The 57,671-nt window shown below is 29.3% G+C and carries 44 protein-coding genes and 2 other RNA genes (2 of these 46 cut by a window edge); 33 read left to right on the top strand and 13 right to left on the bottom strand.

What is annotated here, in order from left to right:
* From BFN48_RS01695 to ssrA, 14 genes are all read left to right on the top strand, one after another.
* Positions 1–1,185 carry the 3' portion of a phosphoglycerate kinase gene (locus BFN48_RS01695; protein WP_069649143.1) on the top strand. It extends 9 nt beyond the left edge of the window, so only the last 1,185 of its 1,194 coding nucleotides appear in the window; its start codon lies off the left edge, out of view; the stop codon is at positions 1,183–1,185.
* 11 nt (positions 1,186–1,196) lie between these two features.
* A complete protein-coding gene (gene tpiA / locus BFN48_RS01700; RefSeq protein ID WP_069649144.1) occupies positions 1,197–1,943 on the top strand; it encodes a triose-phosphate isomerase in 747 nt (248 codons plus the stop codon).
* A gap of 14 nt (positions 1,944–1,957) precedes the next feature.
* Entirely contained in the window at positions 1,958–3,490 is a 1,533-nt protein-coding gene (gene gpmI / locus BFN48_RS01705; RefSeq protein ID WP_069649145.1) for a 2,3-bisphosphoglycerate-independent phosphoglycerate mutase, read from the top strand.
* Between the two features lie 99 nt (positions 3,491–3,589).
* Positions 3,590–4,879, top strand: coding sequence for a phosphopyruvate hydratase (gene eno / locus BFN48_RS01710; RefSeq protein ID WP_069649146.1), 1,290 nt, complete (start codon positions 3,590–3,592; stop codon positions 4,877–4,879).
* Positions 4,880–5,022: 143 nt separating this feature from the next.
* Complete coding sequence (gene secG, locus BFN48_RS01715; protein WP_069649147.1) at positions 5,023–5,253, top strand: preprotein translocase subunit SecG; 231 nt, start codon at positions 5,023–5,025, stop codon at positions 5,251–5,253.
* Between the two features lie 19 nt (positions 5,254–5,272).
* Positions 5,273–7,285, top strand: a complete 2,013-nt coding sequence (locus BFN48_RS01720) for a sodium-translocating pyrophosphatase (RefSeq protein WP_141706117.1) — start codon at positions 5,273–5,275, stop codon at positions 7,283–7,285.
* Positions 7,286–7,704: 419 nt separating this feature from the next.
* Positions 7,705–8,478, top strand: a complete 774-nt coding sequence (locus BFN48_RS01725) for an alpha/beta fold hydrolase (RefSeq protein ID WP_069649149.1) — start codon at positions 7,705–7,707, stop codon at positions 8,476–8,478.
* Positions 8,471–10,120 (top strand): UDP-N-acetylmuramoyl-tripeptide--D-alanyl-D-alanine ligase, encoded by a 1,650-nt coding sequence (locus BFN48_RS01730; RefSeq protein ID WP_069649150.1) that lies wholly within the window; start codon positions 8,471–8,473, stop codon positions 10,118–10,120. Before BFN48_RS01725 ends, BFN48_RS01730 begins: the two co-directional genes overlap by 8 nt.
* Before the next feature lie 115 nt (positions 10,121–10,235).
* Complete coding sequence (locus tag BFN48_RS01735) at positions 10,236–11,402, top strand: D-alanine--D-alanine ligase family protein (protein WP_069649151.1); 1,167 nt, start codon at positions 10,236–10,238, stop codon at positions 11,400–11,402.
* A 142-nt stretch (positions 11,403–11,544) separates the two neighbouring features.
* Positions 11,545–12,300, top strand: coding sequence for an alpha/beta hydrolase (locus tag BFN48_RS01740; RefSeq protein WP_069649152.1), 756 nt, complete (start codon positions 11,545–11,547; stop codon positions 12,298–12,300).
* A gap of 15 nt (positions 12,301–12,315) precedes the next feature.
* Entirely contained in the window at positions 12,316–12,867 is a 552-nt protein-coding gene (locus BFN48_RS01745; protein WP_069649153.1) for an HDIG domain-containing metalloprotein, read from the top strand.
* 20 nt (positions 12,868–12,887) lie between these two features.
* Positions 12,888–15,002: a ribonuclease R gene (gene rnr / locus BFN48_RS01750; RefSeq protein WP_069649154.1), complete on the top strand. Its 2,115-nt coding sequence runs from the start codon at positions 12,888–12,890 to the stop codon at positions 15,000–15,002.
* A gap of 131 nt (positions 15,003–15,133) precedes the next feature.
* Positions 15,134–15,601: an SsrA-binding protein SmpB gene (gene smpB, locus BFN48_RS01755; RefSeq protein WP_069649155.1), complete on the top strand. Its 468-nt coding sequence runs from the start codon at positions 15,134–15,136 to the stop codon at positions 15,599–15,601.
* Between the two features lie 67 nt (positions 15,602–15,668).
* Positions 15,669–15,999, top strand: a transfer-messenger RNA (tmRNA) gene (ssrA, locus tag BFN48_RS01760).
* 456 nt (positions 16,000–16,455) lie between these two features.
* On the opposite strand, the gene BFN48_RS01765 is transcribed toward ssrA, so the two are convergent.
* Positions 16,456–16,764, bottom strand: coding sequence for an LAGLIDADG family homing endonuclease (locus tag BFN48_RS01765; protein WP_242863192.1), 309 nt, complete (start codon positions 16,762–16,764; stop codon positions 16,456–16,458).
* Between the two features lie 213 nt (positions 16,765–16,977).
* Here BFN48_RS01765 and BFN48_RS01770 point away from each other — a divergent pair, with 213 nt between their 5' ends.
* Complete coding sequence (locus tag BFN48_RS01770) at positions 16,978–17,940, top strand: 5'-nucleotidase, lipoprotein e(P4) family (protein WP_083238734.1); 963 nt, start codon at positions 16,978–16,980, stop codon at positions 17,938–17,940.
* A 49-nt stretch (positions 17,941–17,989) separates the two neighbouring features.
* Here the strand turns inward: BFN48_RS01770 and sdaAA are convergent, their stop codons facing one another.
* The 4 genes from sdaAA to BFN48_RS01790 form a co-directional block, all read right to left on the bottom strand.
* Positions 17,990–18,859, bottom strand: coding sequence for an L-serine ammonia-lyase, iron-sulfur-dependent, subunit alpha (gene sdaAA / locus BFN48_RS01775; protein WP_069649156.1), 870 nt, complete (start codon positions 18,857–18,859; stop codon positions 17,990–17,992).
* Position 18,860: 1 nt separating this feature from the next.
* Complete coding sequence (gene sdaAB / locus BFN48_RS01780; RefSeq protein ID WP_069649715.1) at positions 18,861–19,541, bottom strand: L-serine ammonia-lyase, iron-sulfur-dependent subunit beta; 681 nt, start codon at positions 19,539–19,541, stop codon at positions 18,861–18,863.
* Positions 19,542–19,944: 403 nt separating this feature from the next.
* Positions 19,945–20,820, bottom strand: coding sequence for a LiaF transmembrane domain-containing protein (locus BFN48_RS01785; RefSeq protein WP_069649157.1), 876 nt, complete (start codon positions 20,818–20,820; stop codon positions 19,945–19,947).
* 1 nt (position 20,821) lies between these two features.
* Positions 20,822–21,217 (bottom strand): PspC domain-containing protein, encoded by a 396-nt coding sequence (locus tag BFN48_RS01790; protein ID WP_069649158.1) that lies wholly within the window; start codon positions 21,215–21,217, stop codon positions 20,822–20,824.
* Between the two features lie 294 nt (positions 21,218–21,511).
* Between BFN48_RS01790 and BFN48_RS01795 the strand changes: the two genes are divergently transcribed.
* The 5 genes from BFN48_RS01795 to pepF all read left to right on the top strand — a co-directional run bounded on the left by BFN48_RS01795 (position 21,512) and on the right by pepF (position 35,983).
* Complete coding sequence (locus BFN48_RS01795; RefSeq protein ID WP_069649159.1) at positions 21,512–21,955, top strand: cell wall hydrolase; 444 nt, start codon at positions 21,512–21,514, stop codon at positions 21,953–21,955.
* 57 nt (positions 21,956–22,012) lie between these two features.
* Complete coding sequence (locus BFN48_RS01800) at positions 22,013–22,408, top strand: hypothetical protein (RefSeq protein WP_141706100.1); 396 nt, start codon at positions 22,013–22,015, stop codon at positions 22,406–22,408.
* Between the two features lie 104 nt (positions 22,409–22,512).
* Entirely contained in the window at positions 22,513–24,990 is a 2,478-nt protein-coding gene (locus BFN48_RS01805; RefSeq protein WP_083238735.1) for a sugar phosphate nucleotidyltransferase, read from the top strand.
* Positions 24,991–25,291: 301 nt separating this feature from the next.
* Positions 25,292–33,925, top strand: a complete 8,634-nt coding sequence (locus BFN48_RS01810) for a GH36-type glycosyl hydrolase domain-containing protein (RefSeq protein WP_069649160.1) — start codon at positions 25,292–25,294, stop codon at positions 33,923–33,925.
* 252 nt (positions 33,926–34,177) lie between these two features.
* Positions 34,178–35,983 (top strand): oligoendopeptidase F, encoded by a 1,806-nt coding sequence (gene pepF / locus BFN48_RS01815; protein ID WP_069649161.1) that lies wholly within the window; start codon positions 34,178–34,180, stop codon positions 35,981–35,983.
* Between the two features lie 258 nt (positions 35,984–36,241).
* Here the strand turns inward: pepF and BFN48_RS01820 are convergent, their stop codons facing one another.
* The gene (locus tag BFN48_RS01820; RefSeq protein ID WP_069649162.1) at positions 36,242–37,060 is read right to left on the bottom strand and encodes an NAD(+)/NADH kinase; all 819 of its coding nucleotides are present in this window, start codon (positions 37,058–37,060) and stop codon (positions 36,242–36,244) included.
* 144 nt (positions 37,061–37,204) lie between these two features.
* Between BFN48_RS01820 and BFN48_RS01825 the strand changes: the two genes are divergently transcribed.
* Positions 37,205–38,107 carry an RluA family pseudouridine synthase gene (locus BFN48_RS01825; protein ID WP_069649163.1) on the top strand — a complete coding sequence of 301 codons (903 nt, stop codon included), beginning with the start codon at positions 37,205–37,207 and terminating at the stop codon, positions 38,105–38,107.
* A 14-nt stretch (positions 38,108–38,121) separates the two neighbouring features.
* Here the strand turns inward: BFN48_RS01825 and BFN48_RS01830 are convergent, their stop codons facing one another.
* Complete coding sequence (locus BFN48_RS01830) at positions 38,122–38,445, bottom strand: YbjQ family protein (RefSeq protein WP_069649164.1); 324 nt, start codon at positions 38,443–38,445, stop codon at positions 38,122–38,124.
* The gene (locus tag BFN48_RS01835) at positions 38,426–38,644 is read right to left on the bottom strand and encodes a hypothetical protein (protein ID WP_069649165.1); all 219 of its coding nucleotides are present in this window, start codon (positions 38,642–38,644) and stop codon (positions 38,426–38,428) included. Before BFN48_RS01835 ends, BFN48_RS01830 begins: the two co-directional genes overlap by 20 nt.
* A gap of 364 nt (positions 38,645–39,008) precedes the next feature.
* Here BFN48_RS01835 and BFN48_RS01840 point away from each other — a divergent pair, with 364 nt between their 5' ends.
* A complete protein-coding gene (locus BFN48_RS01840; protein WP_069649166.1) occupies positions 39,009–39,278 on the top strand; it encodes a hypothetical protein in 270 nt (89 codons plus the stop codon).
* 41 nt (positions 39,279–39,319) lie between these two features.
* Here BFN48_RS01840 and BFN48_RS01845 read toward each other — a convergent pair whose 3' ends face one another.
* A complete protein-coding gene (locus tag BFN48_RS01845; protein ID WP_069649167.1) occupies positions 39,320–39,949 on the bottom strand; it encodes a hypothetical protein in 630 nt (209 codons plus the stop codon).
* A 288-nt stretch (positions 39,950–40,237) separates the two neighbouring features.
* On the opposite strand from BFN48_RS01845, the gene BFN48_RS01850 reads away from it, so the two are divergent.
* The 4 genes from BFN48_RS01850 (at position 40,238) to ssrS (ending at position 44,114) form a co-directional block, all read left to right on the top strand.
* Positions 40,238–41,185: a calcium/sodium antiporter gene (locus BFN48_RS01850; RefSeq protein WP_069649168.1), complete on the top strand. Its 948-nt coding sequence runs from the start codon at positions 40,238–40,240 to the stop codon at positions 41,183–41,185.
* A gap of 112 nt (positions 41,186–41,297) precedes the next feature.
* Positions 41,298–41,615 (top strand): hypothetical protein, encoded by a 318-nt coding sequence (locus BFN48_RS01855; RefSeq protein ID WP_069649169.1) that lies wholly within the window; start codon positions 41,298–41,300, stop codon positions 41,613–41,615.
* A 154-nt stretch (positions 41,616–41,769) separates the two neighbouring features.
* The gene (gene ftsH, locus BFN48_RS01860; RefSeq protein WP_069649170.1) at positions 41,770–43,521 is read left to right on the top strand and encodes an ATP-dependent zinc metalloprotease FtsH; all 1,752 of its coding nucleotides are present in this window, start codon (positions 41,770–41,772) and stop codon (positions 43,519–43,521) included.
* A gap of 415 nt (positions 43,522–43,936) precedes the next feature.
* A non-coding RNA gene (gene ssrS, locus BFN48_RS01865) (6S RNA) lies at positions 43,937–44,114 on the top strand.
* 13 nt (positions 44,115–44,127) lie between these two features.
* Here ssrS and BFN48_RS01870 read toward each other — a convergent pair.
* The gene (locus BFN48_RS01870; protein ID WP_069649171.1) at positions 44,128–45,675 is read right to left on the bottom strand and encodes a putative polysaccharide biosynthesis protein; all 1,548 of its coding nucleotides are present in this window, start codon (positions 45,673–45,675) and stop codon (positions 44,128–44,130) included.
* 182 nt (positions 45,676–45,857) lie between these two features.
* Here BFN48_RS01870 and BFN48_RS01875 point away from each other — a divergent pair, with 182 nt between their 5' ends.
* Positions 45,858–46,100: a hypothetical protein gene (locus BFN48_RS01875; RefSeq protein ID WP_069649172.1), complete on the top strand. Its 243-nt coding sequence runs from the start codon at positions 45,858–45,860 to the stop codon at positions 46,098–46,100.
* Between the two features lie 5 nt (positions 46,101–46,105).
* Here the strand turns inward: BFN48_RS01875 and BFN48_RS01880 are convergent, their stop codons facing one another.
* Complete coding sequence (locus BFN48_RS01880) at positions 46,106–46,906, bottom strand: histidinol-phosphatase HisJ family protein (RefSeq protein WP_069649173.1); 801 nt, start codon at positions 46,904–46,906, stop codon at positions 46,106–46,108.
* A gap of 239 nt (positions 46,907–47,145) precedes the next feature.
* Between BFN48_RS01880 and BFN48_RS01885 the strand changes: the two genes are divergently transcribed.
* From BFN48_RS01885 to BFN48_RS01895, 3 genes are all read left to right on the top strand, one after another.
* A complete protein-coding gene (locus BFN48_RS01885) occupies positions 47,146–48,786 on the top strand; it encodes a hypothetical protein (RefSeq protein WP_069649174.1) in 1,641 nt (546 codons plus the stop codon).
* Between the two features lie 14 nt (positions 48,787–48,800).
* Entirely contained in the window at positions 48,801–49,664 is an 864-nt protein-coding gene (locus BFN48_RS01890) for a DUF4438 domain-containing protein (RefSeq protein WP_069649175.1), read from the top strand.
* A gap of 94 nt (positions 49,665–49,758) precedes the next feature.
* Positions 49,759–50,646, top strand: coding sequence for a YegS/Rv2252/BmrU family lipid kinase (locus tag BFN48_RS01895; protein ID WP_069649176.1), 888 nt, complete (start codon positions 49,759–49,761; stop codon positions 50,644–50,646).
* A 25-nt stretch (positions 50,647–50,671) separates the two neighbouring features.
* Here the strand turns inward: BFN48_RS01895 and BFN48_RS01900 are convergent, their stop codons facing one another.
* Both BFN48_RS01900 and BFN48_RS01905 read right to left on the bottom strand, forming a co-directional pair.
* Positions 50,672–51,067, bottom strand: coding sequence for a bactofilin family protein (locus BFN48_RS01900; RefSeq protein ID WP_069649177.1), 396 nt, complete (start codon positions 51,065–51,067; stop codon positions 50,672–50,674).
* 21 nt (positions 51,068–51,088) lie between these two features.
* Positions 51,089–52,024 (bottom strand): M23 family metallopeptidase, encoded by a 936-nt coding sequence (locus tag BFN48_RS01905; RefSeq protein WP_083238736.1) that lies wholly within the window; start codon positions 52,022–52,024, stop codon positions 51,089–51,091.
* Positions 52,025–52,291: 267 nt separating this feature from the next.
* Between BFN48_RS01905 and BFN48_RS01910 the strand changes: the two genes are divergently transcribed.
* The 3 genes from BFN48_RS01910 to BFN48_RS01920 form a co-directional block, all read left to right on the top strand.
* Positions 52,292–52,729 carry a MarR family winged helix-turn-helix transcriptional regulator gene (locus tag BFN48_RS01910; protein ID WP_069649178.1) on the top strand — a complete coding sequence of 146 codons (438 nt, stop codon included), beginning with the start codon at positions 52,292–52,294 and terminating at the stop codon, positions 52,727–52,729.
* A gap of 13 nt (positions 52,730–52,742) precedes the next feature.
* Positions 52,743–54,173 (top strand): MATE family efflux transporter, encoded by a 1,431-nt coding sequence (locus BFN48_RS01915; RefSeq protein WP_069649179.1) that lies wholly within the window; start codon positions 52,743–52,745, stop codon positions 54,171–54,173.
* Positions 54,174–54,288: 115 nt separating this feature from the next.
* Positions 54,289–57,671, top strand: the 5' portion of a protein-coding gene (locus BFN48_RS01920) for a diguanylate cyclase (RefSeq protein ID WP_069649180.1). It continues 2,005 nt past the right edge of the window; the window shows 3,383 of its 5,388 coding nt (coding positions 1–3,383); its start codon is at positions 54,289–54,291; the stop codon falls past the right edge of the window.

The following is a 57,671-nucleotide window of genomic DNA, read 5'->3' on the forward strand; positions in this document are numbered from 1 at the left end:
AAAAGAACAGTTGAAGATTTAGATGTTAGAGGTAAAAAAGTACTAGTAAGATGTGATTTTAACGTGCCAATGAATGAAAATGGTGAAATAACTGATGATAGAAGAATTAGAAGTGCAATTCCTACAATTGAATACATAATTAATAATGGTGGTAAAGTAATATTAATGTCACACTTAGGAAGACCAAAGGGAGAGCCTAATCCTAAATACAGTTTAGAGCCAGTAGCAAAGAGATTATCTGAACTTTTAAATAAAGAGGTTATTTTTGCAGCTGATGATAATGTAGTTGGGGAAAATGCTAAGAAAGCTGTTGCAGAAATGAACGAAGGAGATGTAGTTTTACTACAAAATACTAGGTATAGAAAAGAAGAAACAAAAAATGGAGAAGAGTTTGCAAAAGAATTAGCTTCATTAGCTGACCTTTTTGTAAATGATGCTTTTGGTACAGCTCACAGAGCACACGCTTCAAATGTTGGTGTTAGTCAGCATTTACCATCGGCTGTAGGATATCTTGTTAAAAAAGAAATTGAAGTTATGGGTAAGGCTATGTCAAATCCAGAAAGACCTTTTGTAGCTATACTTGGAGGGGCAAAAGTTTCAGATAAAATAGGTGTTATCGAAAATCTATTGGATAAAGTAGACAGTTTATTAATAGGTGGAGGAATGATGTTTACATTCCTAAAAGCAAAAGGATATGAAATCGGAAAATCTCTTTTAGAAGAGGATAAAATAGAGTTAGCAAAAGAGCTTATGGCAAAAGCTGAGGAAAAGGGAGTAAAACTATTATTACCTGTAGATACTGTTGTAGCAAAAGAATTTAAGAATGATACTGAATTTAGAACTGTAAAGGTTGAAGAAATACCAGCAGATATGATGGGATTAGATATAGGAGAAGAAACAAGAAAAATATTTGCTGAAGAAATATTAAAAGCTAAAACTGTTGTATGGAACGGACCAATGGGTGTTTTTGAAATGGAGAACTTTGCAAAGGGAACAGAAGCAATAGCTGAAGCTATGGCAAAATCAGATGCTGTAACTATTGTTGGTGGAGGAGATAGTGCTGCAGCTGTTGAAAAAACAGGATACAACGACAAAATGACTCATATATCAACTGGTGGTGGAGCATCTTTAGAATTCTTTGAAGGAAAAACACTACCTGGTATTGCAGCGATTGATAATAAGTAAGGGGGAGCATTATGAGAAGACCTATAATAGCTGGAAACTGGAAAATGCATAATACTATTGAAGAAGGCATTAAGTTAGTTAGAGAAATTAAAGATGTAGCTGATAATACAGATGTTGAAGTAGTTGTATGTGTACCTTTTACATCATTAAATGAAATAAAGAAAGAGCTTAAGGATACTAAAGTAAAATTAGGAGCTCAAAATATGCACTGGGAAGAAAAAGGTGCGTTTACAGGAGAAATTTCTCCTGTAATGTTAAAAGAAATAGGAATTGATTATGTTATAATTGGTCACTCTGAAAGAAGACAATATTTCAATGAAACTGATGAGACTGTTAACAAAAAGGTGCTTTCAGCTTTAAAGTATGGGATAAAGCCTATTATTTGTGTTGGGGAAACTCTTGAGCAAAGAGAGAAGAATATAGAAAAAGATGTTGTTAGTAAGCAGGTTATCAAAGCATTAGAAAATGTAAGTGCTGAAGATATGCTTAATATAGTTATTGCTTATGAGCCTATTTGGGCAATAGGTACTGGAAGAACTGCTTCAAGTAAAGATGCAAATGATATGATTTTCTTTATTAGAGAGACAATTAAAAATAAATATGGAGTAGATATTTCTGAAGAAGTAAGAATACAATATGGAGGTAGTGTAAAACCTCATAATATTACTGAGTTAATGAATGAATCCGATATTGATGGAGCTTTGGTAGGCGGAGCAAGTCTAAAAGCAGAAGACTTTATTAATATTGTAAACTTTTAATGAGGAGGAAAAAAATGACTAACAAACCAGTAGCTCTAATAATACTTGATGGCTGGGGAATAGGCAAGGACTATGAAGGAAATGCTATCTTGAAAGCTAACACACCTAATTACAAAATGTTATTAGAGAATTACCCTAGTACCAAACTAGAAGCTAGTGGGCTTTCGGTAGGATTACCTGAAGGTCAAATGGGTAATTCAGAAGTAGGACATTTAAATATAGGTGCAGGTAGAATTATTTATCAAGAATTTACTAGAATAAGCAAAGCAATAGAAAATGGTGAATTTTTTGAAAAACAGGAGTTTATAAAAGCAGTTGAAAATGCTAAGAAGAACAATTCAAGCTTACACTTAATGGGTTTATTATCTGATGGTGGTGTTCACAGTCATAATACACATTTATATGCACTTTTAGAACTAGCACAAAAATATGGCTTAAAAGATGTATATATCCATTGTTTCTTGGATGGTAGAGATGTACCACCTAAAAGTGCTAAGAAATATATTGAGGAATTAGAAAATAAGCTTTCAGAATTAGGTGTTGGGAAAATAGCCACTATATCAGGTAGATATTATGCAATGGATAGAGATAAAAGATGGGATAGAACAAAGAAAACTTATGATGCTATGGTGCTAGGAAAAGGTAGAGTAGCTTCGACACCTATTGAAGCGTTAAATAAATCTTATGACGAAGATATAACAGATGAGTTTGTTATACCAACTGTTATAGTAAAAGACAATAATCCTATTAAAGTAATAGAGAATAATGATTCAATAATATTCTTCAATTTTAGACCAGATAGAGCTAGACAAATAACTAGAGCTTTTGTTGATGATGACTTTGATGGATTTGTTAGAGATAAAAAGGTAAATGTGTATTTTGTGTGTATGACTCAATATGATAAAACTATTAATAACGTAGAAATAGCATATAAACCACAGGTTTATGTAAATACTTTAGGTGAATATTTAAGCAAAAAAGGATTAAAGCAGTTAAGGATAGCTGAAACTGAGAAATACGCTCATGTTACTTTCTTTTTCAATGGTGGTGTAGAAAAACCAAATGAAGGAGAAGAAAGAGTATTGATTCCTTCACCTAAGGTTGCAACATACGATCTTAAACCTGAAATGAGTGCAGTAGAAGTCAAAGAAGAAGTAATGAAGAGAATAAATGAAAATAAATATGATTTTATAGTTTTAAATTTTGCAAACCCAGATATGGTAGGTCATACAGGTAAATTTGAAGCAGCAGTTAAAGCTATTGAAACAATAGATGAATGTTTAGGGGATGTTGTTAAATTAATAGTGGAAAAGGGCGGTAAAGCCATTATTACAGCTGACCATGGTAATGCTGAAGAAATGATAGATGAAAATACAGGTAAATCAATAACAGCTCACACTACAAACAAGGTTCCTTGTATAGTTATAGGTGAGGGAAATGTAAAATTAAGAGAAGGTATACTAGCTGATATTGCTCCAACTATACTTGATATGATGGGTATAGAAAAGCCAAACGAAATGACAGGACAGTCACTAATTGTCAGATAAAGTAGCTATACTAGATACTTGTCTATAAGTTATTAACAACTATAGATTAAAAACTATTAACTAATAACTAAAATATAAAGTAAAAAGGAGGAATTTAAAATGACAATGATAATTGATGTTTATGCTAGAGAAATACTAGACTCAAGAGGAAATCCAACAGTTGAAGTTGAAGTTTGGACAGAAAGTGGTGCGATGGGAAGAGCAGCAGTACCATCAGGTGCATCAACTGGTGCTTTTGAAGCAGTAGAATTAAGAGATAATGATAAAACTAGATTTTTAGGAAAAGGTGTTACTAAAGCTGTTGAGAATGTAAATGAAATAATTGCTCCTGAAATAATTGGTATGGATGCTCTTGATCAAGTTGCAATAGATATGAAAATGTTAGAGTTAGATGGAACAGAGAATAAAGGTAAATTAGGTGCTAATGCTATTTTAGGCGTTTCAATGGCTGTTGCAAAGGCTGCAGCAGATGCATTAGGTATGCCTTTATATCAATATTTGGGTGGAGTAAATGCTAAAACTCTTCCAGTACCAATGATGAATATTTTAAATGGTGGTAAGCACGCTGATAATAATGTTGATATTCAAGAGTTTATGGTAATGCCTGTTGGAGCACCAAACTTCAGAGAGGCTTTAAGAATGGGTGCAGAAGTTTTCCATAATTTAAAGAAAGTTCTAAAAGAAAAAGGTTTAAATACAGCAGTTGGTGATGAAGGTGGATTTGCTCCAAACCTTGGATCAAACGAAGAAGCATTAGCAACTATTGTTGAAGCTATTAAGAGAGCTGGTTATAAACCAGGTGAAGAGATAGCACTAGCATTAGATGTTGCAGCAACTGAAATTTACGATAAAGAGAAGAAAGTTTACAGATTAGCTGGTGAAGGAAAAGAGTTAACTGCTGAAGAATTAGTAAACTTCTATAGTGACTTAGTTGAAAAGTATCCTATCATTTCAATTGAAGATGGTTTAGATGAAGAAGATTGGGAAGGATGGAAATTATTAACTGAAAAATTAGGCAATAAAATACAATTAGTAGGTGACGACTTATTTGTAACTAATACTAAGAGATTATCAAAAGGTATTGAAAAAGGTGTTGCTAACTCAATTCTTATTAAGCTAAACCAAATTGGTACAATTACAGAAACTCTAGATGCAATTGAAATGGCAAAAAGAGCTGGATATACTGCAGTTGTATCACATAGATCAGGTGAAACAGAAGATGCGACTATTGCAGACTTTGTAGTAGCTACAAATGCTGGTCAAATTAAAACAGGTGCACCTTCAAGAACTGATAGAGTTGCTAAATACAATCAGTTATTAAGAATTGAGGATATGTTAGGTAAAACTGCTCAATATAAAGGTAAGGAAGTATTCTACAATCTTAAATAATTACTTTAGTGAATATAAAAGAAATTTTTGCCAATAATAAGGGTAGGTATATGCTACCCTTATTTATTTGAACAAATTTATTGATTTTATTAATATCCTATGTTAAAATAGCTTTGTTAATTATTAGGTGGGGAGGTGTAAGGGTGAAGATACTATTTACTATACTAATTTTAGTTTCAAGTTTAGTTTTAATAGCAAGTATATTATTACAATCTGGTAAAAGCGCTGGCTTATCAGGAACTATAGCTGGTGGTGCTGAAAGTATATGGGGAAAAAATAAAGGTAGAACTTATGAAGGAATACTAAGTAAAGTTACTAGTATTTCAGCTATTATTTTCGTATTATCTGCATTAGTACTTGCAGCTTTACAATAAAAAATTAAATAAGGGAGGTATTAAATTGAATATAATAGTGCCTATAATTGGTGTTGTAGCATTAATTTTTGCTTACTACAAAGCAGCTTCAATTAATAAAGTAGATGTTGGAACTGATAAAATGAAAGAAATATCTTCCTACATACAGGAAGGAGCAATGGCATTTTTATCAAGAGAGTATAAGACACTTGTAATTTTCGTTGCAATATTATTTGTAATTTTAGGGGTTGGTATAGGCTGGTATACAGCAATTTGTTTCATTATAGGTGCAGTATTTTCTGCTTTAGCAGGATTCTTTGGAATGAGAGTTGCTACTAAAGCAAATGTAAGAACTGCAAATGCAGCAAAAGAGTCAGGAATGAACAAAGCTTTAGATGTAGCATTCTCAGGTGGAGCAGTTATGGGAATGGCAGTTGTTGGATTAGGTTTATTAGGTGTTGGATCTTTATATTTAATATTTAAAGATCCTGCGATAATTACAGGTTTTGGTTTGGGAGCATCATCAATAGCTCTATTCGGTCGTGTTGGTGGTGGAATCTATACTAAGGCTGCAGACGTTGGAGCGGACTTAGTTGGTAAAGTAGAAGCTGGTATACCTGAAGACGACCCAAGAAACCCTGCTGTTATTGCTGATAACGTTGGTGACAATGTTGGGGACGTTGCAGGTATGGGTGCTGACTTGTTCGAATCATATGTAGGTTCTATAATTTCAGCAATTACATTAGGATTATTAGCTTTTGATATAAATGGCGCATTATATCCATTATTCTTAGCAAGTACAGGTATAGTAGCATCTATTATTGGTACATTTTTTGTTAGAGGAAAAGAAGATTCAGATCCACACAAAGCTTTAAAAATGGGTACTTATGTTAGTGGAATAATTACGATTGTAGTTGCATTTTTCCTAAGCAATTCATTACTTGGTTCACTTAAGCCATTTGCAGCAATTGTAACTGGTTTAATCGTAGGTATCATTATAGGACAACTTACAGAGTATTATACTTCAGGAGATTTTAAACCAGTAAGAAAAATTGCAGATCAATCAGAAACAGGAAGCGCAACTAACATTATTAGCGGTTTAGCTGTAGGTATGTTATCAACAGCTCTTCCAATTTTAGTTATCGCTGTAGGTATCCTAATAGCTTTCTACGCTAGTGGTGGAGCAGTTAGTGCAAGTGAAGGACTATACGGTATTGCATTAGCTGCGGTAGGTATGCTATCAACTGCTGCTATGACAATTGCAGTTGACGCTTACGGACCAATTGCTGACAATGCTGGTGGTATTGCAGAAATGTGTGAGCTACCAAAAGAAGTGCGTAATATAACTGATAAACTAGATGCAGTAGGAAATACTACAGCTGCTATAGGTAAAGGGTTTGCTATAGGTTCAGCAGCTCTTACAGCATTGGCGTTATTCGCTTCATATACTCAAGCAGTTAAATTAGCTAGTATAGATTTAACAAACCCAACAGTTATTGCAGGTTTATTAATAGGTGGAATGCTACCATTCTTATTCTCAGCAATAACTATGGAAGCAGTAGGTAAGGCTGCATTCAGTATGATAGAAGAGGTTAGAAGACAATTTAGAACTATACCAGGTATTATGGAAGGTAAAGCTAAACCTGAGTATAAGAGATGTGTTGATATCAGTACAGCTGCTGCATTAAGAGAAATGATGGTTCCAGGCTTATTAGCAGTACTTGCTCCAGTTTTAACAGGAATAATCTTAGGAACAGAAGCTCTAGGAGGCCTTTTAGCAGGTGCTTTAGTTACTGGTGTTCTTATGGCAATCTTCATGGCTAATTCAGGTGGAGCATGGGATAATGCTAAGAAATATATAGAAGAAGGACATCATGGTGGTAAAGGTAGTGAGGCTCATAAAGCAGCAGTTGTTGGAGATACTGTCGGTGATCCATTCAAAGATACTTCAGGACCATCTATAAATATATTAATTAAGCTTATGACTATTGTTGCTTTAGTATTCGCACCATTATTCTTAAAGTTTGGTGGTTTAATAACAAAATTATTCTAGCAAAAAAACCCTTCTCTTTTAGAGAAGGGTTTTTTTTTAGTAAAGCCGATAGTTAAATTACTTATGAAAATAATACTCATGCGAAAGAATTTAGAAAAAACTTTAGGCTCAAATTTTTAGAAAATCCTAACGCACCTAATCAAGACATCCTGTCTTGTAGGATGCTAGTTTGACATCCTGTCAAACCTACGGATTTTTTTTAAAATTTTTACCTAGTTTTTTCAACTAAATTCTTTAAGCATTCGCTTATATTTTCATAATTATATAAAGTTTGTCTACAGTTTAAGTTATTAGCTTATTAACTAACGACTATCGACTAATATAAAAAGTTTTGGTATACTTAAATAAGTAATTAGTTATAATCAAGTAGATGAACATAATAATATGTAATAGAAATTTTAAACAGTAGGGTGATATAGATGAAAATAAACATTGATGGTTTAACAATAAATTATAAGTGTGAAGGAGAAGGAAAAAACATACTTCTATTACACGGATGGGGTGGAAATATAGATAGTTTTCTACCAGTCTTTAATCATTTAAAAAATAGATTTAGAGTTTACGCAATAGATTTTCCAGGGTTCGGTGAGAGTCAGCAGCCTAATGAAGTATGGGGAGTTTATGATTATGCTAGGCTGACAAAAAAATTTATTGACAAAATGAATATGAAAGAAGTTATATTAATAGGGCATTCTTTTGGAGGCAGAGTTTCAATAGTTTTAGCTAATAAATATCCCGAACTCATAAAAAAAATGATATTAGTTGATAGTGCTGGTTTAATACCGAAGAGAACTTTGAAGTATTATATTAAAGTTTATACTTTTAAGACTTTAAAGCTTTTATACAGGTTGCTATTCTTTTGGAAAGATAAAGAAAAAGCTATGGAAAGGTTTTATAAAAAATTCGGTTCCAAAGATTATCAACAAGCTGGTGATATGAGAAAAATTTTAGTAAAGGTTGTTAATGAAGATTTGAAATCTTTACTTAGAGGGATAAAAGCTTCTACTTTACTGATATGGGGTGAAAATGACGAAGCAACCCCTGTTTATATGGGTAAGATTATGGAAAAGGAAATTGAAGATAGTGGTTTAGTTGTTTTGAAAAATGCAGGGCATTTTTCATATCTTGACCAATATAATAGATTTATAGTAATTGTTGATAAGTTCTTAGAGGAGAGTGGATTAAATGGATAAAATATTTTGGCAATTAAGTTTTGTCCTGACATTTGGAGTTTGGGCTTTTGCTGTATATCATAGAAGTAAGTATTTTTTACATATGATACAACTTGAAGGGTATAAAAATAATAATTTTAAAAAATGGATTAATGAATTTAACTATAAAACCTTTTCTAACAAACAGAAATATACATTCTTCAGTATTGTGATAATTACAGTTATTTATATTATCTCTTCAATTATCGTTAAAACTGATATTTTATTAAGTATATTTATGTTGATTTGGATAAGCGGCATAATTTATTCAATTGAATTTAAAAAAGAGAAAGCGAAAAAAGAATTAGTATTTACTAAAAGAGCAAAAAGATTGTTTATTTCAAACTTTGTAGTAATAATAATTGAAATTTTGATAGCAAATATTATTTTAATAATGCTACTTTATGATAAGTACTATACTTATCCTTTAGTTTTGTTTTTGTTAAGCACTATATATTACTTTGAACCATATAATATGATATTGGCTAATATATTAGTGGCTCCAATAGAAAAGAAGATTAATAAATATTACTACGACAAAGCTTACGATAAAGTAAGAACTTTTAAAGATTTAAAAATTGTAGGAATTACAGGAAGTTTTGGAAAGACAAGTACGAAATTTATAACATCAACGATTTTACAAGAAAAGTATAAAGTATTAAAAACACCAGAAAGTTATAATACTCCAATGGGTATCAGTAAAGTTATTAATAATGATTTGACTAATGAGTATGAAGTTTTTGTTGTAGAGATGGGAGCAAGGAATATAGGTGATATTAAGGAAGTAGCTAGACTCGCAAATCCTAAAATAGGAGTTTTAACAGCTATAGGGCCTACTCATTTAGAAACGTTTAAGAATGTAGAAAACATAATGAAAACTAAGTATGAATTAATCGAAGAATTGCCACCAGAAGGTATTGCGATTTTTAATTATGATAATAAATATATTAGAAAGCTTGCTGATAAAACTTTTAAGGAAAAGATATTATACGGAATGGAAGATATTGAAAAATTAGATATTTATGCTACAGATTTAGAAGTATCAGAGTTTGGTTCTAGCTTCATACTTAATGATAGAGAAGGAAATTCTATCAAGTGTAAAACAAAATTGCTTGGCAAACATAATATACAGAACTTACTTGCAGGAGCTGCTGTTGCTAGAGCTTTAGGATTGACTTTAGATGAGATAGCTAGAGGTATAGAAAAAGTAGAACCTGTTCCACATAGATTACAACTGATAAATCCAGGTACTGGGGTTATTGTTATTGATGACGCATTTAATTCTAATCCTGTAGGAGCAAAAGCTGCACTTGATGTGATTAATCAGTTTAAAAATAGAAGAAAAATAATAGTAACTCCTGGTATGGTTGAGTTAGGAGAGCAAGAGGCTGAAGCTAATAAAGAGTTCGGTAAAAATATAGCTAACGTATGCGACTATGTAATTCTTATTGGACAAAATAGAACAAAACCGATTTTCGATGGATTAAGAGAAATGAATTATAGTAAAGATAATATTTTTGTAGTTAATACATTAAACGAAGCTACTATAAAATTACAGGAGTTAGTGAAACCTGGCGACGTAGTTTTATTTGAAAATGATTTACCAGATACATACAATGAGTAATCATTTGATTTTAGGTAATGTCAAATGTTTTATGAAAACTTATTCTTTTGATTATTAATTTGACGAATAGCGAATGGCGAATGACTATTGACGATAATTTTTAGGAGGGTTTTTTATGAAAAAAAGAGTAGGTGTAATTTTTGGTGGCAGAAGTGTTGAGCATGAAGTGTCCGTTATAACAGGGTTACAAGTTATAGAAAATATTGATAAGTCAAAATATGAAGTTATACCAATATATATAGATAAAGAAGGTAAGTGGCTTATTGGTGACTCATTAAGCAAATTTGAAAACTTTAAAAATAAAGATTTTAAGAATGTCAGAGAGGTAGTTATAACTCCAAACTACAATAACCATAAAATATACTCTCATCCAGAGAAAACTAATTTTTTTAGCAAGAAAATTTTAGAAACTTTAGATGTAATTTTTCCTGCAGTTCATGGGACTAATGGAGAAGATGGTACATTGCAGGGGTTATTTGAATTAATGAATATACCTTATGTAGGAGGTAGTGTATTAGCTTCATCTGTTGGAATGGATAAAGTTATGATGAAGTCTGTTTTTAAGTCATATGAGTTGCCAATGGTTGATTATATTTGGTTTTACAGAAGTAGATGGGAAGAAGATAAGGAAAAATTAATTGAAGATATAGAAAATACATTAGGATATCCAGTTTTTGTGAAACCTGCTAATTTAGGTTCAAGTATTGGAATTTCTAAAGCTAAGGATAGAGAAAATCTGATAGAAGCAGTAGAAGTAGCTATTAGATATGATAGAAAGATAATTGTGGAAAAAGGGGTAGAAAAACCTAGAGAAATAAATTGTTCAGTTATTGGATATGATGATAAATTAAAAACTTCAGTTTGTGAGGAACCTGTTGGTTGGGAAGAATTATTATCATTTGAAGACAAGTATATTAAGAGTAATACTAAAGGAACTAAAAATGGCAGGAGAATAATACCAGCGGATATACCTGATGATATTAAGGTTAAAATAGAAGAATTAGCGAAAAAAGCTTTTATGGCAATCGACTGCAGAGGTATAGCAAGAATTGACTTTTTATTGGATGATAAAAATAATATATATGTAAATGAGATTAATACAATGCCTGGTTCAATAGCTTATTATCTATGGGAGCCAAAGGGTATATCGTTTAAAGAACTTATAAATGAGCTAATAGAGATTGCAATAAAGAGCCATGATGAAAAAAATAAAAATATGTATTCCTATGATGTCAATTTGTTTAATAAAATAGATTTTCAAAATGAAGGTAGTAAAATATAGCATTAATTATGATTGGGGCTGATAACAGTCCCAATTTTTTTTAGATGACAGCTATTAACCATTATTTGTTTAAAATTAAATCTTTATGCAAACAAAATATGCTATAATATGGAATAGAAACAAATAAAGGTTGGTGTTAAAAATGAAATATTTGCATGATAATGCTAAGGCATTTTATTTTAGAGGAAACAATATTGGCTGTTTATTAATTCATGGTTTTACAGGTTCTCCAGCAGAAATGAGACTATTAGGAGAATTTCTAAATAAGCAAGGCTGTACAGTAAAAGGGGTATTGCTTAAAGGGCATGGAACTACAGTTGAAGACATGGAACAGACTACTTGGAAAGATTGGTTATCATCGGCAGAAGTAGAGTTGATAGATTTGATGCATAAATGTGATAAGGTAGTTGTAATTGGATTATCGATGGGTGGAATTATAGCACTTAAATTAGCAGAAAGGTTCAATGTAGATGCAGTAGTTAGCATTGCTGCACCTATAAAAATAGTAAATAGAAAAGTGTATTTTGCAAGAGTAATCAAGTATTTTAAAAAATATATACCAAAGCCTGAGAAAAAATTTGATGATGATCTAAAAGATTACTGTATAAGTTACGATAGGACACCAGTAGCTGCAATTCCTCATTTATTAAAATTAATCAGAATTACTAAGAGAAGATTAAGAAAAATTAAGTCTCCAATACTTATAATTCAATCAAAAAATGACAAAACTGTAAGATATGAAAGTGCTGAATATATTTTTGAAAAAGTTGGTTCTGAGCTTAAAAAATTAGTATATTTAAAAGAAAGTGGTCATGTAGTAACTTTAGATTTAGAAAGAGAAAAAGTATTTAATGAAATTAAAAAATTTTTAATTGAAATAAACTTATTAAAAATTTGAATGGGGGGTATTCTAATGAATAGAATAGAAGCTTTAAAACATGTAAATGCTAATGTAAAAAATAAGAATTTAATTAAACATATGTTAGCTACAGAAGCAGTTATGAAAGGATTAGCAAGGAAATTAAAACAAGATGAAGAAAAATGGGGGATTGCGGGACTATTGCATGATATAGATTATGAAAAGACAGCTAAGAATCCGGAAAAGCACAGTCTAATTGGTGCAGAAATGTTAGAAAAGTTAGGTTATGATCATGATATAGTTTATGCAGTAAAGGTGCATAATGATATGCATGGTTTAAAAAGAAATAGTTTAATGGATAAAGCACTATACTCAAGTGACCCATTAACAGGGCTAATAGTTGCAGCAGCTTTAATATCACCTGAAAAGAAATTAAATAAAATTGATACAAAATTTGTGCTAAACAGATTTAAAGAAAAATCTTTTGCAAAAGGTGCAAATAGAGATCAAATTGCTGCTTGTAAAGAATTAGGTTTAGAGTTAGAAGAATTTATTGAAATAGGTTTAAGTTCTATGCAAGAAATTTCAGAAGAATTAGGATTGTAATAGTTTGGAGGTATTGTGTTATGAGTACAAAAGAAAAAATTGTACAATTTATGAGAGAAGAAGCATATAAACCAATGCTTAAAGAAGAGCTTGTAAAGATATTTGAAATAGCAGATAACGAAATAAATGATTTTTACAAATTGTTAGATGTAATGGAGAAGGAAGGTACAATCATAAAAACTAGAAATGACAGATATGGTGTACCTGAGCGTATGAATTTGGTTGTAGGTACTTTACAGGGACATCCTAGAGGATATGGCTTTGTAGTGCCTGATAATAAAGAGATTAAAGATATTTTTGTACCTTCACAAGATCTAAATGGAGCATTACATGGAGATAGAGTTGTAGCAAGAGTAATAAGTAGAGGTTTTGGAGGCAAGAGAGAAGAAGGAGAAATTATAAGGATACTTGAAAGAGCTAATAAGACAATAGTAGGGACATTTGAAAAGAGTAAACATTTTGGATTTGTGGTTCCTGATGATAACAGGATAAGTATGGATGTATTTATTCCAAAGGCAGAAATAAATGGAGCTAAGACAAATCAAAAAGTTGTTGTTGAAATTACTAAATGGCCTGAAAAAAGGAGAAATCCTGAAGGTAGGATAATAGAAATACTAGGCTACAAAGGTGATGTAGGTACAGATATATTGGCAATAATTAAAAAATACGGTCTTACAGAGGAGTTTCCTGAAAAAGTTTTGAGAGAAGCTGATAGCATACCTGAAGAAATTCCTGAGGAAGAGATAAATAGACGTTTAGACTTAAGAGATAAAAACATTTTCACTATAGATGGAATAGATGCCAAAGATTTAGATGACGCAGTATCAATTGAAAGATTAGAAAATGGAAATTTTAAATTAGGGGTTCATATTGCTGATGTAACTTATTATGTAAAGGAAAGGTCTCATTTAGATAAAGAAGCTTTAAAGAGAGGCACAAGTGTATATTTAGTTGATAGAGTTATTCCAATGCTTCCAAGAAAATTATCAAATGGTGTTTGTAGTTTAAATCCAGGAGTTCCTAGACTTACTTTAAGCGTTTTTATGGAAATTGATAAATATGGTAGAGTAGTAGACCATGAAATTGTAGAAAGTATTATACAAAGTAAAGAAAGATTGGTTTATACCGATATTTCAAATCTCTTAGAAAATAATGATGAAGAATTAAAGAAAAGGTATAGTCATATTCTAGAAGATTTAAAGGCTATGGAGGAATTGTGTAATATATTAAGGAAAAAAAGAGAAAATAGAGGTAGCATAGATTTTGATTTTGATGAAGCAAAAATCATTTTAGATGAAAATGGAAAACCTATAGATATTAAGAAAGCAGAAAGAAGAATAGCAAATAGAATTATTGAAGAGTTTATGCTCGTTTGTAACGAAACAGTAGCAGAATATATGTATTGGTCGCAAATTCCATTTGTATATAGAATACATGAAGATCCAGATGAAGAAAAAATTAATGAATTTAATAAATTTATTCATAATTTTGGATATCATCTAAAGGGTATTCAGCAAATCCATCCGAAAGAACTTCAAAATTTGTTGAAAAAAGTAGAAGGCACTAAGGAAGAGACAGTAATAAATACATTAATGCTTAGATCGTTAAAAAAAGCTAGATATAGTGCTGAACCTGATAGTCATTTTGGATTAGCAGCAAGATATTACTGTCATTTCACTTCACCTATAAGAAGATATCCTGACTTGCAGATTCATAGGATAATAAAAGCTTTTATAAATGGTGAATTGAAAGGGGGCAAAATTGAAAAGTTAAAGAAGAAATTACCTCATGTAGCTGAACAATCATCTATAAGAGAGAGAATAGCGGATGAGGCTGAAAGGGAAACTGAAGATTTGAAGAAAGTAGAATATATGTCAGAAAGACTTGGCGAAATTTACGAGGGTATAATATCTGGTGTTATGCCATTCGGTATTTTTGTCGAGTTAGATAACACTATCGAAGGTTTAGTTCATATAAGTACTTTAGTTGACGATTATTATATATATGACGAGTTTAATCATAGCTTTATTGGTGAGAGAACTAAAAAAACTTATAAAATAGGGGATGTAGTTAAAGTAAAAGTAATGAAAGCAGATATAGATAAAAGAGAGATTGATTTTATATTTGTAGAGTAAAACTAATTGACTGATACGATATGTAGAACACAGGCTTAGCGTTCATGCTAAGCCTGTGATTTTTATGTATTGACAAAGATAGTTATATATGTTACAATTACCTTTGCACTAAATATGTTGTGGTGGTAAATATGGGAAAAGGTAATAATATAAAAGTAATCGCAAGAAACAAAAAAGCAAGGCACGACTATTTTATTGAAGAAACCTTTGAAGTAGGTATTGTCTTAACAGGTACAGAGGTAAAGTCAATAAGACAAGGTAGAGTTAATCTTAAGGATAGCTATGCTGTTGTAGAAAATGGCGAGGTATTTATTAATAATATGCATATAAGTCCTTATGAACAGGGAAATATTTACAATACTGATCCATTGAGAAAAAGGAAATTATTGCTTCATAAAAGAGAAATAAATAAGTTGATTGGCTATACTACGCAAAAGGGTTATTCTTTGATACCTTTAAGCGTATATATAAAAAATGGGCTAGTAAAATTAGAATTGTCAATAGCTAAAGGAAAGAAATTATACGATAAAAGACATGATATTGCTAAGAGAGATGCTGAAAGAAGGATACAAAAACATTTAAGTGCGAAGTACAGTTAGAAAACAATTATTAGTTGTAGAGATTGATAAAAATATAAAATATAATATATATTGACTTGGGGGCGAATATGGTTTCGACGGGGGCATGGAGTCAAGAGTAGCGAGTCGTTGTCGCCAAGCAACGTTAAAAGTGGCATTTAAAAATAAACGCAAACGATAATTACGCTTTAGCTGCGTAAGGAAATACGCGGCCGCTTCCTCTAATAGACCTGCCTATTAGAGTGTAAGTGTCATAAATTGCAGGGAACTGCTGTAGGGGTTCTCCGACCTATAGTAGATTAATTGGAGATAGCTGAGAATGAAGCCTGTTGCTGGGCGTCATTCTTGGCGAAATGTAGTACAGCAACTGCGCTCGGAGAAGCTCTTGACAAAGTGCTTTCGGACGTGGGTTCGATTCAGATTGAGTCGCCCTGTAGAGCGATCTACAGGTGAAAATCTGGCTTAATCGGTGAAGGCTAAGGCTTTTAGGCTATGCTAACACCGAGGGGTATGTGGAGAAATCCAACAGCCCTGTATCGACTCATAGGCTGCTAAGTCCGTTTGGATATGCAGTACTAGGATGAAGGGAAAATGTATATAAACTTTACCTTCATAATACGCCAGAGGACTTCCGAAGGAAGTTCAAGATATAGTCAGTGCCATTAGGAAACTAATGGAGTTCACGTCCCACCGCCTCCACCAATAAATAAAAGCCTTGATTTACATTTAATGTAGATCAAGGCTTTTTTTAGAGTAATTTTAACTTTTATAAAAGATATCTATATTGACATAAATTCCTCATAAAAAGCTTCTTTAATTTTTTTGTTTTTTCATTATATTTACCATTTCTAGATGTTATTTTTTGTATTTGTCTATTATAAGTTTTGCCTTAGCTTTTTTTGATGAATAACTAGATAAGGTTCTATATCTCTTAAAAATTCAATAGCATCATTATAAATTATTCTATATGAATAAGAATCTTCGTGTTTATCTTTGTTATAGTTTTTCTTTTTTAAAATCTTGCCTTTACCAGTAGTTTTTTTGATCCATTCTAATAATTCAATGTCAGTAGAGGCAATGGATACACATGGAGATGGGTATTGGGTGCTATGGAATTTAGTTAGCATTATACTTCCTTCTCCATCGATTATACCAGCTATATAAGCTTTTTCTGTTTCTGTCATATTTAAATCCTCTTTAAACGAACATATGTTCTTATAAAAAGATAACACAGATTGGTTATTTTGTAAATTAATTTCTAAAATATGAAGTAATATTGATGTTTAGTAATAAGAATTGTTAAAACTATTTAAAAAAATAAAGAAGGAAAAATTATATAAATGTAGAATATAATACTTATATTTATAATTCCAAAATAATATAAGGGGGTTTTTTTAGTGTTCAATAAAAGAAAAAAAGTATTTGTATTGTTAATGGTTATTGTTTTAGTTGGCGTAAATGCTCTTGCAATAGCTGGTAGTAATGTTTATATTGTAAAACCTGGTGATACACTAGGTAAAATAGCAAAGCAACACGGATTAGATTGGAAAAAATTAGCGGAAGTTAATAAATTAAAAAATCCTCATCTAATATTCCCAGGAGATGAGATAGTATTAACAGACTATACTACAAAAGACTTAAATGAACAGTTAGTAATGGCTACTTCTTGGGTTCAAAATTCAGCTGAATATAGAGCATTATGTTATCAAGCTTTCAATCTTGCAAAAATGATACTAGATAATGACTTAGCTACTAATGATTCAACTGAGAAACGAGCAATTATTGTAGATATAGACGAAACAGTTCTTGATAATAGTGCATATGAAGCACACCTAATTGGTAAGGATTACGGATATTCATCAAAAACTTGGAATCCATGGATGGCAGAAGGTATAGCAGAACCTATCCCAGGAGCAGTAGAGTTTTTAAACTATGCTGCAGATAAAGGAGTAGAAGTTTTCTATATTTCAAACAGAAAAATGGTAGGTTTTGAAGGTACATTAAAGAACTTAAAAGAAAAAGGATTCCCATTTGCTGATGAAGAGCATATAATGCTTAGAACTGCAGAATCTAGTAAAAAAGCAAGAAGAGAGAAAGTAGATGAGAACTATAGAATAGTTTTACTTATGGGTGATAATCTAAACGATTTTTCAGAGGTTTTTGAGAAAAAATCTGTGCAAGACAGATTTGCAGTTACTGATGAGTATAAAGACTATTTTGGTTCAAAATTTATAGTACTACCTAACCCAATGTATGGTGAATGGGAAGGTGCTATATATAAATATAATTGGGGCGCTTCTGCTAAAGAGAAAAATGAAATGAGAAAGAGTAATTTAAGAGTTTGGAATTTTGAAAATTAATCTAACTAAAAAACCTTGATTTGCCAAGCAAATCAAGGTTTTTTCCATTTTATCTTAACACTTCTTTCATTAACTTTTTACCAGTAGGGGTTGCAGCAAGGCCTCCTAAAGCAGTTTCTCTTAATTCAACAGGAAGAGATCTTCCTACATTATACATTGCTTCTACAACTTCATCAAAAGGTATTATACTTTTGACACCAGCAAGAGCTAAATCAGCAGAAATTAATGCGTTTGCTGCACCTGAAGCATTTCTTTTTGCACAGGGTGCTTCTACTAAACCAGCAATTGGATCACATACAAGGCCTAAAATATTTTTTATAGCAATAGCTGCTGCATGCAAGGACATTTCTGGTGTTCCTCCAGCCATTTCAACAACTGCAGCTGCTGCCATAGCAGATGCAGCTCCACATTCAGCTTGACAACCACCTTCTGCACCTGATATTGTTGCGTTTTTAGCAATAACTTGGCCTATACCTGCAGCAGTAAAAAGAGCATTTATAATATCTTCTTCATTTGCATTTAAAACTTCTGCAGCTGTAAAAATAACAGAAGGTATTATTCCACAAGAGCCAGCAGTAGGAGCAGCTACAATTTTACCCATAGCAGCATTTACTTCAGAACAGGACAATGCTCTTGCCATAGCTTTGTTTATGGTATCTCCACATAAAGTCTTTTTACTTTTTCTATAATTTTCAACTTTTTTGGAATCTCCACCTATTAGACCACTTATAGATTTAATATCATTTTCTAAACCATGTGTTGAAGATTCTTTCATTACTAGAAGATTTTCTTTCATTCTATTTCTTAGTTCTTTTTTACTTGTTTCTGAAGCTTGTGCTTCATTTTCAAGTATAATCTCCCAAAGTTTAAGTCCTTTTTCATTTGCTATTTTAAGTAATTCTTCACCAGTATTGAACATTCTAACACTCCTTCTTTGCAGGATTAATTGCTTTTACATTAATAATTTCTTTTATATTTTGTAGTTCTTCAATAACTATTGAATTAATTTTATGGTCAGTTTCAATAATCATGGAAGCTTCTTTTCCTTTTGTTTTTCTATTTACTTTCATAGTTGCAATATTAATATCATGTTTAGCTAAAACTGTAGTAACTTTACTGATTATACCTTTTTTATCTATATGTTTAATTACTAGAGTAGGATACATACCAGAAAATTCAACATTATATCCATTAATATTAGTAATGACAATACTACCACCACCTATAGATGAACCAGTTACATCTACTTTTCCGCCATCTTTCATATAAAATACTATTTTTACTGTATTAGGGTGCTCATATCCTAAATCAGTTTCAACAAATCTAATTTTTATTCCTTTTTCTTTTGCTATATTAAGAGAATTTCTCAATCTTTCATCATAAGGCTCCATACCTAAAATACCTGCAACTAAAGCCCTGTCAGTACCATGCCCCTTGTATGTTTTTGCAAAAGACCCATGCAAATAAAAAGTTACAGTTTCAAAATCATTACCTGCTATTTCCATGGCAACTTTACCTAGTCTTGCTGCGCCTGCTGTATGGGAACTTGAAGGACCAATCATAATAGGACCTAATATATCAAATGTACTATAATTTTTCATTTGTATCTCCCTTCTTATGTAATCTTCCATTGTTATTTTAACACCTAGTCTTTGCAGATACAATAATAATTATAACGGAACAATAAGAGACCCCATCTACAAAAGATGGGGCAGGTTATAGACAAAATAAACTATAATAATTGAAAAAATATAAACGAATAATTACAAAGCTTTAGCAAAGAAAACTTGATGAATAATTTTAGAAAAATCCGTAGGCTTAGCATGGACGCTAAGCCAGCATCCTACAAGACAGGACGTCTTGATTAGGTGCGTTAGGATTTTTCAAAATTATGAATCTTAGTTTTCTCTAAAGATTTGTCTATGAGTGTTATTTTTTCAATTCATTAGCAAATATAACTTTATCAAAAAACTTACCTCACCTAAAAAAGATGGGACTTTGATTTTATTCATATCTAATATTAAGATTGCCTGCACCTATATCAATAGTTATATAAATTTTTTTATCAGCATTATCATAATTAGGGGATATATAATAATTATCTTTATGTATCCAATTAAGCTTCTTTAGATTGCTATGCTTTATACCACCACCAAATCTAATCTTAACACCTAAATCTTTTGGAATAGTTATATCAATGTTACCAGCTCCCATATCAATATCGATTTTTGAGTTTTTCAATTTTTGGCCTAATAAAATATCAATACTTCCAGCACCAGCATCAATGTCTAAGTTTTTAAAATTGATACTTTGCAAATCAAAAGTGCCATCTACAGCTCCCATATCAACATTTATATCCCAGGTCATATCTTCATCAATATTAAATTTATACTCATATCCTTTGTTGGTTGCTATTTTCTTATTCTTTCTGTGTTTGAATTCAATTTGTGCAATTTTTGAATGGTCATTAATTTTAGATTCATAGTAAATATTTGGGTCAGTTATATAAGCATTAAGAAGTTCATTTTTTGTTGATTTTAAATTAAAGTTACCTGCTAATAATTTAAGTTCTAAAATACCATTAGTCATAGTATTTCTTTTTTCTAAAACAATGTTTGGATTTTCCAATTTATATGAATTTGAGTTTTCCAAATAAAGTCCATAAAATATAGCAAAGATTATAAATAATATCCAAGCAATAATAATAATACTTTTATTTTTTCTGAATATTAAATTTAATCCCAAAATGATTAAAATTACAGGCCATAAGTCAAAGAAGATAGCCCAAACAGAAAAAGTTAAAATACCGAGATTACTTAAAAGCCAAAAGATGCCTAAGAATATCAAAATAAAACCTGCTGTAAAATTTTTATTTTTCAAGTCATTCCCCCACTTTCTGACTATATATTATATATATACCTGCAATTATAAGCAAAACAGGCCATAACTTTTCAAAATCAACCCAATATAATGTTTTTTTAAGTAGAAATATGGTTCCGAGTAGAATTAGGATTGAACCTGCAAATATTCTATTTCTATCAGTATTATCTTTGTTATTATCTTTATCTTGCCAATTATATTCGTGTGAAATTACAGGTGATTCAGGAATTACTATAGCACATATTATATATGCCAAAAAACCTATTCCCATAGTAAATCCTAATATAAGCCAAAATAATCTAACTAAAGTAGAGTCGATATTAAAATATTCAGCTATGCCGCCACAAACACCTGCAATCATTTTGTCATTAGTTGAACGATATAATTTTTGTTGCATTTTTAAAACTCCTTTCTTTAATAATTTATAGGAAATTATATTCCTTGTTAAACTGTAGATAATTTTGAATATAATTTCCGTAATGGATATGGGCAAAATCTTCCTTAATGATTTATTTAAATCGAAGATTTTATTTATATTTTCTATCTATATTTATTAAATTTTTTTGAAAGAATTCCTCTAAAAATTACTATTTTTTCAAAACTTTTATCAATAAATTGTTAAATACGTGTACCAGTTTATATTTTCAATAAATATATTATTAGTAGCAGTAGGCATAAAGGAGGTGTGAATATGCCATACTCCACACGTGAGTTGTTTGCTAGACTAATCAAATGTGAAGCAGGAGGAGAAGGCGAATTAGGAATGAAGGCAGTTGCAACAGTAATAATGAACAGGGTTCATGTAGCTTATGGAGAGTATCAAAGGGTATGTCAGGGAGATTTAAGAAAAGTTATTTATCAGAAAGGACAATTCGATTGTGTTAAAGGCACAATAGCTGGTAGAGCTAATCCTCAGACAATTTGGGCTAGCCCACCAGAAAAGATACATTACGATATTGCAGATTGGGCTTTATCAGGTAATAAAACTTATAATATAGGAGATTGCCTGTGGTATATGAATCCATTTAAGCCAACGTGTCCAACTACTTTTCCTTGGAATGGAACAGGGTCAATAAGAACTAGAATAAGAAAACACTGTTTTTATTCACCAACTGAGCTATATAAAGACACTTAATTCATGTTATTTGGTTTAATATAGAACTCGAATTATTACATCAGAAGGAGGGATTTTATGAGAAGAAAGATAAATCAGGTTCCAAAAGATATAAAGAAACCTAGTACTCCAATGCAACCAATGATGCCAATGATGCCACAAATGCCAATGATGCCGATGCCTTGCCCAGGTTATCCAGTAGGTATGCCACCTCAAATAGAGAATCCAGTAGATTTTGAGATAGAACCCGGACCACCAGTAATTGTTGATAAGAATTATTTACAAGGATATTTAAAAACATTAATAGGAAAATTTATTAGAGTAGATTTCATTGTTGGAACTAATATGTTTGTAGATAAAGAAGGAACTTTAGAAGAAGTTGGAATTGACCATATTGTTTTAAGACAGGCAGAAACAAATGATTTAATGGTTTGTGATTTGTATTCTATTAAGTTTGTTAAGGTTTTTGAATAGAACAATAACAGCTACTAAGAGTAAGTTCTTAGTAGCTTTCTTTATGTATAAAATAATTGAACCTTCATAAAATAACATTATGTAATTAATAGGCTTTATGAGGGGTGATTATTATTAAAGCTGTAATTATGGCGGGTGGAAAAGGAACAAGGCTTAGACCACTGACTTGTGATTTACCAAAGCCTATGGTACCTATTCTTAATAAGCCTGTTATGGAATATAGTATAGAATTATTGAGAAAATATGGAATTAGAGATATAGCAGTTACTTTAGCTTATTTACCAGATGTAATAATAAACTATTTTGAAGACGGTTCTAAATGGGGCGTTAATATTAAATATTTTATTGAAGAAGTACCTTTAGGTACAGGTGGTAGTGTAAAAAATGCAGAAGAATTTCTAAATGATACTTTTATTGTAATAAGTGGTGATGCTTTAACAGATATAAATCTTAAAAAAGCTATAGAGTTTCATAAAACTAAGAATTCTTTAGCGACGATTGTACTAAAAAAAGAGCCAGTACCTCTTGAATATGGAGTAATTATAACAAATAAGGAAGGCAGAATAGAAAGCTTTCTTGAAAAACCTAGTTGGGGTGAAGTATTTAGCGATACAATTAATACAGGAATTTACATATTAGAACCTCAAGCATTATCTTATTATAAAAAAGGAGATAATTTTGATTTTAGCAAGGATTTATTTCCAAAGTTATTAAAAAACAAAGAAAATATCTACGGTTATATTGCAGATGGATATTGGTGCGATATAGGTGATTTAAAATCTTATGTACAGACTCATTTTGATATTCTTAGTAAAAAAGTTGACATACAATTAAAATGCAAAGAAGAAAATGATGGAGTATGGATAGAAGAAGGAGTAACACTAGGAGATAAAGTTAGTATTATACCACCTGTTTATATCGGTAAAAATACAGTTATAAAAGAAAAAGTTAAGCTAGAACCATATACGGTTATAGGTGATTATTGCAAGATAGAAAGCAACTGCTCCATAAAGAAAAGTGTACTTTGGTCAAATGTTATAGTAGGTAATAATTCAGAATTAAGAGGGACAGTTATTTGCAACAATACAAAACTGGAAAAAAATATATCAACTTTTGAAGGTTCAGTAGTGGGAAAGGGCTGTAATATATTATCTGGTAGTATTATAAAGCCTAACTGTAAGATTTGGCCTGATAAAAAAATTGAAGAGAATACTATAATAAATGAAAATTTAGTTTGGGGTACAAAGTATTCAAAGAATATTTTTGGTTACAGAGATATAAAAGGAGTTGTAAATATTGATATTACTCCTGAATTTGCTTCACGTTTAGCTTCAGCATTTGCTTCAACTAAGGAAGAAGATGGAATATATGTAATTGCTAGCGATAATTCAGATGCTTCTATTTTAATTAGAAAGTCTTTAATATCAGGAATACTATCAACAGGAGCAGGTGTAATTGAGATAGATAATTCAGTTATACCAATGAGTAGATTTGCTATTAGATATTTTAAAGCTGATGGAGGATTACATGTTAGGACAGATAATCTAGAGCCAGATATGATCCGTATTGAGTTATTAGATGGAAATGGTTCTAACTTAAATAGAGCTATGGAGAGAAAAGTTGAAAATTTATTTAATAGAGGAGATTTTCAGAGATGTAAATTTATGGCGATAAAAAAGGTTATGCATATAGATAATTTTTATTATTACTATATAAAAAAAGGTCAAGACATTCTTAAAAACGTAAATGATATAAAAAGAAAAAATTTGAAGATTTTAATAAGTTCTAGATCTGAAGATATTATGAAATTAGCAAAAGATTATTTGACAGATTTAGGCTGCAAAGTCAAGTTAGATTATTCAATTGTAGATTTTGATTCAACTGATGATTATTTAAATTATATGTCTAATAGGGTTAAAAATGGTGAATATAAAATGGGCATAATCTATAGCGAGAATGGAGAGAATACCATTCTAATAGATGAATTAGGCAGAATTATAAATAAAGAGGAATATATGGTTTTAGTATCTTTAGTAATACTAAAAAGTGGTATAGTAAAGAATTTAGTAGTTCCATACAATGCACCTCAAGTTATAGATAAGATTGCTAATAAGTATTATACTAACGTGATCAGAAGTAAAAATAATCCTTCTGATATTATAAACAGTATATTAAAAATTGAAGATGATGAAGAATCAATTATGCTTCAATATACTTTGAATTTTGATGGTATATGGGGAATAGGTAAGATAATAGATTATTTAGTTAATTCAGATAAAACATTAGCAAAGCTTCATGATGAAATACCAGATATACATTATATAAAAAGCGAAGTTACTTGTGATTGGAAAGATAAAGGCAGAGTAATCAGACAAATTATTGAGGAAAATAAAGATCTAGGCATAGAGATGTTTGAGGGAGTAAGATTTAATTCGGAAAATGGTTGGGCATTAATATTGCCAGATAGTGAAAGACCTGTATTTAATATTTACGCAGAAGGATTAACAGAGGAGTATGCTAAAGAAATATCTACTTTTTACATCGATAAAGTAAAGAAAATATTACAAAATCAAAGGCATTGAGTTTTAGAAAATTAGAAAACTTTTAAAAATGTCTATGAAAATAACGCTCATGCGAAAGAATTTAGAAAAAACTATAGGCTTATATTTTTAGAAAATCCTAACGCACCTAATCAAGAGTCCTGTCTTGTAGGATGCTGGTTTGACATCCTGTCAAACCTACGGATTTTCTTCAAAATTTTTACCTAGTTTTTTAACTAAATTCTTTTAAGCATTTGCTTTTATTTTCATATATAATTTGTTTTTTCAATAAAGTTGGCATTTAGCCTTTGATTTTGTTCGTAACAAAGGAGGAATCGAGCCTATGAGTGTAGCTTTTGCTTTGTTAGCTATAGTTATTCTTGTAATAATATTTGCTGAAAAGAAACAAAGATTAGTAAAAAAAGTTAGCGTAAAAGATATATTGTTAAGCCCAGAAGAGTTAGAAGAACATATTATAGATGTAGCTAAAATGCATAATGTTTCTTCTAGGAAAAAAGTAAATAAATTGCTTTTACATAGGCTTGAAGACAACTTTAGATATATATCTAAGTTATATGAAAGATTAAATTTTGATTTAAAAAGAGGCAAAGATGTAAGTTATGCTTCAGAATGGTTGCTTGATAATTTTTATATAATTAAGCAGCAGTTTAAAGAGATGAGAAAAAGGCTTAGAAACGATAAATACATGGTATTAGAAGTACTAACTGATGGATATCTTAAAGGATATCCAAGAATATATGCAGTAGCACTTGAGATTATATCACATACAGATGGCAGACTAGATGAAAATCAATTAATTAATTGTATCAATAAATATCAAACTAAAAATATACTTTCTATTGGTGAAATATGGTCTTTATCAGTAATGATGAGACTTGCGTTAATAGAGTTTATTAGAATAATATGTGAAAAAATCGAGAAAACCCATAATGATTGGGAAAAAGCTAACAATCTGACATATAAAAAACAAGGTGATTTAGTTAGAGTATTAGAGGATTATTTGGATAATATAAATGAATTATCACCTTCATTTTTTGAATATCTTATAAGAAAAGTAAAAAGAACAAAAAAAGATGAAGGTGAAATAAGAGAGCTTTTAAATAAAAAATTATTAGATGTTAATAAGAATTTAGATGTTATTATTAAAGACGAACATACTGAACAATCAGCTAGAAGAATATCTATGGGTAATGCAATTTTAAGTCTAAAGCTGATATCAACTATAGATTGGAATGAAATTTTTGAATCAATTTCTGTAGTAGAAAATGTACTTAAAAAAGACCCTAGTGGTGTATATCCTAAAATGGATTATGAATCAAGAGATTTCTATAGACGAGAGATACAGTATATTTCTAGATTATGTAACACATCAGAACTTATTGTAGCAAGAAGGGCTCATGAGTTATCTGAAGTTGCTGATATAGATGATGAAAAGAAGAAACATATTGGCTATTATATTATAGATAAGGGTAGGGATGATTTATTTAAAACGCTAGGGAAAATAGGTATAAATGGATTCAGATCAAAATCTACTTTTGTTTATATTGCTCCTATTTTGTTATTGACGCTTTCAATAACTATAATGCTTGTATTTTATCATTATAATACATCAGTGAGAAAAAGTGTTATTTTAAGTGTATTAGCTGGTATAGTTATATCTATACCAGTAAGCAATATTGTTATAATGTTTATAAATTGGTTAATTACACATGCTATAAAGCCAACTTTTTTACCTAAAATAGATTTTAGAAGAAATATTCCTAAAGAATTAAGTACTTTAGTAATAATACCGACATTAATATCAAATAAGGAAATGATAACAGAGTTAACTAGTAAATTAGAGGTTTTTTATTTAGCTAACAGATTAAATAACATATACTTCGCTATAGTTGGAGACTTTAAAGATTCTGATTTTGAAAAAGAAATTTATGATGATGAAATATTAGAGAAAGCTAAATATGAAATTGACAAGCTTAATAAAAAGTATGCTGCAGAAAAAGACATATTTTACTACTTGCATAGAAAGAGACAATTTAATGAAAAACAGAACAGATGGATGGGGTGGGAAAGAAAGAGAGGAGCTTTAATCGAATTAAACAAGCTCTTAAAAGGAGCTAATGACACTTCATTTTTCTATACAGTTGGAAAGATTGAAAATTTGATAGGCAAAATAAAATATGTAATTACGATAGATTCTGATACAAAACTAACTTTAGAGACAGCAAAAAAACTGATAGGAGCTATATCTCATCCTCTTAATAGAGCTGTGTTTGATGAAAAAAGTGGTATTGTTAAACAAGGTTATGGAATAATACAGCCAAGAATTAGTGTGGATATAGAAAGCTCAAACAGCTCGTCTTTTGCCAATATTTTTTCTGGACAGGTAGGATTAGAACCATATATTACTGCTTTTTCTGATGTTTACCAAGATTTGTTTAATGAAGGAATATTTACAGGTAAAGGAATATATGAAGTAGAGATTTTTGATAAAGCTTTAAGAAATGCTATACCAGATAATACTGTATTAAGCCATGACCTTCTTGAAGGAAGTTATTTAAGAACAGGATTAGCTACAGATATCGAACTTATAGATGGTTATCCAACCAAATATAGCTCATATATAATGAGACTTCACAGATGGGTGAGAGGTGATTGGCAGCTTATAAGGTGGCTACTGCCTAAAATTAGGGATAGAAAAGGTAATATTATACATAATCCTATTTCTACATTATCTAAGTGGAAGATACTAGATAATTTAAGAAGAAGTCTTGTTCCTATATTCACACTAATTTTAATTATTATTTCAATTGCTTTTTTCCCAGGAAATAAGTTGATTTGGCTAGGATTAGCTGGACTATCTCTTACTGTTCAATTATTTTTAGGATTATTAGATTATTTGTTAAATGGTTATTTAGAGTTTGGAAAAAAGTTTAATGAAGGTTTAACTAGCGATATTAAGAGAAATTTGTATCAGACATTTTATAGATTTATATTTTTACCATATGAGGCATATATGATGTTAGATGCTATTGTGAGGACTTTATGGAGATTGGTTGTAACTAAAAGGAATTTACTAGAATGGACAACAGCAACTGACATTGAAAAAAGGCTTGCTAACGATTTTTTTAGCTATATAAAAAGAATGTATAAGGCAGTTTTACTTACAATATTGTTTTTTGTATTAACAATATTTGTAAGACCTGAAAATACAATAATCTCAGCAGTAATAACTATAAGTTGGGTTTTATCACCTTATTTAGCTTATAAGTTAAGTAGTATAGAAAGTGAGTCAATTGATGATATAAATGAAGTAGAAGAGAAAAAACTAAGAAGGGTTGCAAGAAAAACCTGGGCTTATTACGAGGACTTTTCAGATGTGGAAAACAATTACTTACCTCCAGACAATTATCAAGAATATCCACCAAATGGATTGGCATATAGAACATCTCCAACTAATATAGGGTTTTTATTACTTTCAATACTTACTGCAAGAGATTTAGGTTATATTTCTACTACAGAAATGTTAAATAGAATAGATAAAACATTAACAACAGTAGAGAAATTAGAAACTTGGAATGGTCACTTATATAATTGGTATGATACGAGAACTTTAGAGCCACTAAAGCCGTATTTTGTATCTACAGTAGATAGTGGAAATTTTATTGCTTATTTGATAACTGTTAAGCAGGGATTATTATATTATTTAAATAAACCGATAATAGATATAAATCATGTTAAAGGATTATTAGATACAGTCTATATATATGAACAGAGAGATAATATCATGATTCCAATACTTCTAGAATTGATAGAAGAAGATAACTTAACTTATAGTAAATGGAAAGATATATTAAATCAATTATTGTCTTTAAGAGAGGAAGAAAATTTAAGTTTAAGATTAATTAATATGCTTAAATACTTTAATGAAGAAAGTAAGAGTTTGTATGTTGATAGAAAGCATATAGAAAGTTTATTTAAACAATTTTTAGATAACAATAAAAAAATATCGAGCAGTTTTGAAAGTTTAAAAGAACTTGAAAAATATTCAATCTTACAATTAGAAGATATTTATAGGAATTTGATAAAAGAAATAAATATATTAATTGATAGCAATTTTTCAGATGAAAATAGAGAAACTTTATTTGATATCAAAGAAGAATTAAGTAGAATTTATGAAAATGTGCTTGTTTTAATAGATAAAGCTAAGTCATTAGTAAGTAGAATAGAGAAAATAATTGATAATACTAAATTTGAGTCATTATATGATTATAGAAGAAATCTTTTTGCAATAGGATATAATGTTTCAGAAAAACAACTTACTACTACATTTTATGATTTGTTTGCATCAGAAGCAAGAACAGCAAGCTATATTGCAATAGTTAAAGGTGAGATACCTAGAAAACATTGGGTTAAGTTAAGTAGATCTTTAACAGTAGTAGATGGATATAGAAGTCTCGTTTCATGGACTGGTACAATGTTTGAATATTTCATGCCTGCTTTAATTATGAAAACCTACAAAAATACATTATTACATGAAACTTATAATGCAGCTTTAAAAGCACAGATGAAATATGGCTTATTAAGAGGTATACCATGGGGGATTTCTGAGTCAGGATACTATACTTTCGATATGTATTTTAATTACCAATATAGAGCTTTTGGTGTACCAGATTTAGGACTTAAGAGAGGTCTTGTTGAAGATATAGTAGTATCGCCATATTCAACCTTTTTGGCTCTGATTTTTAACCGAAAAAAAGCTTTAAAGAATATGGATGCACTTATCGAAGAAGGACTAGAGGGTGAATATGGGTTTTATGAAGCTGTTGATTATACTGAAAAAAGAATACCTTTTGGTGTAGAAAAAGGTATTGTAAAAAGCTATATGGCCCATCATCAAGGGATGATATTAACTTCAATTAATAATTTCTTAAACAATAATATAATTATTTCACATTTTCATTCTGAACCAATGATAAAGGCAGGAGAAGTACTCCTACAGGAAAAAATTCCTCAGTATGCGATTATTACAAAGGAAAATAAGGAAGAAATAGAGCCTAAAAGAAGGATAAGAACTAAGAATAAGATATTTATAAGACAATTTGGTATGCCAGAAAGAACTTTGCCAAAATGTCATTTGATTTCTAATGGTAGATATACAATTTTAATTACAAATACAGGTTGTGGATATAGTAAATATGAAAATATACATATAACAAGATGGAGAGAAGATATCTTTACGGGAGATTATGGATTTTTTATACTTATAAAATCTTTAAAAGACAATAAAGTTTGGTCTGCAACGTATAAACCATTTTATAAAGAACCTGACGAATATAAGGTAGAATTCGAGTATAATAAGGCTAAATTTTTCAGAAAAGATGATAACATTGAAACACGAACAGAGATTATAACTTCATCTGATGATAATGTAGAAATTAGAACAGTTACAATAACTAACCATAATACAAAAGAAGTTACACTTGAAGTTACTAGTTATTTAGAATCAATTATTTCACAGCACATGGCAGATGTTGCTCACCCAGCTTTTAATAACTTGTTTATAAGGACAGAGATTATACTTGAATATAACAGTATTATAGCTTCTAGAAGACCAAGAGAACATGGTAAAAAGTCTGTTTGGGCATTTCATTCAGTTTTTGTTGATGGTGAAAGTGTTGGGGAACTGCAATATGAAACTAATAGAGCAAACTTTATTGGTAGATGCAGAAGTTTAAAAAATGCGAAATTTTTAGACCAGCCTTTAAGTAATATAACAGGCATAGTGTTAGATCCAATAATGAGTTTAAGAAGATTAGTTAAAATTAAAAGTGGAGAAAGTATTAAAATATCATTTGTTGTTGGTATTGGAAATAGTAGAAAGGAAGTTATTGATCTTGTAAGAAAGTATCATGATATTTATTCAATATCACGGGCATTTCAGCTTAGTGATTTAAGAAGTCAAGTAGAGACTAGTTATTTAGATCTAGAAAACGAAGAATTTGATACTTATGAAGAATTATTATCTCATATTGTTTATTTAAGTCCTTTAAGAAGATATAATGAGGATAAAATATCTAAAAATAGAAAAGGACAGCCAGGATTATGGGCTTATGGCATTTCGGGTGATATTCCTATTTTACTTGTTTCGATAAATGATGAACAGCAAATAGATATTTTAAAAGAAGCTTTAAAAATGCATGAATTCTTTAGAATAAAAGGGCTAGAAGTAGATTTAGTTATCCTTAATGAATATGAAAGTAGCTATATTAAACCTTTAGAAGAATTAATTAGAGATACGGTGTTAAATAGCAGAAGTAAAGATATGTTAAATAGAAGAGGAGGAATATTTATTTTAAACGCAAGTCATATGCCTAATGAAGATAAAATACTTTTGTATACAGTAGCTAGAGTTGTTTTAGATGGTGAAAGAGGATTACTAAGAACGCAGGTTAAGCAAAATATAGTTAAATTTGATTATCCAAAGAAAAAAAGCTTTAATGAAAATAATGTGATTTTTATAAATAGAGATGAGGAAGATTTAGATTTATTTTATTTCAATGGATATGGAGGTTTTACAAAGGACGGTAGTGAGTATGTAATAAAACTTAAGGAAAATCAATATACACCAGCACCATGGGTAAATGTAATATCTAATAAAAAATTTGGATTTTTGGTTACAGAGAGCGGTTCAGGATTTGTATGGGCAGAAAACAGCAGAGAAAATAAAATAACACCTTGGTCAAATGACCCTGTAAGTGATACACCAGGAGAAGTAATTTATTTAAGAGATGAAGACACAGGTAAGGTTTGGTCTATAACTCCACTACCAATAAGAGAAAACGAATCTTATACTATAATACATGGTATTGGTTATTCAAAATTTAAACATAATAGTAACGGAATAAATCAAGAACTTACTGTGTTTGTTCCTAAAGAAGATCAAGTAAAAATTAGTTTAATAAGATTAAAAAATAATTCTGGATTCAGTAGAAAACTTACGCTAACATACTATGTACGCCCTGTATTAGGAGTAAGCGACCAAATTACACAGCAGCATATAATTACGCAAATTGAAAACGAAACGGGTACATTGATAATAAAAAACCCGTATAATACAGATTTTCCTGAACGTATTACTTTTATAAATACTTCTCAGTCAGCGAGAAGTTATACAGGCGATAGAGAAGAATTTATTGGATATAAAGGAGATTTAAGTTCGCCAGAAGCTTTAAAAAGAGAAGGGTTATCTAATAGAGTAGGAGCAGGTTTTGATCCATGCGCTGTAATTCAAACTATTATTGATTTGGATGCCGATGAAGAAAAAGAATTAGTTTTTATGCTAGGACAATATGATAATTTAGACGATGTAAAGGATGCAGTACACAAATACAAGAATATTAATAAATGTAAGGAAGCTCTAAAAGAAGTTAAGAATAAATGGCAAAGCATTCTTGGAGCTATTAAAGTTAAAACACCAGATAAATCAATGGATATAATGTTAAATTACTGGCTTTTATATCAAACTATATCTTGTAGATTATGGGCAAGATCTGCCTTTTATCAATCGGGAGGTGCTTATGGTTTTAGAGATCAGCTTCAGGATGCTATGAATTCAATATATGCTATAGAAGAGGATGTTAGAAAGCAGATTTTACTTCATTGCTCACATCAGTTTGTAGAAGGAGATGTACAGCATTGGTGGCATCCGACAGCTTCGGCTAATGTAGACAAAGGAATTCGCACGAAGTTTTCTGATGATTTGCTATGGCTTCCTTTGGCGACTGTTGAGTATATTAATAAAACGGGTGACTTTAAAATATTAGATGAAAAGGTTAGGTTTATTGAAAGTGAGCCTTTGAAAGAATACGAGGATGAGAGATATGAAATACCAAGAGTATCGAATGAAATATCAACAGTTTATGAACATTGTATTAGAGCAATAGAAAAGTCTTTAAAGTTTGGAAAGCATGGAATTCCTTTAATAGGGTCAGGAGATTGGAATGACGGAATGAATAAGGTTGGTAACAAAGGAAAAGGGGAAAGTATTTGGCTAGGATGGTTTATATGTAGTATTTTAAATAAATTTGCTCCAATATGTGAAAAAAAAGGAGACGACAGAAGAGCAAAAAGATATCTAGAAGAAGCTAAAAAAATTGCAAAAGCTATTGAGGAAAATGCTTGGGATGGTAAGTGGTATAGAAGGGCCTATTTTGATGATGGCACACCATTAGGTTCTTTTGAAAATACAGAATGTAAGATTGACTCATTGGCACAATCTTGGGCTGTAATATCAGGGTATGGAAATAAAGAAAGAGTAAAAGTAGCAATGGCTTCTGTAGAAAGATATTTAATAAAAGAAGATCAGGGGCTAATACTTCTATTTACACCTCCATTTGATAAAAGTGAGTTAGATCCTGGATATATAAAAGGATATGTGCCTGGAGTAAGAGAAAATGGGGGACAGTATACACATGCAGCTACATGGGTAATAAATGCTTTTGCAATGATGGGAGATGGTGATAAGGCATGGAGATTATATAACATGATAAACCCTGTAAATCATACAAGAACATCTATTGAATGTGTTACTTACAAAGTAGAACCTTATGTTATGGCTGCAGATGTTTATGCAGTAAGTCCACATATTGGCAGGGGAGGTTGGACATGGTATACAGGTGCAGCAGGTTGGATGTATAGAGTTGGGATTGAATATATTTTAGGATTAAAGAAAGAAGGATATAAACTTATTATAGATCCATGCATTCCTAAAAATTGGTTTGAATATGAGATTATGTATAGATATAAAGATACAATTTATAAAATAAAAGTTAAAAATCCAAATAAAGTAAACAGAGGAGTAGATAAGATATATATAGATGGTAGCATTGTAAGAGAAAAATTTATACATTTAGTTAATGATAATAGAGAACATGTTGTAGAGATTATATTAGGATAAAAACTAAAGGCGACATAGTCGTATATTTAAAGTTAAAGTTTAACTTTAAGCAATAAACGTGAAAAATTACAGAAACTAAAGAGTTAATGTTATACATTAATTTTGGCTGTTGAAAAAGTATAAATTTATTTTGTTCATAGTCTGTTGTTTGTTTTTTTTGTTGAAAAACAAGAAAAAAGTGGTAAACCTTATTAATAAAGTATAAAATAATGTTAGGTGTATTTTAACTAAGTTGGGAAAGGGGAGTTGTTGATGAGTAGTGCTAAGGATGTACTTAAGGAAAGAAATGAAATCGAAGAAAAATTTAAATGGAATTTAGAGAGTATGTATGAAAATGATGATAAGTGGGAGGAAGACTTTGAAACTATCAAAAAACTTATTAAGGAAATTAAGCAGTATAAGGGTAAAGTAGGGGAAAGTGGAGAAATATTATTAGAAGTACTAGAATTAGAAAGTAAAATGTCAAGAATGATTGAAAATGTTTATACATATGCAAAAATGAGGAAAGATGAAGATACAAGAAATGATAAGTATCAGGCTTTAACAGACAGAGCAACAAGTTTAATGGTAGAAGTTGAAGAAAGTACTTCTTTTATTGTGCCAGAAATACTTTCGATAAAAGAAAGTGTTTTGAATGATTATTTAAATAATGTTGAAGGATTAAAACTGTATAGGCATTATATTGAAAGAATAGTAAGAAGGAAAAAACACTATCTTTCACCAGAAGAAGAAGCTATTATTGCACAAGCTGGAGAATTAGCTAATTCACCTGAAACAATATTTGGGATGTTAAATAATGCTGATATAAAGTTTCCAACTATAATAGATGAAAACGGAAATGAAATTACTATAACTCATGGAAAATTCATAAAACTAATGGAAAGTAAAGATAGAAGAGTTAGAAAAGATGCATTCAAAGGATTATACGATACTTATAACAAATATAGAAATACTTTTGCTGTAACATTATCAGCTAACATAAAAAAAGATATTTTTTACAGTAAGGTAAGAAAATATAACTCTTCATTGGAAGCTGCACTTGATGTGAACAATATTCCTATTGAAGTATATGATAATTTAATTAAAGCAGTACATGATAATCTTTCTTCAATGTATAGATACGTAAAGTTAAGGAAGAAAGTACTTGGATTAGATGAATTACATATGTACGATTTATATACACCTTTAGTTAAAGATATAGAGATGGAAATACCATATGAAGAAGGAAAGAAAATAGTGTTAGAGGGACTTAAACCTTTAGGAGATGAATATATAGAAATAGTTAGAGAAGGATTTAACTCAAGGTGGATTGATGTTTATGAAAATAGAGGTAAAAGAAGTGGGGCTTATTCTTGGGGTACATACGATTCATATCCGTTTATACTATTAAATTATCAGGATAATTTAGATAGTGTATTTACATTAGCACATGAATTAGGACACTCTTTACACAGCTATTATTCAAAAGAAAATCAGCCTTATATATATGGTAGTTATAGTATTTTTGTAGCGGAAGTTGCATCTACTGTTAATGAAGCTATATTAATGGAGTATATGATTAATAAAACTAATAATAAAGATGAAAAACTATATCTTTTAAATCATTATTTAGAGCAGTTTAGAGGAACGGTTTACAGACAGACTATGTTTGCAGAATTTGAGAAATTGATTCATGAAGAAGTTGAAAACGGAAGGTCATTAACAGCTGATAGTTTATGTAGAATGTATAAAGAGTTAAATAGGAAATATTATGGACCAGATATTGTTATTGATGATGAAATAGCAATGGAATGGGCAAGAATTCCACATTTTTATTATAATTTCTACGTATATCAGTATGCGACTGGTTTTTCTGCTGCTATAGCATTATCACAGAAAATTCTAAAAGAAGGTAAAGAATCAGTAAACAAGTATATTGATTTCTTGAAGAGTGGTAGTTCAGATTATCCAATTAACGTACTTAAAAAGGCAGGAGTAGATATGACTACACCACAACCTGTAGATAATGCTCTAAAATTATTTAACAAATTACTTGATGAAATGGAGAGTTTATTATAGAAATTGAAAAATAACGCTCATAAACAAATCTTTAGAGAAAACTAAGATTCATAATTTCGAAAAATCCTAACGCACCTAATCAAGACGTCCTGTCTTGTAGGATGCTGGCTTAGCGTCCATGCTAAGCCTACGGATTTTTCTGAAATTCTTCATCAAGTTTTCTTTGCTAAAGATTTGTAATTATTCACTTTTATTTTTCAATTATTATAACTTTATTTTGTCTATAGTCTTAAAGGCGGCAATGCCGCCTTTTTTGCATTATAAAAATTTTTCTTTTATTTTATTCCAAAAGTTTTTACTTTTTAAAGTAAGCATTTTTATTGTCATGTCAGATAATTTAAAGTTTATTTCAACTATATTATCAAATTTATACTGCTGACCATCCATTACAATTAGAATAGAATTTTCAAATCTATATTCAGGATTAATTTTAATAGACATATTTTCAGGTACAATTATACTAGAAGTTAATGCTCTATAAACGTTAGAATTGAGAGGTGCTAAAGGAGTTATTTGAAGAGTTCTTAAAGATGAATGAACTATACTTCCACCAGCGGAATAGCTATATGCAGTACTGCCTACAGGAGTAGATATTATTACACCGTCGCCGCTAAGTCTTTCTAAGTAAGTATCATCAATCGATATGTCAAGATGAATTGTCTTTGATTCTATTCCTTTAATTGCAATTTCATTTACTCCAATTAATTCAATACAGCTGGTTCTAGTACAAATTAATGCTTCTACGAGAAAAATTTCTTCAATCTTATATTTGCCTTTAACTAGATTATCTATAAAATTATCTATTTTATCAGGAGAAACTTCTTGAAAAAAGCCAAGATGTCCTGTGTTAATTCCTATAAAAGGTATATCAGGGAAGTCATAATTATGTACAGCTTTAAGGAAAGCACCATCTCCACCAATACAAATATTTAATGCGGCACTATAATCATAACCTTCGGCAATTTGAAAACCTTTTTGGGTTAGCTTTTCTTTCAAAATTTCAGCTGTTTTAATAGAATCATTTCTATTATTATGTATAATATTGATTATATTATTGTCGAATCCTGCAAAGGACAAAATTATCCCTCCAATTTAGAATTAATGATTTGAAACAATAAAGTTGATTATATTATTATTTGTAATTACTATGCTATAATAATTATAGCATAAAATAATACTAATCTTAACAACAAACTAGAATATATGGATTGGAGGCAATTTATGACTGCAAAAAAAGAAAGTGAAAGTGTAATTGATTTTTATGTAGACGAGGATGGTTTGTTAATAAAAGAAATTTTAAAAGACAAATTTAACATTTCAGATAGATTTTTAAAAAAACTTGAAAGGACTAAATCGGTTTTTTTAAACGGTTCAAGAATAAAAACTAATAAAATTGCTAAAAAGGGAGATAAAATAACTATTGTTATGGATGATGAAATAGATGAAAATATACCTCAGCAAATACCAATAGAGGTTATATATGAAGATTTTGATTTACTTATATTAAATAAACCACCTAAAATAGTTGTACATCCTACTAAAAGTCATCCAGATAATACGATTGCAAATGGGGTTGCATATTATTTTAAGCAAAAAAAGATAAAAAAGAAGGTGCGATTTGTAAATAGGCTTGATATGGATACATCTGGTATTCTTGTTATTGCTAAAAATCCTTTTGCACATCAGCAGTTAGCGCAGCAATTTGAATCTAATATAGTTGAAAAAAGATATCTAGCTATAGTGGAAGGTATAGTAAAAGACGATGAGGGCACAATAAAAAAGGCTATAGGACGATATGATGATATTTCTATAAAAAGAACTGTATTAGAAGATGGGAAAATAGCAATAACGAATTATAGAGTATTAGAGCGTTATAAAAATGCGACATTACTAGAAATACATATAGAAACAGGTAGAACTCATCAAATAAGAGTTCATTTAAGTCATATAGGACATCCAATAATAGGTGATTCATTATATAATAGACCTAGTCAATTGATTGATAGACAGGCACTACATTCTTACTCTCTTAGTTTTATAACGCCTAGAAAAAAAGAGAGAAAATTAGTTTTTGCTCAGTTACCTGAAGATATGAAGTTGCTTATAGAAAAACTAAGCGGCTAAAAAAGCCGCTATTTTTAATCTGCATCTTTAATTTTTACAGCCGTACCATATACTAAAATTTCTGCAGCTCCTTGCATAACTGCTGATGTAGAATAACGTATATTAATAATTGCATCGGCACCAAGTTTTTCAGCTTCTTCAACCATTTTCTTAGTAGCAATTTGTCTAGCTTCATTAAGCATTTCGCTATATTCCTTTAGTTCACCACCAACTAAATGTCTGAAAACTGCTGCTATATCTTTTCCTATATGCTTCGCTCTTATTGTACTACCTTTAACAATACCTAAAGTTTCTATAATTTCTTTGCCTACAATATCACTAGTATTTACTAAAATCATCTTTGTTTTCCTCCTTTCTATCTTTTATTCTTTCTCTAATAACTGTAATTAATAAGCATATAGAGCTTATAAGTGCTATTATAAATAATACAAATAAAAAAGGGCCGATTATTTTTTCATTTATTGGAATTAGGATTATTGTTCCAACTAAATATAAAACGAAACAAAACACTAAAATCCAACTAAAAAATTTTACCATTTCCGTTCCTCCTTTTATTCTATTATACTATATATTTTTAAGAATATGATTAAACTATAAAAATTAATATTATCTGAGCTTTTTGATAATCCATAGGAAATTATAATAAAATCTTATATTTTAGAAATTTAATGTTGATTTTATTGAAACTTTGTCTGGCATGTTTACATGCCAGAGTCGTTATAAACTACATTAAAATGTGGATAATTTTAAATATAATTTCCGTAATGGATGTGGGCAAAATCTACCTTAATTTGTTTAAATCGAAGATTTTGTTCTAAAGTTAATAAATAGAAGATATAACAAATAATAATTGCGGAAAATAAACTTTTTTGGGGAAAATAATAATATGTGAGGTGATTTAATGTTAAATAGTGTTTTAGAAACACGAATAAGAGATAATAATGGAATATATCATCTCCAGCTTACAATACCAGAAAAAGAGTATTTTGATGTTTATGAGGATATAGACGATAGTCACGCAAAAGATATAATTAATCTATATTTAGAGTATCATCAAGATGATGGAAGACCAACTAATATAAATATAGATTATGATAAAAATTCACATGTTGTAAAAATTAATACTCAACTTAAGTATGAAAATAATGATCATACTAAAGCTTCTTACTAAAATATAAAGAAACCTAGATAATCTGTTTATCTAGGTTTCTCTTAACTTTCGTCATTGCTATTTAGCACATTAAGTAATTCCATCATTTGGAACATATCTTTCATTTTATCAATATTTTTTGCTTCTTCATCACCAAGCATAGGTTTTATTATGTCAATCATGTCATCAATTTTTATTTCTGATTTATCATTCGCAGAAGTAATTTTAGATAAAGTTGATATAATAGGTTTAAATTTATCAATATTTACCATTAAATCTAGCATAGGCTTTATAGTAGGTAGTTTATCATCTGGAATTTCTTCTTGCAAAGATAGGAATATTTTATTTATACGTTCTTTTGGAGTTATATTAGTTACTGGGGTTATTGGTTCAAAAGTTTTTCCTTTTGTAATAAATTCATATAGTCCCATTATTCTGTTTATTTTTTCAAGGTTAATTATAAAAATATTTAATGTGCCTACTATTTGCTCAGGTAGATACGGGCCTACTTTTTTTAGAATGTATATTTTCTTATCAAGATTGTTAAGTATAGATGTTTTTAGTAGATTTTGCAAAGAAAATCCTTGGTTAATTAACCTTGGCACGAAAATTAGAGCTGCAAATAATAATAATTTATTATTAAGAGGACTTATATTAATTTGTTTTGGTGTACTTATTTGCAACTTATTCACTTTTAATCCTCCTAGATAGTTAAAATTAAAATACCTCGTACAGTATAGTATGATATTTATTATAAATTTGTTACATGTTAGGTAGAATATTTATTATAATCCATAGGAAATTATATTCCTTATTAAATTGTGGATAATTTTGAATATAATTTCCATTTATGGATATAGGCAAAATCTACCTTGATTTGTTTAAATCAAAGATTTTGTTCTATAATAGATAAATATTAATTATGTTGAAGAGTTATATTAACTTAAAAAGAACAAAATATAAAGTTAGGGTGATATATATTGTTTATCTCAACAATACTATTTATATTTGGTTTGATTTTGGTTATAAAAGGTGGAGACTGGTTTGTAGACTCTTCAGTAAAAATAGCAAAAATATCAGGTTTACCAGAAGTATTTATAGGAGCTACATTGGTAAGTATAGCAACTACTTCACCAGAGATTATGGTTTCTGCAGCAGCTGCAGTAAAAGGACATAGTACAATGAGTGTAGGGAATGCTATTGGTTCTATTATATGTAATATAGGATTAATACTAGGACTTACTAATATTATTATGCCAAGTAAGATAGACAAAAGTTTATTTAGTGGAAAAGCTTTCTTAATGGTTTTATATATGATACTACTTTTTATCCTAGGCTTTAATGGTTTTATTAATAGAGTTGATTCAATAGTATTGATAGTACTCTTTATTATATATGTAATATACAATTCTTATAGCATTAAAAGTAGAAAGACACTAATATCGGTTCAAAGTAATAAGAGAATTTTTTCTAAAGAGATAATTAAAATTGCGATAAACTTTATACTTGGAATAACAGCTATATTAATAGGTGCTAATTTACTTATAGATAATGGTGTTATTTTAGCAGGATATTTAGGTGTACCAGAAGCAATTATAGGCCTTACGCTCATAGCATTAGGTACTTCATTGCCAGAATTAGTTACAGCTATTACTGCATTAAGGAAAGGGCATGGAGGTTTATCTATAGGTAACATAATAGGGGCTAATATTTTAAATATAACGCTAGTAATTGGAATTTCAGGGGTAATAACTTCATTAAAACTTTTAAAACAGAATATTTTTTTCGATTTTCCAATAGCCTTAATATTGATGTTATTATTGTTAATTCCATTATCAAGGAGGAATGAAATTACTAGACTAAATGGTTTAATACTATTGCTAGTGTATATTGGGTATATAATATCACTTTATAGTGTATTTTCGTAGATATATTGAGAAGCACAATTTTTGCTGAGAATCATATAATATAATGTATTGTGTAATATGGACATATTTATTTACATAATATAGAAAAAAAGGTTAAAAGGGGGATGTCTACATGAGTAGTGAATTAGGTAACGACAGAATAAAAAATCTTGAAGAAATTTTGGAAAAGTTTAAGGGTAAAATAGAGATAAAACAGGAACAATTAGAAGAATTAAAAGAATTAGCAAGCAAGTATTCAAATAAGACAGAAGAAGAACTAATGTTAGAGGTTATGAAATATAGCAAAATCTTTTCAAAGGATATGACAAAGGAAGAATATATGGATAAGATTAAAAAACTTGAGAAAATAAGACCATTTTTAAATGAAGAGCAGGCTAAAAAACTAGATAAATTAGTAGAAGTACTTAAAAAAGTAGATATAAAAGAGTAAATTTTGAACTTCGAGCGTCATAGCTCGAAGTTTTTTTGTTGATTTATATACAAAAAATTTTATGTGAACAATACCAAATATTGTAGATTAGACATATAATGATGAATTTGATATACTATAAAATGTATTATGTAAACTAGAAAGTGGGGATATAATGGTGCTTAAAAAACGAAAGATAATATTTTTTGCATTAGCAGCTTTTATAGTTATAATTTCTGTTTTAATATATTTTCAAATAAATAATAAAGATTATGTAAATATTTCATATAAAAAATTTATTGAGTATGTAGAAAAAGGTAATGTTGAAACTGTTTATTTAAGTAATAGTTCTAAGATTAAAGGTAAATTAGCAGATGGGACATATTTTATAACAGATAATCCAAGATCAGAGTCTTTTAAAGAAAGTCTTTTAACAAAAGGTATAAATGTTGAAGAAATTGAGCAAAATGCGGCAATAATGAATTTGCTTACTTTATTATTAGTTTTAGGTAGTTTCGGATTTATAGGATACTTTTTAAGTAAAAATACAGCTAAGCAAGCTCAGAAGGAAATGGCTTATATGTCTTCTATAGAAAGTGACTTTAGTAATACTAAGTCTATAACTTTTGATGATGTTGCAGGGAATGATGAAGCTAAAGAAAGTCTTAAAGAATTAGTAGATTTTATAAGAAATCCTGAAAAATATGAGAGATATGGCGCTAGAATGCCAAGAGGCGTACTATTGTATGGTCCACCTGGAACAGGTAAGACTCTTTTGGCTAAGGCTTTGGCTGGAGAGGCAAATGTTCCTTATTTTGCTGTTACAGGTTCGGATTTTATACAAGTTTATGCAGGGTTAGGAGCAAGTAGGATTAGAAGTTTGTTCAAAAAAGCTAGACAAGCTGGTAAATGTGTAATATTTATTGATGAGATAGATGCTCTAGGAAAGAAAAGAGCAGGAAATGTAGGTGGTGGAAGTGATGAGAGTGATAGAACATTGAACGCTTTATTAACTGAAATGTCAGGATTTAAAGGAAATGAAGGAATAGTAGTAATAGCAGCAACTAATAGAATTGATACTTTGGATGAAGCGCTTTTAAGGCCAGGTAGGTTTGATAGACAAATTGAAGTGGGACTTCCAGATGTAAATGCTAGGTATAAGATATTAAGATTACACAGCCGAAATAAGCCTTTAGATAAAAATGTAGATTTAAAGAAAATAGCTTATCAAACAGTATATTTTAGTGGAGCTAAATTGGAGAATTTGATGAATGAGTCTGCTATGATAGCTGCAAAAAGTAATCAAAAAACAATAAAAATGGAACACATAGATAAAGCTTTTTACACAGTAATAGCTGGTGAAGAAAAGAAGGATAAAAGTACTATATCCTTAAAGGATAAAAGAATAACAGCATATCATGAAACTGGACATGCTTTAGTAACTAAACTTATTGCACCAGAAAATAGAGTTACAAAGGTTACAATAATACCAAGCACCAAAGGTGCTGGAGGTTTTAGTATGAATATACCACCTAATAGTATGTATCAATCTAAGGAAGATATAATTAAAAATATAAAAATATCTCTTGGTGGTAGAGCAGCAGAGGAAATTATTTTTGGAAAAGATAAAATTACAACTGGAGCTTCAAATGATTTACAAAAAGCTACTAAAATGGCTTTGTTATTAATTAGTAGATTTGGTATGGAAGAATCCGCTGGTTTAGTAAGCTACGAAACATTATTAGGCGATAAGTTAGGCAGCAATAATTTTATAGTAAATAAGACAAGAGATTTGCTAGAAAAGTTATATAAAGAAACATTGGAGTTATTGAGAGATAATCTAGATTTATTAGAAAAAATAGCTAGTTATTTGATTTGTAATGAGACTATTAATGAAGAGGAATTGAATTTATTGATAAATCATTAAATTAAAAATAAAGTTATATTCATTAATGAATTGAAAAATAACGCTCATAGACAAATCTTTAGAGAAAACATAGACTTATAATTTCGAAAAATCCTAACGCACTCAAGACGTCCTGTCTTGTAGGATGCTGGCTTAGCGTCCATGCTAAGCCTACGGATTTTTCTGAAATTCTTCATCAAGTTTTCTTTGCTAAAGCTTTGCAATTATTCGCTTTCATTTTTCAATTATTACAATTAAGCATGAAACTTTAAGACTTTGTCTTAGGGCTTAGTATTTTAGAGCTTGTCAACTACTGAATTTCATCAAAAAAGCAAATAAAGTTTACATAACTTGAGATATTTACGTTTTAACATTTTTAATAACGCTTTTTTAGGTTTTTAAAAAGCTTAAATTTGTGTTATAATAAAGTCAGACAAAAATCCTGAGATGTTCGTAAGCCCTTGATAATTCGACCGACATTAGACATCCGGGAGTTCGGGTTCTGTAGTGTATGACATGCCTAATTAATTAGGAAGTCAAAAGCTACAGATAGAACACCCACCTGTGTGAGCAGCGGGTGCGAATTAGAAGGGCGACGGCACCACGGGATAACCCTTAAGCATTAGCTTAAGGGTTATTTTTGTGTAGAAGTTTTTTAAGTAGAGAAGGAGGAAGTCCTTTAATCAATGTTAATATTAGAAAATAAGTAAAACCACCTATAAATAGGCATACTAGGAAATTTATATAGTTCTGTGTGTTTAATGATCTAAGGTAATTATAAATAATCAGTATTATTGCAGTCATACTAACTGAAGATATTATAGGTTTTATTATATAGTCTATAGTATTAAAATCAATTTTCATTATTCTTATTATACTAATATAATGCAAAAGACTAATGATAATTGTTGCTGAAATAAAGCCTAAGAAAAAACCTTTAATACCGAATATTGGGTTACCTACTAGAAAATATGTGGACGATATTTGAATTAACATTCCTATTAGATAATTTATTGTTGCTATTACTTGTTTTCCTAAACCATGAAGTATACCTGATAATACATGTTGCAGTGATAAAAATATTGTTGAATAACCGAGTATACCCAAGTAAATGCCTACAATTTTATCTTCGTAGAAAAACATAGCTATAGGTTCTGAGAAAAAGATATATATAAATGTTAGAGGTATGGAAATTAGTAAAGTTATTCGCAAAGATAATAGAATATCATTTTTAATCATTTTGTATCTTTTTAAAGCTAATTCTTCAGAGAGATTTGGAATAATGTTTATTACAAGAGCTGATGTAACGATATATGGTAAAAATATGATTGGCATTGACATTCCAATAACTCTACCAAAAATTGAAACAGCTTCTGTTTGGCTGTAACCTGCTACTATTAATCTTTGAGGAATTAGTACTGCATTTATAAGTTGCATCGATACATTAATTAATCTAGATATAGTGATAGGTACTGATATATAGAAGATTTGTGAAAGTATTTGTATAGTATATACAGGTTTTGATGAGCTTATAGCTTTATTTTTACCAAAAAGTTTATAGTTTAATACCATCCAAATTAAACCTGCAATTTCTCCAATACTTATTCCACAAACTGCTATAAAAGCCCCTAGCTTTGAACTTACTGGATACATATAATAGATTATTCCCAGTACGAAAGCAATTCTTATTATTTGTTCTATTATTTGAGCCATACCAGCTGGGCTGATTTTTTTCATGCCGTAAAAATATCCTCTGAATACTGATGAAATTGAAATTATTAATACTGCTGGTGCTAACATAATGATGCTTTTATTTATTTCCTTATTTTTAAGAATCTTTAATGAAATATAGTCGCTGCCTATTAAAATGATTAAACTCAAAACAAAAGCTATTAAGAATGTTATAGACAAGGCAATCTTAAAAACTTTTTTTGCACCTTTTAAATTATGGATAGAATTTTGTTTAGCAACTAATTTTGAGACTGCTATAGGAATTCCAGCAGTAGTAATAGTTATAAAAAACATGAGAACTGGAAAAACCATTTGGAATAAGCCTATACCTTCAGGCCCAATAAGTTTTGACAAAATTATCTTATAGCAAAAACCTATAAACCTAACTATGAAATTTACAGTTGCAAGAATTATTGAACCGTATATAAAGCTAGTTTTTTTCAAGCTATCACCCCAAAATATTTACTGTATTATACATATTTTATTTAAAGGAATAATATTACTGAAGATATATTAATTTTGAAAATTTAACATTTATTTAAGAAACTAAGAATATGTTTAAGGTGTATATCAAAGATTAAGAGTAGGGTTATTGAAGTAAAATTAATTAAAAGGAGATGTAGATAATGGAGTTGGTTTGTCCACTTTGTAATGGTATGTTAAATTATGAAATATACTGCTTAAGATGTGGTGACAGACTAAAAGATACAGGGGCGATAGTGGACTACTTAGATGAATATAGCCCTTATCTATCAAATGATATAACGCAGCTTGTTGATGGAGTAGAGCATGAAAAATGCTGCCATTTATTTAAGTGTGAAAGATGTGGTTTTGAAAAGAGAGTTAAAATAAATAGAGTAAGGATGTAAAAACCTTACTCTATTTTAATAAATTGAGGCTTTCTATTTTTGTATATGGCTATATATCTGTAACCAATACTTTTTAACAATTCAATAGCTTCCTTATAATAAGCACATACATCTTCTGGTTTATGAGCATCAGAGCCAAAAGTTATTATTTCACCACCTAGGCTTCTATAAAGCTTGAGTATATCAGTGTTTGGATGAAAACTTCCTATACCATATCTGATTCCTGAAGTATTAATTTCAATTCCTTTTCCTAAATCTATTATTCTTTTTAATACTGTTTCAATGATATCTGAGTATTCTTTTAATTCTAATGTTCTTTCCATAAAGTCTTCATGTCTTTCAATCAGATTAATATGACCGATAACATCAAAGTCCATAAGAGCATTAATACAAAAAAGAAGTTCTTGGTAGTATTCATAATAAACATCTTTTACGTTTTTATTTTTAAAAAAAGTACCTTCATGGATGCTTTGACCTTTAGCAGTGTGAATTGACATTATCACGAAATCAAAATCATGTGTTTTTATAAACTCTTTCTTTTTATCAGCAAGATGAGGCTGCATACCAATTTCTACACCACTTAACACATCAATTATACCTTTGTAATTATATTTTAATCTATTAATTTCTTTAAAATAGTCATTTGTGTCAAACACAAAATCTATTAAATCGTTTCCATATTCAAAATCTAAATGGTCAGTAAAGCAAATTTGTTTAACTCCTTTTTTTAAAGCTCCTTTTAGCATATTTTCCATTGTATATTTACAGTCGCCTGAGAAACTGCTGTGAACGTGAAAATCGTACATTTATATCACTCCTAATCTAATGTTTTTCTTTAACTATATATCTATATAATTATAACATAAACGCTAAAATAGTTAAGATTTTACTTAAGTGTAACTGTAATTATTGTATTAAAAAACTGAATGTTTTCACTTGAATTATTACATTAAATTAATAATTGTTAATATTCTGATAATTGAAATAGTTGTTAATTAATGGTACTATTATTAAAAATATTATAGCTATTTAGAGGGGGAGAGCTATGAAGAGAAAACTTAAAATTGTTAAAACTATTTTTGCACTCCTATTTACAATTATTATTTTTATAGGGTTTCATACATACAATTATTTAAAAATCCAATCATTAAAATTTTCTAATGAATGGGGTAAGGGAATAGAAATAGGAAAATCTTTTGTTAATAAAGAACCTATTATCGGAGCTTACAAAGATAAAATATTAATAGTAACTTTTAATGAAGAAGGGAAGCTTTTATATTATTTGGCGTCAAAAACAGGAGAAATTTTAGAAAGTAAATTATCTGATATGGATATTAATATAAATAAGATTAAAAATATTTATTTGCTTGAAAACAAGTTGTTTTATGTAAAGGATAATAAGCTTAAGGTATCTTATTATAATGAAGGTATAGGTTTTACTGAGCCAGTTAAATTACTTGACAATGTAGAAGGATTTACTTTAAGTGAAATGCAGAATGAATTATATATTGGAACATATGATGATAAGTATATCGATATATATAAATTTGAAAATGATAGATTAAAGAAAATACATGAATTTAATAATAAATGGAATATAAGAAATATTTATTTAAAGGACATAAATAATAATAAGCATATATTCATTATAGATAGAGTAGATTTAAATATTAATAATATATTATTAGGAAAGCTTGATAAATTAGATAATAATATTAGAAAAATAACTAATATTAGAAGTAATTTTAATACGGTAATTAAAGATGTTAAAGTTGAGATAGTGGATAATAAAATATTTTTAGTATATCCAATTACTAATACCAAAGGTGGAAATAGGACTTATCTACAGTTAGAAGTTTTAGATGTAGAAACTTTAAAATCTGAAGTTAGTAGAAAAATTACAGATAGTCATATAGATGGTGTAACAGCATTAGGAGAAAGTATATCTTTGTATAAAGAGAATGGGAAAATTAAACTTATATGTTCAGGGATAAATATGAGAAATAAATATGCTATATATCCAGACATTTTTGAATTAGAGATTGATAAACAAGGTAATATATCAAATGTAGTTTTTATTTCTAATACTGAATCTCAATCAAAAAGACCTTCATTTATAAGGACTAAATTTGGGGATTATTTAACTTGGTTAGATATTGAAGTAAGTGGTTATAAGTTGTTTATGAATAGTAAAAATAAAGATTTTATTTTGGCAAATAATAGATATACAAAAAGTGATTATGTAACCGCATTTTATAGAGCATTAGCATCTCCTTTTTATGCTTTGGCATTTGGATTTTTAAAGGGAATGGAGAGTTTTCTATATGTTTTAGTTATTTTTTTACCTGTAGGTTTTATTCTTAGAAAATATAGGATTGATAGAGAAAATATTAAATTTATGATATTTTTATCTTTATATATAGTTTTGAATTTATTATTATTTAAAAGTACATTTTATAGTGGTTATACAGTATTTTATTTACCAAGTTACCTAAAGTTTAAGTTTGCTCCATATATAATGCCATTAATTTTAAATTTGATTTCTGGCAGTATAATGTATATTTTTTATAAAGAGAATAAGAAATTAGATTACAATAGTTTTTTAGTATTTTTTATAGCTGTTAATATATATTTATCAAACCTATTATATGTACCTTTTGCAATGACTAGAATAATACTTAAATGATAGGAGTGACTTATATGCTAAAGACAAATATTGATAAGTTAGTTAAGCAATCAGTTCAAGGGAAAATACATCATCCTATTCAGAGCTTTCCTTATAGAATAAGTGGAGATGGTATACCAAATGTACTACCAGCTACTGGAGGTATAACATATAATGTGAAAGTAGGGGATTGTGCTTTTGGCTGGGTTGGTGACCATGTAGAGCCTGGAGTTAGTATACGTAATGAAAATAAGAATGAGAATGTAGCTCTAAATTTATTTTCTTGTATAGGTAATGAGGCAATAGTGGTTTCTGGTGATGCTAAAGGGGCAAAAGGCTTTGTAACAGGTAAACATGGTGGGATTGACCACGTTCTTATCTATTTTAAAGAAGAAGATTTAGAAAGAATGGCTATAGATGACAAAATATTAATTAAAGCCTATGGACAAGGACTTCAATTATTAGATTTCCCTGAAATAAAGATTATGAACATAGATCCTAATTTGTTTTTAAAGTTAGGTATTAAAGAAATAGGTGATGGTAAAATAGAAGTTCCTGTTGCATGTGAAGTACCACCTTATCTAATGGGTTCTGGTATAGGTTCTTCGAATTCATTTAGTGGAGATTATGATATTATGACTTTAGATAGACAGGAAATTAAAAAATTGGGATTAGATAAACTAAAGTTTGGTGATTTAGTATTATTGAAAGATTGTGATAATACTTATGGTAGAGGATATCTTAAAGGAGCTGTTAGTATAGGGATTGTAATTCATAGTGATTGTATTAAGATGGGACATGGACCTGGAATAACTACTATAATGACTTGTAAAAAAGAGTTGATTAAAGGAAAGATTACATCAGATGCTAATATAGCTAATTATCTTGAAATTAAATAATAAGATTTAGGTTTTGTCTATAGATGATTATTATGTTATACTATGATTTAGCTAATATAGTATTTTAAATACAAATATGCAGCAGGTGATACAAATGAAAAAAGTAAAAGTTATATATAATCCATCTTCAGGAAGACAGATAGTTCAAAGAAGAATAGATACGATTTGTAATATTTTAATGGATAACGGTTATTTAGTAGGCAAATTTGCAACGAAAAAAAAGAATGATGCTTTTTATGAGACTGTAAAGTGCTGCAAAGAAGATTGGGATATAATAATTGCATGCGGTGGTGACGGTACAGTAAATGAGGTTGCAAATGGTATTGTAGTAGGTGGTAGAAAGATACCTGTAGGTATACTTGCTGCTGGGACTGTAAATGATTTTGCTAATTTTATGGATATACCAAGGAATGTTAAAGATTTTTGTGATATGATATTATCAGACAAGACAATAGATGTAGATTTAGGGAAAGTAGGAGACAAGTACTTTGTAAATGTTGCAGCTGGTGGGTTATTAACTAATGTTGCACATCAAGTGCCATCAGAGTTGAAAACTGTACTTGGAAGGATGGCTTATTATATAGAAGGACTTAAAGAAATACCTAGACAAAAGTTTAAGCCAATAAACTTAACAATTGAAAGTGATGAATATAGCGCTAATGAAGATGTATTATTATTTCTTATATCTAATAGTTCATCAATTGGAGGTTTTAAAAGGCTTGCTCCAGCAGCAGAAGTAGAAGATGGTTACTTAGATTGTATAATAATAAAGAAATCAGAAATTACTGATATAGTTTCTATTTTTATAAATCTATTAAAGGGCGAACATATAAAACATCCAAATGTAGCTTATTTTAAAACTAAAAGGATTAAAATCAGTACTAAGGATAAAGTGCATGTTGATGTAGATGGAGAATATCTTGGAATGTTACCAGCTGTATTTGAGATAGCCCCACAAGCATTTAGGATTTTTGTAAGATAAAAATAAGGAGCTTTAGAATTGCTCCTTATTTTGATTTTTTTGATTCTTTATTAACTTTTGTTTCATTTGAAGTTTTAGTAGCTTCCATTTTACATGAGCCTTCAAATACAGCATTTTCATCCACAATAAAAGTTTTTACTTGAATATCTCCATATAATTTGGCTGTATTTGTTAATCTTAACATTTCTTTTGAGATAACATTGCCTTTTACAATACCTGATATAAAAACATTATTGCAAGTTATGTTTCCATTAACTTTTCCACTTTCGCCAATTATAACATTTCCTTCAACGATTAAGTCCCCTGTTAGTTCGCCATCTAATCTTATTGTTCCTTTGCATTCAATTTTTCCTTCAAGTTTCGTATTCTTACCAATAAGTGTATCAATCTTATCAAGCTTTACTTCCTTTTTGTTAAACATTACGAATCGCTCCTTATAAAATTATTCATAGTTATTAATTATATTCTTGGGGTTGACGGGTTTGCCATAGTACCTAATTTCAAAGTGCAAATGTGGACCTGTACTTCTACCTGTATTGCCCATTTCAGCAATAACTTCTCCTTTTTTAACATGTTGTCCGACTTTTACAAAAAGTTTTTTATTATGTCCATATATAGATTGATATCCATATCCATGACTGATTATTATGACTTTCCCATATCCCCCATAATAACCTGCAAAAGTTACAACTCCACTTCCAGCAGCCTTAATTTTTGTTCCTGGTTTATTTGCTATATCTAATCCCTTATGAAATTCTCTTCCTCTACCAAATGGATTACGTCTATAACCATAACCAGAGGTTATTCTACCTTCGGTAGGCATTAAATTTGGTTTTGCATCTAAATATTTTAGCCTTTTTTCTACATCTACTATTAGTTTACTTAATTCCTCTTTACTATTATCTAAAAGCTTTGATAAATCATCCATTTGCGATGTTATGCTATTATCAAGTTCTTCTAAAATTAATTTTTCTTTAAAAAATGAATTTCCACTCCTTGAAGAATTTGTCGCTTTTTTTTCTTTTTTATTATCTTTAAGTCCAACCATATTTTTAATTGTTTCTTGAAATGTAGAAATAGCATCAAGTTTTTCCTGTATTTCAGCAGTTTTCTGTCTTAAAGTTTCAATTTCAGCTTTTTGCCTTAGGTTGACATTACTTACATAGTCTAGCTCGTCGAGCTTTGCTAGATATTCATTTTTTAATTCTCGATAAGCATAAAATAAAAAACCCGTCGTAGATAAAATGATAGTAATGAGAAGTATTAAGAATTTAGGAACCCACGTGGCTATTTTTAATTGTTTTATATTGTTAGAGTGGGGAACGATAAGCAAAGAGAAATATTTTGGCTTTTTTGATTTAGTATGAATGTATTTCAACTTTCCCCCCCTTTCATAAGTAATTAAGGTAAGTAAAGCCACAAATTACTTATTCTATAAGCGTCTTATAAATCCTTCTTTATATTGTGAGAAAATTGTAGAAATTAATTTGGAAAAAATATGTTATATAGATATGTATGTCCCTATAAAAATATTTATTCCTTTTGTATGCAAGTTAAGGTTAGTCTGTTGAACTAAAATGGATCAAATGGTACTATAATTATAGCAATAAAATTTAGAGTATCGAAATATTAGGAGGTAGAAGAAATGTGTCAGTTTAATAATGTTGAAGCTATTGAGAAATATTTGAGGAAAGTTGACTGCATAATAAAGAAAAAAGGAAGGGAGATTTTAAAAGATTATAATATAACAGGACCTCAATTTAACGCACTTCAGTATTTGATAAGAGAAGGAAATTTGACTATAGGAGAACTAAGTGAAAAAATGGCCCTTGCATATAGTACAATAACAGATTTAGTTGATAGAATGGAAAAAAATGATTTGGTTATAAGAGTAAGAGACGATAAAGATAGAAGAGTAGTTAGAATAAAAGTATTAGATAAGGGATTTGAAATATTAAATAAGGTTCTTAATAGAAGGATAGATTATTTAGAAGAGAAGTTAAACTCGTTTACAGAGGAAGAGAAGCAGTTTCTTGTTAAAAGTTTAAAAAAGTTATATATAGCTATGGAAAGAGAACTTTAGGGGAGGCTTTGTTGTGGAAGCTGTAAAAAATGCAAATAGAAAAGTTATAGAAGAAACACCAATAGATAAAGATCTAACGAGACAAACTATTAGATTAGCTTTTCCTGCAATTATGGAGATGTTAATGCAAACTTTACTAGGTTTTGCTGATATGGCTATGGTTGGAAGTCTTGGAGCTTCAGCTATTGCTGCAATTGGCATAAGTGATATGCCTATAATGACCGCATTGACATTTTTTGCGGCAATAAGCGTTGGTACTACAGCTTTAGTTGCAAGATTTATTGGAGCTAAGGATATTAAAAAAGCAAATGATGTAGCTAAGCAAGCATTAATTATTAGTTTTATATTAGCAATTTTTTTTAGTCTTTTGGGACAATTATCAGCTAAGACGGTAGTTATTCTAATGGGAGCAAAAACAGATGTAATCCCACAAGCAATAAAGTATTTCAGAATCGTAAGTTTATCGTTTCCTTTTATGATAATAGGTACTATAATGAGTGGTGTTTTTAGAGGAACAGGTGATACTAAGACACCTATGTATGTAAATGGTGTTTCAAATATAATAAATATAGTCGGTAACTTTTTCTTAATTTACCATACTAGAATAATAGACATAAGTATTCCTATATTAAATAAAAGTATATTTATTAAAATACCAGGTGCTGGTTTAGAAGTGGTTGGTGCAGCTATTTCTACAGCTTTTGCTCGTAGTATTGCCGGTTTTTTTATTTTTTTAATCATTATCAAAGGTAAAGGTAAATTAAAAATTAATATTAAAGAAAATAATAAAATTGATTTTCAGATTATTAAACGTATTTTTAATATTGGAATACCTGCTGCAATAGAACAATTTTTTATGAGATTTGGACAACTTTTGTTTTTTAGAATAGTAACAAGTCTTGGTACAACAATGATAGCAGCACATAGAATTACATTAACTGCTGAATCTATATCTTTTATGCCAGGGTTTGGATTTGCATTAGCAGCAACTACTTTAGTTGGTCAGTATTTAGGGGCTGAAAATCCTAAATTAGCACAGAAAAGTGGATATATAGCTGTAAAGATGGCTTCTATAGTGATGGGCATATTTGGACTTTTTTTCTTTATTTGGCCTGATATGTTTTTAATGATTTTTACAAGAGACAAGGACATATTAAATAGTGCAAGATGGTGTCTCAGAATTGTTGCTATATCACAGCCTTTCTTAGCAGGTGTAATGGGATTTGCAGGGGGGCTAAGGGGTGCAGGTGATACTAAATGGGTACTTATAATTACTTTTACAGGTATTTGGGGAATAAGACTTACATTAGCATACCTATTTGTAATAGTTTTAAAACTTGGTTTAATTGGTGCTTGGATAGCTATGAGTATTGATTTAATTATAAGGGGATTTTTATTATTTATTAGATTTAGATCTGGTAGATGGAAAAGCATACAAGTATGATAACATATGGTAAAATATACCCTTAAAGTTTGATTTATGGTATAATGTTATTTAAATTCAATATCTTCTGAAACTTACAATATAAAGTATTGCTTGTTATGGGGAAGGGGATTTTATGGAATTAATAAACAATAGGTATTTTATAAATAATATTATTGAAGAAAATAATGAAAGTATTACATATGAAGTAAGAGACTTAATAAAAAACAATGCAAAGAAATTTCTAAAATTATATAAAGAAACTTTGAATACTAGTAAGTATGTAGAATACCTAACACAAAATTTTATTAAATATAGTACTATTACACATCCTAATATTATCAAAAGTCATAGCTTTGATATAGTTAAAACAATTGATAATAAAGCGTCAAAAAAACCTTTGTATTTTTATACAACTGAAATAAAAAGTGGATTTAAGCTTATTGACGTTGTAGATAAACTTACAGAAAAAGAAGTAATCAGTATTATTTATCAAATATGTGATATAATATATCATTTACATTTACAAGGAATTACTTATATTTTCTTAAACCCAGAAAATATTTTTATAGATAAATCTAAAAATGAAATAAAAATTAAATTACAAGATATTATTTCAGTAAAAGAACATATTTTAAGCAGAACTTTTGACTATAATGATAGATTATTTATTGCACCTGAATTTACCTTTGATAAAGAAAAGATAGATAAGCGAACAGATATATTTTCAATTGGTATATTATTTTATGTTTTGTTAAAAGGTTTTAATAAAACAGATTTTAGTTATCAAAGTATATTAGAGGAAGTAAAAAGCTTAGATGATGATTATTTTAAAATTATTAAAAAATGTATAAGTAGAGATATTAGCAAGAGATATGACGATATTTACCAATTAGTTAATGATTTGAATATTATTACAGGAAGGCAATTTGAGTTTAATTTTACAAATAGAAATTTAATATTTAAAACACCGATAGTGGGTAGAGACAAAGAAATAAAAGAAGTGCTTGATATTGACAGTCAATTCAATACAGGAAATTATAAAACAAAATTGGTATTAATTAAAGGAGAAGGTGGAATTGGTAAAACACGTTTTCTCAATGAAATAGGATTTAGATTAAGAATGAGTAGCAGAACATTATTTAAAACTATGGTTGATATATCAAATTCGGTTGGCTTTTCATCAATACAAATGATTTTGAAACAGATGGTAAAGAATGCAGATATTAGTTTAATCGAGAAATATGGTGCAGAATTAGTGAAAATAATACCAGAAATAAGACTTATTAAAAAAGATATTAAACCATCACCAGTTTTAAGTGCAGATAAGGAAAAGTTAAGGTTATATGATCGTATTACTAATTTTCTTGTAGATTATATAAATAAGACGCCAACTTATATTATGATAGATGATTTACACAATGCAAGCTTAGAAACTTTTAGAATGTTGAATTTTATTATAAAAAACAGTAGTTCGGTACCTCTTCTATTAATTATTACTTATGATGAAGAAAAAATAAGATATAGGTCAGAGGTAAAAGATATTATTGATGAATGGAAAAATTTTGATGAAGTTAAAGAACTTGAATTACTTAAACTTAATTTACATGAAACATCGGAATTATTAAGTAATATTTTAAATATTGACTATAAACCTATTAATTTTACAGCTAGAATAATAAAAGAAACTAATGGTAATCCAAGATATATAGAAGAAGTTTTGAAAAAACTGTATGTAGCAAAAGAGCTTTATTTGGACAAAAAAGGTGGATGGAAATTAAATATTGAAAGTATTGACCAACTCCCTATACCTGTAAATATCGATGAAGCTATTAAAGAGCAAATTGAACTGTTAGATAGAGATTTATACAGTATTATTAAAATAATTTCTATATTTAACAGTCCAGTTTCTCAAAAAATTATAGAGAAAATGGTAAAGGTAAGTGGGAAAAAATTATTAAGATTAATTGAAAATTTAGTTTCTATGAAACTATTGGATAAACGAGTAGAGGATTGGGGTTATACTTATACTTTTTATAATCGAAATGTCAAAGGATATATATATAACAGCATTGATAAAAATGAAAGAAGTAAACTGCATAAGCAAGCCTCTGAAATTCTTGAGGATATTTACAAGAAACAGGATAGAGTAAATTTTGATGAATTAATTTTCCATTTAACTTTATCTAATGAAATAGATAAAGCTATTGACTATGCTATTACATTTGCTAAGAAGATGCAAAGATTACTTGCAAATTCACGTGCGATGTTATTGTGGGAAAAGGCATATAGACTCTTAAAGGAAAAACCAACTGATATAAGAAAATTATATGTATTGATAAATATGGGTAAATTATATGCTTATCAGGGTGAAAATAATAAAGCTATAGATATGTATAAAAAAGCCCTTCAAGGAGCGCTAAAAACAGATAACAAACAGTTAGTTATTAGATGCAAGATAAATATGGCGAATATTTTTTATTTAAGAAATGATTTGAATACATGTAGAAGATTAGCGACGGAAGCGTATTTGGAGGCTAAAGCTATAGATTCAATTGAAGATATCTTGGATGCTGTGATTTTACTAAATAAAATCAATATTTGGAAGGGTAAATATGATTCAGTTTTGAGGTTTAGCGAAAAATATTTAAAATTAGCTTTAGGAGAAAATTTATATAGATATGCAGGCAATATCTATAATCATATGGGTCTTGTTCATATGTTTACAGAAAAAATTAATTTGTCGAGAGAATGTTTTGAAAAAAGTATAAAGCTATTCCAAAAAGCTAATGAATTTGTTGAATCTACTCGTCCTATTAATAATATTGGTATAATTTACGCAGATTATTTTGATGAAATTGACAAAGCAATGAAATACATGAGAGAAGGAATTGAGATATCTCAGAAGTATAATTCTACACAAGGTGAAGTAGTATTTTTAAATAATATAGGTGAATTATACTTGAGTATCAATGAATATGAAAAGGCTAAGGAAGTAGTTGAAAGAGCTGTTAAATTGTCAAAAGAGCTTGAAGATGAAGATACGTATTTCCTTGCTATGAAAAATTTAGCTACTATATATCTTCATACAGGGGAGTTTGATAAATGTTTTGATTGTTATTATATTATACAAGAGAAGTTTGAAAAATCTAATATAAGTAAAATAAATGTTACTGAATATTATAACTTTTTAAGTGAATTTTATTATAAATTTGGTAAATGGGATAAAGCGAAAGAATATTGTGATAAGACAATAAAAAATAGTACTAAATTTGATATCAAATATAAACTTAATGCGATATCTTTAAAAGCCATTATTAAATATTATGAAACTGGTATATTAGACAAAGAAGAAATTAATAAAATAAGAAATGAATTTAAACTTAGAAACAGAAATACTGGCCGAAGAGATTTCCTTTTAAGGATAGCATATGTTGCTATTCAAATTGGTGATATAGATTATGCATTAGAGTTATTGAAAGAAGATGCCCAAATATCAAAAAGAGTATCTACAATTTA

Source organism: Caloranaerobacter ferrireducens (assembly GCF_001730685.1).
Taxonomy (GTDB): Bacteria; Bacillota; Clostridia; order Tissierellales; family Thermohalobacteraceae; genus Caloranaerobacter; species Caloranaerobacter ferrireducens.

What these genes read in the sequence shown, in the direction of transcription:
- tpiA (WP_069649144.1), top strand. Translation starts at nt 1,197, where the DNA reads ATGAGAAGACCTATAATAGCTGGAAACTGGAAAATGCATAATACTATT.
- gpmI (WP_069649145.1), top strand. Translation starts at nt 1,958, where the DNA reads ATGACTAACAAACCAGTAGCTCTAATAATACTTGATGGCTGGGGAATA.
- eno (WP_069649146.1), top strand. Translation starts at nt 3,590, where the DNA reads ATGACAATGATAATTGATGTTTATGCTAGAGAAATACTAGACTCAAGA.
- BFN48_RS01725 (WP_069649149.1), top strand. Translation starts at nt 7,705, where the DNA reads ATGAAAATAAACATTGATGGTTTAACAATAAATTATAAGTGTGAAGGA.
- BFN48_RS01730 (WP_069649150.1), top strand. Translation starts at nt 8,471, where the DNA reads ATGGATAAAATATTTTGGCAATTAAGTTTTGTCCTGACATTTGGAGTT.
- BFN48_RS01735 (WP_069649151.1), top strand. Translation starts at nt 10,236, where the DNA reads ATGAAAAAAAGAGTAGGTGTAATTTTTGGTGGCAGAAGTGTTGAGCAT.
- BFN48_RS01740 (WP_069649152.1), top strand. Translation starts at nt 11,545, where the DNA reads ATGAAATATTTGCATGATAATGCTAAGGCATTTTATTTTAGAGGAAAC.
- BFN48_RS01745 (WP_069649153.1), top strand. Translation starts at nt 12,316, where the DNA reads ATGAATAGAATAGAAGCTTTAAAACATGTAAATGCTAATGTAAAAAAT.
- rnr (WP_069649154.1), top strand. Translation starts at nt 12,888, where the DNA reads ATGAGTACAAAAGAAAAAATTGTACAATTTATGAGAGAAGAAGCATAT.
- smpB (WP_069649155.1), top strand. Translation starts at nt 15,134, where the DNA reads ATGGGAAAAGGTAATAATATAAAAGTAATCGCAAGAAACAAAAAAGCA.
- BFN48_RS01765 (WP_242863192.1), bottom strand. Translation starts at nt 16,764, where the DNA reads ATGACAGAAACAGAAAAAGCTTATATAGCTGGTATAATCGATGGAGAA.
- sdaAA (WP_069649156.1), bottom strand. Translation starts at nt 18,859, where the DNA reads ATGTTCAATACTGGTGAAGAATTACTTAAAATAGCAAATGAAAAAGGA.
- sdaAB (WP_069649715.1), bottom strand. Translation starts at nt 19,541, where the DNA reads ATGAAAAATTATAGTACATTTGATATATTAGGTCCTATTATGATTGGT.
- BFN48_RS01790 (WP_069649158.1), bottom strand. Translation starts at nt 21,217, where the DNA reads ATGCAACAAAAATTATATCGTTCAACTAATGACAAAATGATTGCAGGT.
- BFN48_RS01795 (WP_069649159.1), top strand. Translation starts at nt 21,512, where the DNA reads ATGCCATACTCCACACGTGAGTTGTTTGCTAGACTAATCAAATGTGAA.
- BFN48_RS01800 (WP_141706100.1), top strand. Translation starts at nt 22,013, where the DNA reads ATGAGAAGAAAGATAAATCAGGTTCCAAAAGATATAAAGAAACCTAGT.
- BFN48_RS01810 (WP_069649160.1), top strand. Translation starts at nt 25,292, where the DNA reads ATGAGTGTAGCTTTTGCTTTGTTAGCTATAGTTATTCTTGTAATAATA.
- pepF (WP_069649161.1), top strand. Translation starts at nt 34,178, where the DNA reads ATGAGTAGTGCTAAGGATGTACTTAAGGAAAGAAATGAAATCGAAGAA.
- BFN48_RS01825 (WP_069649163.1), top strand. Translation starts at nt 37,205, where the DNA reads ATGACTGCAAAAAAAGAAAGTGAAAGTGTAATTGATTTTTATGTAGAC.
- BFN48_RS01830 (WP_069649164.1), bottom strand. Translation starts at nt 38,445, where the DNA reads ATGATTTTAGTAAATACTAGTGATATTGTAGGCAAAGAAATTATAGAA.
- BFN48_RS01835 (WP_069649165.1), bottom strand. Translation starts at nt 38,644, where the DNA reads ATGGTAAAATTTTTTAGTTGGATTTTAGTGTTTTGTTTCGTTTTATAT.
- BFN48_RS01840 (WP_069649166.1), top strand. Translation starts at nt 39,009, where the DNA reads ATGTTAAATAGTGTTTTAGAAACACGAATAAGAGATAATAATGGAATA.
- BFN48_RS01855 (WP_069649169.1), top strand. Translation starts at nt 41,298, where the DNA reads ATGAGTAGTGAATTAGGTAACGACAGAATAAAAAATCTTGAAGAAATT.
- ftsH (WP_069649170.1), top strand. Translation starts at nt 41,770, where the DNA reads ATGGTGCTTAAAAAACGAAAGATAATATTTTTTGCATTAGCAGCTTTT.
- BFN48_RS01875 (WP_069649172.1), top strand. Translation starts at nt 45,858, where the DNA reads ATGGAGTTGGTTTGTCCACTTTGTAATGGTATGTTAAATTATGAAATA.
- BFN48_RS01880 (WP_069649173.1), bottom strand. Translation starts at nt 46,906, where the DNA reads ATGTACGATTTTCACGTTCACAGCAGTTTCTCAGGCGACTGTAAATAT.
- BFN48_RS01885 (WP_069649174.1), top strand. Translation starts at nt 47,146, where the DNA reads ATGAAGAGAAAACTTAAAATTGTTAAAACTATTTTTGCACTCCTATTT.
- BFN48_RS01890 (WP_069649175.1), top strand. Translation starts at nt 48,801, where the DNA reads ATGCTAAAGACAAATATTGATAAGTTAGTTAAGCAATCAGTTCAAGGG.
- BFN48_RS01895 (WP_069649176.1), top strand. Translation starts at nt 49,759, where the DNA reads ATGAAAAAAGTAAAAGTTATATATAATCCATCTTCAGGAAGACAGATA.
- BFN48_RS01900 (WP_069649177.1), bottom strand. Translation starts at nt 51,067, where the DNA reads ATGTTTAACAAAAAGGAAGTAAAGCTTGATAAGATTGATACACTTATT.
- BFN48_RS01910 (WP_069649178.1), top strand. Translation starts at nt 52,292, where the DNA reads ATGTGTCAGTTTAATAATGTTGAAGCTATTGAGAAATATTTGAGGAAA.